The 55,006-nt window shown below is 63.5% G+C and carries 62 protein-coding genes (2 of these 62 only partly in view); 24 read left to right on the top strand and 38 right to left on the bottom strand.

Translation table 11 applies throughout. The features are described 5' to 3' along the window. Positions 1-217, bottom strand: the 5' portion of a protein-coding gene (gene hmpA, locus BLQ74_RS04075; RefSeq protein WP_090261102.1) for an NO-inducible flavohemoprotein. 965 nt of this gene lie to the left of the window's left edge; only the first 217 of its 1,182 coding nucleotides appear in the window; the start codon lies at positions 215-217; its stop codon lies beyond the left edge, outside the window. A gap of 156 nt (positions 218-373) precedes the next feature. Here hmpA and norR point away from each other — a divergent pair, with 156 nt between their 5' ends. From norR to queD, 3 genes are all read left to right on the top strand, one after another. Further along, positions 374-1,927: a nitric oxide reductase transcriptional regulator NorR gene (gene norR, locus BLQ74_RS04070; RefSeq protein ID WP_090261100.1), complete on the top strand. Its 1,554-nt coding sequence runs from the start codon at positions 374-376 to the stop codon at positions 1,925-1,927. Between the two features lie 137 nt (positions 1,928-2,064). After that, positions 2,065-2,553 (top strand): carboxypeptidase-like regulatory domain-containing protein, encoded by a 489-nt coding sequence (locus tag BLQ74_RS04065; protein WP_090261098.1) that lies wholly within the window; start codon positions 2,065-2,067, stop codon positions 2,551-2,553. A gap of 216 nt (positions 2,554-2,769) precedes the next feature. After that, a complete protein-coding gene (gene queD / locus BLQ74_RS04060) occupies positions 2,770-3,126 on the top strand; it encodes a 6-carboxytetrahydropterin synthase QueD (RefSeq protein WP_089391973.1) in 357 nt (118 codons plus the stop codon). Between the two features lie 57 nt (positions 3,127-3,183). Here queD and BLQ74_RS04055 read toward each other — a convergent pair whose 3' ends face one another. Further along, on the bottom strand, positions 3,184-3,948 hold the full coding sequence (locus tag BLQ74_RS04055; RefSeq protein WP_090261096.1) for a GntR family transcriptional regulator: 765 nt from the start codon (positions 3,946-3,948) through the stop codon (positions 3,184-3,186). 387 nt (positions 3,949-4,335) lie between these two features. Between BLQ74_RS04055 and BLQ74_RS04050 the strand changes: the two genes are divergently transcribed. Beyond that, positions 4,336-5,685, top strand: coding sequence for an NCS2 family permease (locus tag BLQ74_RS04050; RefSeq protein WP_090261094.1), 1,350 nt, complete (start codon positions 4,336-4,338; stop codon positions 5,683-5,685). Positions 5,686-5,754: 69 nt separating this feature from the next. Next, positions 5,755-6,381, top strand: a complete 627-nt coding sequence (locus tag BLQ74_RS04045; RefSeq protein WP_090261092.1) for a LysE family translocator — start codon at positions 5,755-5,757, stop codon at positions 6,379-6,381. Positions 6,382-6,502: 121 nt separating this feature from the next. On the opposite strand, the gene uraH is transcribed toward BLQ74_RS04045, so the two are convergent. Next, positions 6,503-6,856 (bottom strand): hydroxyisourate hydrolase, encoded by a 354-nt coding sequence (gene uraH / locus BLQ74_RS04040; protein WP_090261090.1) that lies wholly within the window; start codon positions 6,854-6,856, stop codon positions 6,503-6,505. A 407-nt stretch (positions 6,857-7,263) separates the two neighbouring features. Here uraH and puuE point away from each other — a divergent pair, with 407 nt between their 5' ends. The 5 genes from puuE to BLQ74_RS04015 are packed head-to-tail and all read left to right on the top strand — an operon-like array spanning position 7,264 to position 11,681. Then, the gene (gene puuE / locus BLQ74_RS04035) at positions 7,264-8,196 is read left to right on the top strand and encodes an allantoinase PuuE (RefSeq protein ID WP_090261088.1); all 933 of its coding nucleotides are present in this window, start codon (positions 7,264-7,266) and stop codon (positions 8,194-8,196) included. Continuing rightward, positions 8,193-8,708 carry a 2-oxo-4-hydroxy-4-carboxy-5-ureidoimidazoline decarboxylase gene (gene uraD, locus BLQ74_RS04030; protein WP_090261086.1) on the top strand — a complete coding sequence of 172 codons (516 nt, stop codon included), beginning with the start codon at positions 8,193-8,195 and terminating at the stop codon, positions 8,706-8,708. The genes puuE and uraD overlap by 4 nt, the downstream gene beginning before the upstream one ends. Positions 8,709-8,749: 41 nt before the next feature. Next, on the top strand, positions 8,750-9,745 hold the full coding sequence (gene alc, locus BLQ74_RS04025; RefSeq protein ID WP_090261084.1) for an allantoicase: 996 nt from the start codon (positions 8,750-8,752) through the stop codon (positions 9,743-9,745). 59 nt (positions 9,746-9,804) lie between these two features. Then, a complete protein-coding gene (locus BLQ74_RS04020; protein WP_090261082.1) occupies positions 9,805-10,314 on the top strand; it encodes an ureidoglycolate lyase in 510 nt (169 codons plus the stop codon). 50 nt (positions 10,315-10,364) lie between these two features. Next, a complete protein-coding gene (locus BLQ74_RS04015; RefSeq protein ID WP_090261080.1) occupies positions 10,365-11,681 on the top strand; it encodes a urate hydroxylase PuuD in 1,317 nt (438 codons plus the stop codon). A 91-nt stretch (positions 11,682-11,772) separates the two neighbouring features. On the opposite strand, the gene BLQ74_RS04010 is transcribed toward BLQ74_RS04015, so the two are convergent. From BLQ74_RS04010 to BLQ74_RS04000, 3 genes are all read right to left on the bottom strand, one after another. Beyond that, positions 11,773-13,011, bottom strand: coding sequence for a methyl-accepting chemotaxis protein (locus BLQ74_RS04010; RefSeq protein ID WP_425287478.1), 1,239 nt, complete (start codon positions 13,009-13,011; stop codon positions 11,773-11,775). A 660-nt stretch (positions 13,012-13,671) separates the two neighbouring features. Then, complete coding sequence (locus BLQ74_RS04005; RefSeq protein ID WP_090261075.1) at positions 13,672-14,100, bottom strand: thiol-disulfide oxidoreductase DCC family protein; 429 nt, start codon at positions 14,098-14,100, stop codon at positions 13,672-13,674. Between the two features lie 95 nt (positions 14,101-14,195). Continuing rightward, positions 14,196-14,747 (bottom strand): DUF4124 domain-containing protein, encoded by a 552-nt coding sequence (locus BLQ74_RS04000; protein WP_170842757.1) that lies wholly within the window; start codon positions 14,745-14,747, stop codon positions 14,196-14,198. Between the two features lie 610 nt (positions 14,748-15,357). On the opposite strand from BLQ74_RS04000, the gene BLQ74_RS03995 reads away from it, so the two are divergent. Together BLQ74_RS03995 and BLQ74_RS03990 are read left to right on the top strand one after the other, a co-directional pair. Beyond that, the gene (locus tag BLQ74_RS03995; RefSeq protein WP_090261070.1) at positions 15,358-16,311 is read left to right on the top strand and encodes a DUF2971 domain-containing protein; all 954 of its coding nucleotides are present in this window, start codon (positions 15,358-15,360) and stop codon (positions 16,309-16,311) included. A 182-nt stretch (positions 16,312-16,493) separates the two neighbouring features. Further along, a complete protein-coding gene (locus BLQ74_RS03990) occupies positions 16,494-16,724 on the top strand; it encodes a hypothetical protein (protein ID WP_090261069.1) in 231 nt (76 codons plus the stop codon). 172 nt (positions 16,725-16,896) lie between these two features. Here BLQ74_RS03990 and BLQ74_RS03985 read toward each other — a convergent pair whose 3' ends face one another. Continuing rightward, on the bottom strand, positions 16,897-18,165 hold the full coding sequence (locus tag BLQ74_RS03985; protein WP_090261067.1) for a Y-family DNA polymerase: 1,269 nt from the start codon (positions 18,163-18,165) through the stop codon (positions 16,897-16,899). Beyond that, on the bottom strand, positions 18,158-18,589 hold the full coding sequence (locus tag BLQ74_RS03980) for a LexA family protein (RefSeq protein WP_090261191.1): 432 nt from the start codon (positions 18,587-18,589) through the stop codon (positions 18,158-18,160). Before BLQ74_RS03980 ends, BLQ74_RS03985 begins: the two co-directional genes overlap by 8 nt. An 89-nt stretch (positions 18,590-18,678) precedes the next feature. Here BLQ74_RS03980 and BLQ74_RS03975 point away from each other — a divergent pair, with 89 nt between their 5' ends. Next, positions 18,679-19,359: an SOS response-associated peptidase gene (locus BLQ74_RS03975; RefSeq protein ID WP_090261065.1), complete on the top strand. Its 681-nt coding sequence runs from the start codon at positions 18,679-18,681 to the stop codon at positions 19,357-19,359. Further along, positions 19,356-19,649, top strand: a complete 294-nt coding sequence (locus BLQ74_RS26930; protein WP_139199029.1) for a hypothetical protein — start codon at positions 19,356-19,358, stop codon at positions 19,647-19,649. Before BLQ74_RS03975 ends, BLQ74_RS26930 begins: the two co-directional genes overlap by 4 nt. 1 nt (position 19,650) lies before the next feature. Here BLQ74_RS26930 and BLQ74_RS03970 read toward each other — a convergent pair whose 3' ends face one another. From BLQ74_RS03970 to BLQ74_RS03850, 24 genes are all read right to left on the bottom strand, one after another. Further along, positions 19,651-20,445, bottom strand: coding sequence for a DNA adenine methylase (locus tag BLQ74_RS03970; RefSeq protein ID WP_090261063.1), 795 nt, complete (start codon positions 20,443-20,445; stop codon positions 19,651-19,653). 146 nt (positions 20,446-20,591) lie between these two features. Continuing rightward, entirely contained in the window at positions 20,592-21,119 is a 528-nt protein-coding gene (locus BLQ74_RS03965; RefSeq protein ID WP_090261062.1) for a hypothetical protein, read from the bottom strand. Beyond that, the gene (locus BLQ74_RS03960) at positions 21,116-21,592 is read right to left on the bottom strand and encodes a hypothetical protein (protein WP_090261060.1); all 477 of its coding nucleotides are present in this window, start codon (positions 21,590-21,592) and stop codon (positions 21,116-21,118) included. Before BLQ74_RS03960 ends, BLQ74_RS03965 begins: the two co-directional genes overlap by 4 nt. A gap of 244 nt (positions 21,593-21,836) precedes the next feature. Continuing rightward, positions 21,837-22,073, bottom strand: a complete 237-nt coding sequence (locus BLQ74_RS03950; RefSeq protein WP_090261056.1) for a hypothetical protein — start codon at positions 22,071-22,073, stop codon at positions 21,837-21,839. Further along, the gene (locus BLQ74_RS03945; RefSeq protein WP_170842756.1) at positions 22,073-23,836 is read right to left on the bottom strand and encodes a hypothetical protein; all 1,764 of its coding nucleotides are present in this window, start codon (positions 23,834-23,836) and stop codon (positions 22,073-22,075) included. Before BLQ74_RS03945 ends, BLQ74_RS03950 begins: the two co-directional genes overlap by 1 nt. Beyond that, entirely contained in the window at positions 23,836-24,591 is a 756-nt protein-coding gene (locus BLQ74_RS03940; protein ID WP_090261054.1) for a hypothetical protein, read from the bottom strand. Before BLQ74_RS03940 ends, BLQ74_RS03945 begins: the two co-directional genes overlap by 1 nt. 2 nt (positions 24,592-24,593) lie before the next feature. Continuing rightward, the gene (locus BLQ74_RS03935; protein ID WP_090261052.1) at positions 24,594-25,577 is read right to left on the bottom strand and encodes a hypothetical protein; all 984 of its coding nucleotides are present in this window, start codon (positions 25,575-25,577) and stop codon (positions 24,594-24,596) included. Continuing rightward, a complete protein-coding gene (locus tag BLQ74_RS03930) occupies positions 25,577-29,149 on the bottom strand; it encodes a hypothetical protein (protein WP_090261050.1) in 3,573 nt (1,190 codons plus the stop codon). Before BLQ74_RS03930 ends, BLQ74_RS03935 begins: the two co-directional genes overlap by 1 nt. A 49-nt stretch (positions 29,150-29,198) precedes the next feature. Next, the gene (locus BLQ74_RS03925; protein ID WP_090261048.1) at positions 29,199-29,597 is read right to left on the bottom strand and encodes a hypothetical protein; all 399 of its coding nucleotides are present in this window, start codon (positions 29,595-29,597) and stop codon (positions 29,199-29,201) included. Continuing rightward, the gene (locus BLQ74_RS03920; RefSeq protein WP_170842755.1) at positions 29,594-33,316 is read right to left on the bottom strand and encodes a tape measure protein; all 3,723 of its coding nucleotides are present in this window, start codon (positions 33,314-33,316) and stop codon (positions 29,594-29,596) included. Before BLQ74_RS03920 ends, BLQ74_RS03925 begins: the two co-directional genes overlap by 4 nt. A gap of 58 nt (positions 33,317-33,374) precedes the next feature. Beyond that, complete coding sequence (locus BLQ74_RS03915; protein WP_090261044.1) at positions 33,375-33,641, bottom strand: hypothetical protein; 267 nt, start codon at positions 33,639-33,641, stop codon at positions 33,375-33,377. A gap of 530 nt (positions 33,642-34,171) precedes the next feature. Continuing rightward, on the bottom strand, positions 34,172-34,918 hold the full coding sequence (locus BLQ74_RS03910) for a phage tail tube protein (protein WP_090261042.1): 747 nt from the start codon (positions 34,916-34,918) through the stop codon (positions 34,172-34,174). Positions 34,919-34,957: 39 nt separating this feature from the next. Then, positions 34,958-35,167, bottom strand: coding sequence for a hypothetical protein (locus BLQ74_RS03905; protein ID WP_090261039.1), 210 nt, complete (start codon positions 35,165-35,167; stop codon positions 34,958-34,960). Between the two features lie 47 nt (positions 35,168-35,214). Beyond that, positions 35,215-35,652, bottom strand: coding sequence for a hypothetical protein (locus tag BLQ74_RS03900; RefSeq protein ID WP_090261037.1), 438 nt, complete (start codon positions 35,650-35,652; stop codon positions 35,215-35,217). Further along, entirely contained in the window at positions 35,649-35,963 is a 315-nt protein-coding gene (locus BLQ74_RS03895) for a hypothetical protein (RefSeq protein WP_090261035.1), read from the bottom strand. The genes BLQ74_RS03900 and BLQ74_RS03895 overlap by 4 nt, the downstream gene beginning before the upstream one ends. 2 nt (positions 35,964-35,965) lie before the next feature. After that, positions 35,966-36,964: a major capsid protein gene (locus tag BLQ74_RS03890; protein ID WP_090261033.1), complete on the bottom strand. Its 999-nt coding sequence runs from the start codon at positions 36,962-36,964 to the stop codon at positions 35,966-35,968. Between the two features lie 70 nt (positions 36,965-37,034). After that, positions 37,035-37,670, bottom strand: coding sequence for a head decoration protein (locus tag BLQ74_RS03885; RefSeq protein WP_090261031.1), 636 nt, complete (start codon positions 37,668-37,670; stop codon positions 37,035-37,037). Then, positions 37,667-38,863, bottom strand: a complete 1,197-nt coding sequence (locus BLQ74_RS03880) for a head maturation protease, ClpP-related (RefSeq protein ID WP_090261029.1) — start codon at positions 38,861-38,863, stop codon at positions 37,667-37,669. The genes BLQ74_RS03885 and BLQ74_RS03880 overlap by 4 nt, the downstream gene beginning before the upstream one ends. After that, positions 38,860-40,320, bottom strand: a complete 1,461-nt coding sequence (locus tag BLQ74_RS03875; protein WP_090261027.1) for a phage portal protein — start codon at positions 40,318-40,320, stop codon at positions 38,860-38,862. The genes BLQ74_RS03880 and BLQ74_RS03875 overlap by 4 nt, the downstream gene beginning before the upstream one ends. Continuing rightward, on the bottom strand, positions 40,320-40,544 hold the full coding sequence (locus BLQ74_RS03870) for a hypothetical protein (RefSeq protein WP_090261026.1): 225 nt from the start codon (positions 40,542-40,544) through the stop codon (positions 40,320-40,322). The genes BLQ74_RS03875 and BLQ74_RS03870 overlap by 1 nt, the downstream gene beginning before the upstream one ends. A 12-nt stretch (positions 40,545-40,556) precedes the next feature. Then, entirely contained in the window at positions 40,557-42,557 is a 2,001-nt protein-coding gene (locus BLQ74_RS03865) for a phage terminase large subunit family protein (protein ID WP_090261023.1), read from the bottom strand. Between the two features lie 3 nt (positions 42,558-42,560). Next, a complete protein-coding gene (locus tag BLQ74_RS03860) occupies positions 42,561-43,154 on the bottom strand; it encodes a terminase small subunit (RefSeq protein WP_090261021.1) in 594 nt (197 codons plus the stop codon). 230 nt (positions 43,155-43,384) lie between these two features. Further along, positions 43,385-44,158 carry a hypothetical protein gene (locus tag BLQ74_RS03855; protein ID WP_090261019.1) on the bottom strand — a complete coding sequence of 258 codons (774 nt, stop codon included), beginning with the start codon at positions 44,156-44,158 and terminating at the stop codon, positions 43,385-43,387. Continuing rightward, positions 44,155-44,499: a phage holin family protein gene (locus BLQ74_RS03850; protein WP_090261186.1), complete on the bottom strand. Its 345-nt coding sequence runs from the start codon at positions 44,497-44,499 to the stop codon at positions 44,155-44,157. Before BLQ74_RS03850 ends, BLQ74_RS03855 begins: the two co-directional genes overlap by 4 nt. A gap of 78 nt (positions 44,500-44,577) precedes the next feature. Here BLQ74_RS03850 and BLQ74_RS03845 point away from each other — a divergent pair, with 78 nt between their 5' ends. Continuing rightward, the gene (locus tag BLQ74_RS03845; RefSeq protein WP_090261017.1) at positions 44,578-44,967 is read left to right on the top strand and encodes a hypothetical protein; all 390 of its coding nucleotides are present in this window, start codon (positions 44,578-44,580) and stop codon (positions 44,965-44,967) included. Between the two features lie 199 nt (positions 44,968-45,166). Here BLQ74_RS03845 and BLQ74_RS03840 read toward each other — a convergent pair whose 3' ends face one another. The 3 genes from BLQ74_RS03840 to BLQ74_RS03830 all read right to left on the bottom strand — a co-directional run bounded on the left by BLQ74_RS03840 (position 45,167) and on the right by BLQ74_RS03830 (position 48,840). Beyond that, positions 45,167-45,694 (bottom strand): hypothetical protein, encoded by a 528-nt coding sequence (locus BLQ74_RS03840; RefSeq protein ID WP_090261015.1) that lies wholly within the window; start codon positions 45,692-45,694, stop codon positions 45,167-45,169. Continuing rightward, complete coding sequence (locus BLQ74_RS03835) at positions 45,691-46,047, bottom strand: hypothetical protein (RefSeq protein WP_139199028.1); 357 nt, start codon at positions 46,045-46,047, stop codon at positions 45,691-45,693. The genes BLQ74_RS03840 and BLQ74_RS03835 overlap by 4 nt, the downstream gene beginning before the upstream one ends. A 267-nt stretch (positions 46,048-46,314) precedes the next feature. Further along, positions 46,315-48,840, bottom strand: coding sequence for a bifunctional DNA primase/polymerase (locus BLQ74_RS03830; protein WP_090261011.1), 2,526 nt, complete (start codon positions 48,838-48,840; stop codon positions 46,315-46,317). A gap of 71 nt (positions 48,841-48,911) precedes the next feature. On the opposite strand from BLQ74_RS03830, the gene BLQ74_RS03825 reads away from it, so the two are divergent. Next, a complete protein-coding gene (locus BLQ74_RS03825; protein ID WP_090261009.1) occupies positions 48,912-49,472 on the top strand; it encodes a hypothetical protein in 561 nt (186 codons plus the stop codon). Here the strand turns inward: BLQ74_RS03825 and BLQ74_RS03820 are convergent. From BLQ74_RS03820 to BLQ74_RS26925, 3 genes are all read right to left on the bottom strand, one after another. After that, positions 49,462-49,674: a TraR/DksA C4-type zinc finger protein gene (locus tag BLQ74_RS03820; protein ID WP_090261007.1), complete on the bottom strand. Its 213-nt coding sequence runs from the start codon at positions 49,672-49,674 to the stop codon at positions 49,462-49,464. The genes BLQ74_RS03825 and BLQ74_RS03820 overlap by 11 nt on opposite strands. Continuing rightward, a complete protein-coding gene (locus tag BLQ74_RS03815; RefSeq protein ID WP_090261005.1) occupies positions 49,667-50,167 on the bottom strand; it encodes a phage regulatory CII family protein in 501 nt (166 codons plus the stop codon). Before BLQ74_RS03815 ends, BLQ74_RS03820 begins: the two co-directional genes overlap by 8 nt. A gap of 159 nt (positions 50,168-50,326) precedes the next feature. Next, on the bottom strand, positions 50,327-50,539 hold the full coding sequence (locus BLQ74_RS26925; RefSeq protein ID WP_139199027.1) for a hypothetical protein: 213 nt from the start codon (positions 50,537-50,539) through the stop codon (positions 50,327-50,329). Between BLQ74_RS26925 and BLQ74_RS27630 the strand changes: the two genes are divergently transcribed. The 8 genes from BLQ74_RS27630 to BLQ74_RS03770 all read left to right on the top strand — a co-directional run. Further along, positions 50,526-51,359, top strand: a complete 834-nt coding sequence (locus BLQ74_RS27630) for a LexA family protein (RefSeq protein WP_244507135.1) — start codon at positions 50,526-50,528, stop codon at positions 51,357-51,359. The genes BLQ74_RS26925 and BLQ74_RS27630 overlap by 14 nt on opposite strands. Before the next feature lie 345 nt (positions 51,360-51,704). Further along, positions 51,705-52,559, top strand: coding sequence for a DUF3310 domain-containing protein (locus tag BLQ74_RS27625; protein WP_244507134.1), 855 nt, complete (start codon positions 51,705-51,707; stop codon positions 52,557-52,559). Between the two features lie 10 nt (positions 52,560-52,569). Beyond that, complete coding sequence (locus tag BLQ74_RS03795) at positions 52,570-52,854, top strand: hypothetical protein (protein WP_090261001.1); 285 nt, start codon at positions 52,570-52,572, stop codon at positions 52,852-52,854. Further along, on the top strand, positions 52,851-53,222 hold the full coding sequence (locus tag BLQ74_RS03790) for a hypothetical protein (RefSeq protein ID WP_090260999.1): 372 nt from the start codon (positions 52,851-52,853) through the stop codon (positions 53,220-53,222). Before BLQ74_RS03795 ends, BLQ74_RS03790 begins: the two co-directional genes overlap by 4 nt. Further along, complete coding sequence (locus tag BLQ74_RS03785) at positions 53,219-53,470, top strand: hypothetical protein (protein WP_090260997.1); 252 nt, start codon at positions 53,219-53,221, stop codon at positions 53,468-53,470. The genes BLQ74_RS03790 and BLQ74_RS03785 overlap by 4 nt, the downstream gene beginning before the upstream one ends. Continuing rightward, a complete protein-coding gene (locus BLQ74_RS03780) occupies positions 53,467-53,703 on the top strand; it encodes a pyocin activator PrtN family protein (RefSeq protein ID WP_090260995.1) in 237 nt (78 codons plus the stop codon). The genes BLQ74_RS03785 and BLQ74_RS03780 overlap by 4 nt, the downstream gene beginning before the upstream one ends. Before the next feature lie 219 nt (positions 53,704-53,922). Continuing rightward, positions 53,923-54,270 carry a hypothetical protein gene (locus tag BLQ74_RS03775; protein ID WP_090260992.1) on the top strand — a complete coding sequence of 116 codons (348 nt, stop codon included), beginning with the start codon at positions 53,923-53,925 and terminating at the stop codon, positions 54,268-54,270. A gap of 42 nt (positions 54,271-54,312) precedes the next feature. Further along, on the top strand, positions 54,313-55,006 hold the 5' portion of the coding sequence (locus BLQ74_RS03770) for a DUF2303 family protein (RefSeq protein WP_090260990.1). Its footprint extends 116 nt past the window's final position; 694 of the gene's 810 nt are visible here — the first part of the coding sequence; its start codon is at positions 54,313-54,315; its stop codon lies off the right edge, out of view.

The raw sequence follows: 55,006 nt of genomic DNA, 5'->3' as shown, positions 1-55,006 counted from the left end.
GCTCCAGCTCATCGATATGCCGAGCATACATCAGCACGCCATTGGCCAGGGCGCGGGGCTGGTCGCCGGAGGCCTGGTGGGCCTGGTTGAACAGCGGGCGCACCTCCGGGTACTCGCTGAGCATCATCTGATAGAAGTGCCGGGTCAGCGCTTCGCCGCCGGTCTCCAGCAGGGGAACGGTGGCCTTGACCAGGGTACGGTGTTCGTTGGACAGCATGTGGATCTCCTCGAGAACGCAACACAGGTGGGAACTGCCTGGACCGTTTCAGGAAGCGTGCCAGCCCCACGGCCCGGCATTTTCGGGACTTCCAGGCCAGCAGAAGTCATAATGACCCTCACGCAATCGAGTCTTATCGACTACACAGAGGTCAAAATGACCAGCAACCCCCTGCTCGCCACCCTGCTGCCGCTGGTCGCCGACCTGTCCCGCGAGCTGCCTGACGAAGAGCGCTACCGCCGCCTGCTCGAAGCCCTGCGCCAGTTGCTGCCCTGCGACGCCAGCGCGCTGCTGCGTCTGGAAGGCGATCAACTGGTGCCGCTGGCCGTCGATGGGCTCAGCCCCGACACCCTCGGCCGGCGCTTCAAGATCGCCGAGCATCCGCGCCTGCAAGCCCTGCTGGAGAATCACGGACCGACCCGCTTCGCCGCCGACTGCGGCCTGCCCGATCCCTACGACGGCCTGGTGGACGGCCTGCACGGGCACCTGGAAGTCCACGACTGCCTGGGCTGCCCGCTGTACCTCGACGAGCAGCCCTGGGGCCTGCTGACCCTCGACGCCCTCGACCCGGAGCGCTTTTCCAGCGGCGACCTGGATAACCTGCAAGCCTTCGCCAGCCTGGCCGCGGCCACGGTCAAGGCCAGCCAGCGCATGCTCGACCTGACCCTGCGCGCCGAGCAGGAGCAACAGCGCGCCGACGCCTACCAGCGCGCCGCCGGCGAGGCGCCGCGCGAATTGATCGGGCAAAGCCCGGCGCATCGGCGCTTGCTGGAAGAGATACGCCTGGTGGCGGGCAGCGATCTGAGCGTGCTGGTCACCGGCGAAACCGGCGTCGGCAAGGAGCTGGTGGCTCAGGCCATTCACCACCACTCGCTGCGCCATGCCCAGCCGCTGGTCAGCCTGAACTGCGCGGCGCTGCCGGAAACCCTGGTGGAAAGCGAACTCTTCGGCCACGTGCGCGGCGCCTTCTCCGGCGCGGTCGGCGAGCGGCGCGGCAAGTTCGAGCTGGCCGACGGCGGCACCCTGTTCCTCGACGAGGTCGGCGAACTGCCCCTGGCGATCCAGGCCAAGTTGCTGCGCGTGCTGCAGAGCGGCCAGCTCCAGCGCCTGGGCTCGGACCGCGAGCACCATGTCGACGTGCGCCTGGTCGCCGCGACCAACCGCGACCTGGCCGAGGAGGTCCGCGCCGGGCGCTTCCGCGCCGACCTCTACCACCGCCTGAGCGTCTATCCGCTGCGGGTCCCGCCGCTGCGCGAGCGCGGCAACGACATCCTCCTGCTGGCCGGCTACTTCCTCGAACAGAACCGCCCACGCCTGGGCCTGCGCAGCCTGCGCCTGAGCCGCGAGGCACAGGCCGCGCTGCTCGGCTACCCCTGGCCGGGCAACGTGCGTGAGCTGGAACACCTGATCGGCCGCGCCTCGCTCAAGGCCCTGGCCGCCAGTCCGCAGCGTCCGCGCATCCTCAGCCTGGGCGTCGCCGACCTCGGCCTGGAGCAAGGCCTGGCGTTGGCGCCGGCCAGCCAGGCGACGCCGCCGACCGCTGCCAGCGGCGCCATCGCTGAACTGCGCCCGGCGCTGGACAGCTTCCAGCGGCAACTGATCGCCGCCAGCCTGGAGCGCCATGCGGGCAACTGGGCGGCGGTGGCCCGCGAACTTGGCGTGGACCGTGCCAACCTCAATCGCCTGGCGCGGCGCCTCGACCTCAAGTGACCAGCGCGACGCGGCGCGTCAGCTATCTTGTTAAGCGGACGCGACACTCGCCGGGGCGCCGCTCGCGCGGTCCACGAGGACGCTCCGAGGCAAACGGCTCGGCGCTCTGACCGGGCCTTCGACGACAGGAAGCTCCTATGCGCAGCGTTGCCATCGCCATCGCCCTGCTCGCTCTGTCGGGCTGCATCTCGCCCAACCAGGGCAGGCCGGTCGTCTATGACGACTTCCCCGTGGCCGAATACCAGGCGCTGCCAACCAGCGGCAGCGGCAGGATCAGCGGCCAGGTGTTCATGAAGACCCGTGGCGGCCAACTGAAGCTGGGCGCGGGAAAGGACGTCGCGCTGATTCCCGCGACCAGTTATACGGCGGCGCTGCGCAGGGCCTACGAGGAGAGTCGGCCCATCGTCGCCCCCGACCCGCGGCTGCTCGCCTATACGCGCCATGCCCAGGCGGACAGCGACGGAAACTTCGTCTTCACCCAGGTTCCCGCCGGCCGCTACTACCTCACCAGCGAAGTGACCTGGGAGGCCCAGACGAAATTCGGCCCGGCCACCCAAGGCGGATTCATCCTCACGCCGGTCACCGTGAGCGAAGGCCAGGAGGCGCGGGTGAAGGTGACCCGCTAGGTCCTGCGCGACAATCACCCGCGCGCGGAGACCTTTCGCCGAGAGGCGGCACCCGGCCGACCGGTGCCGGTCGGATCGGCGACGGGCAAGGAATCGGATTGGCCGCCAATGAGGGTACAATCCGCGCTCAGCAACGACTAATCAGTACATCAATCAGTACATCAGAAGCACGGGCCTTAACGAGAGGCCCGCTCCGCCTGAGCTACAGGACATCACGTGGAACTGTTCAAAGAATTCACCTTCGAATCCGCCCATCGCCTGCCCCACGTGCCGGAGGGCCACAAGTGCGGTCGCCTGCACGGCCACTCGTTCCGCGTGGCGCTGTATATCGAGGGCGAGGTCGATCCCTACACCGGCTGGATTCGCGACTTCTCCGAGATCAAGCAGATCTTCAAGCCGATCTACGAGCAGCTCGATCACAACTACCTGAACGACATCCCCGGCCTGGAAAACCCCACCAGCGAAAACCTCTCGCGCTGGATCTGGCAACAGGTCAAGCCGCTGCTGCCGGAACTGTCCCGCGTGCGCGTGCATGAAACCTGCACCAGCGGCTGCGAATACCGCGGCGACTGAGCGCCGCCCGGAAATGCAAAAGCCCCGCCGATGCGGGGCTTTTGCATGGGCCTGGACTCAGCGCGTGCCGGTCGCGCGGCCGCTCTTCTTCTTGCCGCCGAGCAGGTGCGAGAAGACCGCGTGCAGGTCGCCGGAAGCGCTGTCGCTCTCCAGGTTCAGCTTGTCGTCGATGTGCTCCATGTGGTGCATCATCAGGGTCACGGCCTTTTCCTTGTCGCCCTTCTCGATGGCATCGAGGATTTCGTTGTGCTCATCGAACGAGCAGTGCGAGCGACCGCTGCTTTCGTACTGGGCGATGATCAGCGAGGTCTGCGACACCAGGCTGCGCTGGAAGCTCACCAGCGGAGCATTCTTCGCCATCTCGGCCAGCTTCAGGTGGAACTCGCCGGACAGGCGGATGCCGGCGCCACGATCGCCGCGGGCGAAACTCGCCTGCTCCTGGACGACCATCTCGCGCAGCTCGGCCAACGCCTCGGCGCTGGCGTTGTCCACCGCCAGTTCGGTGATGGCGCGCTCCACCGTGCGCCGGGCGAAGAGAATCTGCCGGGCTTCGTCGATGCTCGGGCTGGCCACCACCGCGCCACGATTCGGCCGCAGCAGCACCACCTGCTCATGGGCCAGGCGTGACAGGGCGCGACGGATGATGGTGCGGCTGACGCCGAAGATTTCCCCCAGGGCCTCCTCGCTCAGCTTGGTGCCGGGGGCCAGGCGCTGTTCGAGGATGGCATCGAAGATGTGCGCATAGACGATCTCGTCCTGCGTGCCGGTGCGGCTCTTGCCGGCGCGCGGCTGCTTCTTGATCTGTTGCAACTGGTCGGTCATCGGTCCTGAACCTTGTGAGCGAGCCGTGGGCCTGGGCGTGGTCCGTGCGCCAGGCAGCCGGCACGACAAAATGATGGCGATCAGTGTACACAAAACACCCAACCCCGCGCACTCGCCACGGCGCCCCTGGGCACGCCGCGCCGGCTCACTTCGGCTGAGCGTTTTTCAACCAGCCGGAGACGATTCGACTGACAGATTGTTTGGAAATCGCCGGCGGAAACGTACGAAACATTATTTGAATTTTTTGTATACAACCTCATAATCGCTCGCGTGACATCCTGACCATTAAGTCAGAAAAACACCCTCACAACCTTCTGCCGCGCAAGGGACCAAGGTGAACCAGCCGACAGCAAGGACCAACAACAAGAGCGCTGAGGAGTACCCGCTGTGGAAAGCACCAAACAAGAACAACAAGTCGCCTATGCCGCCAGCCCGCCCACCACAGGCCTGCTCGAACGCCTGTTCAAGCTCAGCCTGCACCAGACCACGGTGAAGACCGAACTGGCTGCCGGCCTGACCACCTTCATCACCATGGCCTACATCATCTTCGTCAACCCCAACATCATGGCCGACGCCGGCGTCGACCACGGCGCCGCCTTCGTCGCCACCTGCCTGGCCGCAGCGCTGGGTTGCTTCCTCATGGGACTGTATGCCAACTGGCCGGTGGGCCTGGCGCCGGGCATGGGCCTCAACGCCTTCTTCACCTACACCGTCGTCCACACCATGGGCTACAGCTGGCAGATCGCCCTGGGCTCGGTCTTCATTTCCGGCGTGCTGTTCATGCTGCTGACCTTCACGCGTATCCGCGAATGGCTGCTCAACAGCATTCCACTCAGCCTGCGCTTCGCCATGGGCGCGGGTGTCGGGCTGTTCCTCGGCCTGATCGGCCTGAAGACCGCCGGCATCGTGGTCGCCAGTCCGGCGACCCTGGTCCATCTCGGCGACCTGACCAAGCCCGCCCCGCTGCTGGCCGCCGTCTGCTTCCTGATGATCGCGGTGCTCGAATACCGCCGCGTGTTCGGCGGCATTCTCATCAGCATCCTCACCGTCACCCTGGCCGGTGTCGGCCTCGGCCTGGTGAAGTTCGGCGGAGTCTTCTCGCTGCCGCCGAGCCTGGCGCCGACCTTCCTCGCCATGGACATCGCCGGCGCCTTCAACGTGACCATGATCAGCGTGATCCTGGCCTTCCTCTTCGTGCACATGTTCGACACCGCCGGCACTCTGATGGGCGTGGCTCAGCGCGCCCACCTGGTCCGCGACGACGGGCGCATCGAGAACCTGTCCAAGGCCATGAAGGCCGATAGCGCCTCCAGCGTGGTCGGCGCCCTGCTCGGCGTGCCGCCGGTCACCAGCTACGTCGAGAGCGCCGCCGGGGTCGCCGCCGGCGGCCGCACCGGACTTACCGCGGTGACGGTCGGCGTGCTCTTCGTCGCCGCCATGTTCTTCGCCCCGCTGGCCGGGATGATCCCCGCCTACGCCACCGCCGGCGCGCTGATCTATGTGGCCATGCTGATGATGGGCGGCCTGGCGCACATCGACTGGAAGGAACACACCGAGACCATCCCGGCGATCGTCACCGTGATCATGATGCCGCTGACCTTCTCGGTCGCCGACGGCATCGCCCTGGGCTTCGTGACCTATGTGGTGATGAAGGTCTGCACCGGCCGCCGGAAGGACGTGACCGCAAGCCTGTATGCACTCTGCCTGATATTTGTAGCCAAATTCATCTTCCTGTAACCTGAGCCAGCCCCTCCCCAGCCCTGGCGCCTGTGTGCCGGGGCTCTTTCTTTGCGCGAGATGCCAGCGATGAACGTGGACACCTGGCTGCTCTACAGCAGCGCCGCCCTGGTCGTGATTCTGATTCCCGGTCCGTTGTCGCTGCTGATGGTCAGCAACAGCCTGAACTACGGCCTGCGCCGCTCGCTGCCAGCCTTCCTCGGCGGGGTCTGCGCCTCCATCTGCCTGCTCAGCGCCTCGGCCCTCGGCCTGGGCGCCCTGCTGCTGGCCTCGGAAAAACTCTTCAGCGCGCTCAAACTGATCGGCGCTCTCTACCTCTTCTATCTCGCCTGGCAGAGCTGGCAAGCCTCGCGCGTGGCCGGCAAGCCCGCCAGGGTGGAGGAGCAGCCGGTCAATCCCGGCTTCCGCAGCCTGTTCTGGAAGGCCTTCGGCCTGGGCGCGAGCAACCCCAAGGACATCCTCTTCTTCGCCGCCTTCCTGCCGCAATTCCTCAAGGCCGACCATCCGCTCTGGCAGCAATTGCTGGTGCTGATCCTCACCTGGGCCGTGCTCGACTTCGCCTGCAAGCTGTTCTACGGCCTCAGCGCCCACGGCGCCGCGCGCTTCCTGCGCTCGGGCAGGGGCCAGGCCTGGTTCAACCGTGGCAGCGCGGCGCTCTTCGCCAGCGCTGGCGGGGCGTCCCTGTTGAGCCGCTGAGCCCCCGGCAGAGCGCAGCCGAGCGCCGCCCCTTTTCCACCACGCAAAAAGAAGCCCGCCATGCCGGCGGGCCAACAGAGACGCCACGAAGAGTCCGAGGGAAGTCGTGGATGGCGGCGAACTAGCTGCCGCGATAGGTCGAGTAGCTGTAGGGGGAAATCAGCAGCGGCACGTGATAGTGGTCGCTCTCGCAAGCAACGCCAAAGCGCAGCACCACCTGGTCAAGGAAGGCCGGCTGCGGCAATTGCACGCCACGACCGCGGTAGTAGTCGCCGGCATGGAACAGCAATTGATAGACACCGGCACGAAAATCAGCGCCCTGCAGCAGCGGCTCGTCACAACGGCCGTCGTCATTGGTCACGCGGCTGGCGATCAGCTCCAGTTGCTGGCCCTCCACGCGGTACAGCTCGATCCTGATGCCATGGCCGGGACAGCCGTGGGCGGAATCCAGTACATGCGTCGTCAAACGTCCCATGGGTCTTCGGCGGCGCCGGCATAGCGGCGCACACCCTCCTCCTTACAGTTGTGCAGTTTAGGTTGCACCGCGCGGCCCATGGCCGCCTCGGCGAGTGAAGAAAACATACGTTATCACCAACGAATTGTATACAAAAATCCAGCACCGCCCCGAAACGGACCATTCATCAGGCGCCGCACCATTTCGTCGCACACCAGCCACTATAGGACTTGCGCGGCAGCCACCTGACCGTTCAGGCAAGTTATTTGCTTGAAAGAAGCCTATCCAGAGCGTTGCCGATCGGTGCCACTCGGCGAAGCGGTGTATTTACATTCAGACACTCAACTTGTATACAATGTTGCCATTCCGGCTGCACGAAAGCGCCCACGGGCACGCACGCCGAGCCATCCACAAGAAGGAATACTGCAGTGAGCGCTGACTATCCACGCGACCTGATCGGTTACGGCAACAATCCTCCCCATCCGCGCTGGCCGGGCGATGCCCGCATCGCCCTGTCCTTCGTGCTCAACTACGAGGAAGGCGGCGAGCGCTGCATCCTCCACGGCGACAAGGAATCCGAGGCCTTCCTCTCCGAGATGGTCGCTGCCCAGCCACTGCAGGGCGTGCGCCACATGAGCATGGAATCCCTCTATGAATATGGCAGCCGCGCCGGCGTCTGGCGCCTGCTCAAGCTGTTCAGGAAATACGACCTGCCGCTGACCGTGTTCGCCGTGGCCATGGCCGCTCAGCGCCATCCCGAGGCGATCCGCCAGATGGTCAAGGACGGCCACGAGATTTGTAGCCACGGCTACCGCTGGATCGACTACCAGTACATGGACGAAGCCCAGGAGCGCGAGCACCTGCTGGAAGCCATCCGCATCCTCACCGAACTGACCGGCGAGCGCCCGCTGGGCTGGTACACCGGCCGCACCGGCCCGAATACCCGGCGCCTGGTAATGGAGGAAGGCGGCTTCCTCTACGACTCCGACACCTACGACGACGACCTGCCCTACTGGGACCCGGCGAGCAGCGCCGAAAAGCCGCACCTGGTGATCCCCTACACGCTGGACACCAACGACATGCGCTTCACCCAGGTGCAGGGATTCAACAAGGGCGACGATTTCTTCGAGTACCTCAAGGACGCCTTCGACGTGCTCTATGCCGAAGGCAGCGAAGGCGCGCCAAAGATGCTCTCCATCGGCATGCACTGCCGCCTGCTTGGCCGCCCGGCACGCCTGGCGGCGCTGGAGCGCTTCATCCAGTACGTCAAAGGCCACGAAAAAGTCTGGGTGGCGCGCCGCGTCGACATTGCCCGCCACTGGCACGACAACCATCCGTTCAAGGCCGAGGAGCGCCCATGAGCCGTTTTCAGACCCTGACCCCGGCGCGCCTCGACCGTGCCGCCTTCGTCGCCGCCTTCGCCGATATCTACGAGCACTCGCCCTGGGTCGCCGAAAAGGCCTACGACCTCGGCGTGGACGACAGCCTCAATGAGATCGAAGCACTGCAACAGCGCATGGCCGACATCCTCCTGTCGGCCAGCCGCGACGCCCAACTGGCGCTGATCAACGCGCACCCGGACCTGGCCGGCAAAGCCGCCGTGCGCGGCGAGCTGACCGCCTCCAGCACCTCCGAACAGGCCGGCGCCGGCATCCACCAATGCACCGCCGAGGAGTTCGCCCGCTTCAACGCACTCAACGACGCCTACAAGGCCAGGTTCGGCTTCCCCTTCATCAAGGCGGTGAAGGGCAGCAACCGGCACCAGATCCTCGCCGCCTTCGAAGAACGCATCCACAACACGCCGGAGCAGGAATTCCAGACCGCCCTGGCGGAAATCAACAAGATCGCGATGTTCCGCCTGCAACAGCTCTGAGCGAGCCACGGGCGGAAATTCAGGTAACCAAGGAGAACAAGATGAGAACCTACAACGCTCCCTTCGAGAAGTTCGTCAACCTCGCGGATGACCGCCTCGGGAGCAAGGTGATCAGTGTCACCGACGAATGGTTCGCCGCTGCCAGCCGCATGCTGCAGCCCACCGCCGCGGTGTGGAAGGAAGGCGTGTTCGATGACAACGGCAAGTGGATGGACGGCTGGGAGTCCCGCCGCAAGCGCTTCGAGGGCTACGACCATGCGGTGATCCGCCTGGGCGTGCCGGGCTCGATCAAGGGCGTGGATATCGATACCAGCTTCTTCACCGGTAACTTCCCGCCGTCGGCGTCGCTGGACGGCTGCTTCGTCGCCGAAGGCGACCCGAGCGACGACACCCAGTGGAGCGAAGTGCTGTCCTCGGTCGAACTGCAGGGCAACAGCCACCACTACCATGCCATCGACGACGACCGCCCCTACACCCACCTGCGCCTGAATATCTACCCGGACGGCGGTGTGGCGCGCCTGCGCGTATACGGCATCCCCTTCCGCGACTGGGCCAAGCAGAACCCCGACGAGCAGGTCGACCTGGCCGCCGCGCTCAACGGCGGCCGCGCCCTGGCCTGCTCCGACGAGCACTTCGGGCGCATGAGCAACATCCTCAACCCGGGCCGCGGCGTGAACATGGGCGACGGCTGGGAAACCGGGCGCCGCCGCACCCCGGGCAACGATTGGGTGATAGTCGCGCTGGGCCATGCCGGCATCGTCGAGAAAATCATCGTCGACACCCTGCACTTCAAGGGCAACTACCCGGAAAGCTGCAGCATCCAGGGCGCCTTCGTGAAGGGCGGCACCGACAGTCAGATCGCCACCCAGAGCCTGTACTGGCGCGAACTGCTGCCGAGCCAGAAGCTGCAGATGCACCAGGAACACAGCTTCATCGAGCAGATCAAGGAACTCGGACCGATCACCCACGTGCGCCTGAACATCTTCCCGGACGGCGGCGTCAGCCGACTGCGCCTGTTCGGCAAGGTCGCCGGGTAAGGCATCGACGCAGCCCGCCCGGCGGGGCGGAACGATCAACGAATACAAGCAGACCCACCATGCGCACCCTGAAAATCGAGCCACTGACCAAGCAAGCCTTCGCCCCGTTCGGTGATGTCATCGAAACCGACGGCAGCGACTACTTCATGATCAACAACGGCTCCACCCGTCGCTACCACAAGCTCGCCACGGTCGAGACCGCGCAGCCCGAGGATCAGGCGATCATCAGCATCTTCAGCGCCGAGGCGCTGCAGGTGCCCTTGCGTATCCGCATGCTGGAGCGTCACCCGCTGGGCAGCCAGGCCTTCGTGCCGCTGCTCGGCAACCCTTTTCTGGTCGTGGTCGCGCCCTATGGCGATGTACCTGTACCGGGTCTGGTCCGTGCCTTCCTGAGCAACGGAAGGCAGGGCATCAATTACCACCGCGGCGTCTGGCACCACCCGGTGCTGACGATCGAAAAGCGGGATGACTTCCTGGTGGTCGATCGCAGTGGTTCCGGGAACAACTGCGACGAGCATTTCTTCACCGAGGACGAACAGCTCCTCCTCGACCCCCACTCAAACCAATAAGAGAGGTCCGGAAGCTGGCGTGCCGGCGGACGGGCAAGAGGTAAAAGACTGTGGAAGCACATCTCATCGAATGGCTGAACCTGCTGGTTCGCTGGATTCACATGACGGTCGGCATCGCCTGGATCGGTGCCTCGTTCTATTTCGTCTGGCTGGAAAACAACCTCAACCGGGTCAACCCGCGCGACGGACTCTCGGGCGACCTCTGGGCGATCCACGGTGGCGGCATCTACCACCTGGAGAAGTACAAGCTGGCCCCGCCGAAGATGCCGGAGAACCTGCACTGGTTCAAATGGGAGGCCTACTCCACCTGGCTGTCGGGCGTCTGCCTGCTGACCATCGTCTTCTACCTGAACCCGAGCCTCTACCTGATCGCTCCCGGCAGCAGCCTGGCGCCGGCCGCGGCCATCGCCATCGGCATCGGCTCGCTGATCGCCGGCTGGTTCATCTACAGCGCCCTGTGCGACTCGGCCCTGGGCAAGACTCCGGCGCTGCTCGGCGTCATCCTCTTCGCCCTGTTGGTGCTGGCGGCCTTCCTGCTCAGCCAGGTGTTCAGCGGCCGTGGCGCCTACCTGCACGTCGGCGCCATCATCGGCACCATCATGGTCGGCAACGTATTCCGCGTGATCATGCCGGCCCAGCGCGCACTGGTTAAGGCCATCGAGGAAGGCCGCACGCCCGATCCGGTACTGCCGGCCAAGGGTCTGCTGCGCTCGCGGCACAACAACTACTTCACCCTGCCGGTGCTGTTCATCATGATCAGCAACCACTTCCCGAGCACTTATGGCAGCCACTACAACTGGCTGATCCTGGCCGGCATCGCCGCCATCGCCGTACTGGTCCGTCATTACTTCAACACCCGCCACAACGGCAACGGCTTCGCCTGGGCACTGCCGGCCGGCGCGGTGGGCATGATCGCCCTGGCCTTCGTCACCGGCCCGAACCTGCAGACCGCCAGCAGCGGCAGCGCCCAGGTGCAGAAGATCGAGTACCAGCCGTTGCCGGGCACCGCCATCGGTGGCAAGACCGCTGCCGAACTGGCCAAGGAGGAAGCCGCCAAACCGGCCCAGGCGCCGACCGCCCCGGTCCAGGCATCGACGGCCAGCGATGCGGACTTCGACAAGGTCCATCAGGTCATCGAGCAACGCTGCGCCGTCTGCCACTCGGCCAAACCGAGCAACCCGATGTTCAGCGCCGCGCCGGCCGGGGTGATGTTCGATACGCCGCAGCAGATCCAGGCCCAGGCCACGCGCATTCAGGCACTGGCGGTGGCGTCCCAGGTGATGCCGCTGGGCAACATCACCCAGATGACCCAGGACGAGCGCAACCTGCTCGGTTCCTGGATCGCCAAGGGTGCCCAGACCAATTGAGGGCGAAACCCGAGTGAACGAAAAACCGCACCCATGGGTGCGGTTTTTTTGCTTCTCCCCGCCACGAACGGCGTGGCCGGGGACGCCGGGATCAGCCGTTGAGACTGGCCGACTCCGATTTCTGCGGCGCGCGCAGGACGCGGTTATCGCTGAGGGGCAGGCCCTCCGGTCGATACCCCAGGCGCAAGCCGCCCCAATGCCGGCCATCGACCATGATCGGCACCGAAAGGTCGTGCATCAGCTCGCCGGTATCGCGGCAGTAGGTCTGCAGCAACAGCGCCTGCTGATGGCTGCCGCAACGGATGCCGGTGCGGTCGTCGAACATGCGTTTGCTGCGACTCTTGAGCATGTCCACCTGCAGATCGCCGCTGGGCGGCTGGGCGAAGGCGCGGTTATGCGTCGGCACATAGCCCTCGGGCGTGCAGGCGATGGCGAAGACCAAGCCCTCATGGCGCTGCAGCAAGTCTTCCTGGATGCGCGGCAGGACCTCGTCGGTGTAGCGGTCGAAGCGCGTCCGGTACTTCTGCGGCTGAGTTCCGGGCAGCGGCTGGTATTGACGATCGAACAGGTCCTCGGCGCTGATCCGCCCGTCTTCGATATCCGCGCTGAAGCGGGCAGCGATGGCGCGCGCGCCTTCGCGGGCGAGGTCATAGACACGCTGGTGGTAATCGTCCAGGCCAACCTCGGCCAGGCGCTCGCTGATCGCTTCGGCCTGCGCCTCCAGATGCACCGCGGCGTCCGCCAGGCGATGGGTCTGCTCGTCGCTGACGCGCAGGTCGCCACGCATGCGCTCGACCGCGGCGAACAGGCTGTCCAACTGGTGGCGATTGATTTCCGCGCCTTCGGCGATCTCGGTGATCTGCCGTTCCACGCTGGCGGCGTACCCGGCGATCCCTTCCAATTGCCGGCCGGTGTGTTCGACCTGCCCCACGCCCTCATCGAGATCGGCGGCCAATTGGCGAATCTGCTCGGCCACCTCCCCGGTACGCCGCTGGATGTCCTCGACCATCTGCCCGACTTCCTCGGTGGCCTCCGCAGTGCGTCCGGCCAGGCCACGCACCTCCTCGGCGACCACTGCGAAACCACGGCCGTGCTCGCCGGCGCGGGCCGCTTCGATGGCGGCGTTGAGCGCCAGCAGATTGGTCTGGCTGGCGATCGACTGAATCACCTGGGCCACGCGCTGGATGTCCTCGCTGCGCTGGCTGAGCGCTTCGATCAGCTCACGGCTGGCGCCGGCGCGGGCACTGAGTTGATGCATGCGCGCGATGGCACTGCGCAGTTCGCCGCGCCCGTCGTCGCTGGCGGCTCGCGCCTGGATGGCCGCGTCCATGGCCTGGCGGGCCAGGCTGGAGGTGGCGCGCTCGGTATGAATCATCACCTCGGCGCTACCGACGATCTGCTCGGCCGCGCTCAACTGCGACGCCTGGCGCTCCACCAGGCGCTGCACGGAATAAGACACGCCGGCGGCGGACAGTGCGTTGTGACTGGTGCTATGGGACAGATCGCGGGTCAGCGCCGCCATTTCCGGAGCGGCCGCCACGCTACCCGGCGCCGGCCGACGTTCACCGATGAACCAGGGCAGCCAGAGCAGCACGGCCCCCAGCAGCAGGCACAGCGAAAGCGGCCAGCCGCCCAGTGCCTGAGCGACGAACAGTAACAAAAGGCCGGCAGTCTGCAGGGAAAGAACGAGGAAGATACGCGAACGCGCGGGGTCCATTAGGGCACCTCTCCAGCCGCCAACCCTTCCGCCACACGGTGCGGAACGAGTTGCTCAGGCCCTGATTATTGTTGTCAGGGCCATTAGGCGACCAATCGCCACTGGCGGCTATCGTTCCTTAGTCGGTAGCAGGAGATTTCTGTAAGGCGATGTCGCATCACTACCAAGGTACAAGCCTTCCCCCCTGAACAGACAAAGGCGCGAAGCCGCCGAGCCCCACAAACGCGCAAGGAAACAGCCTTCGGCTGACGATGCCGAATCCGGGCAGCGCCCTCAGCCATTGCCGAGGAAGCGCCGCCGGTGCTCAGGCAAGGGCAACAGGCAATGCTCGTAACGGCCGAACAGCGCATAGCGGTTGCGCGCGATGCGGTCGTAGCACCAGTCGCGCAAAGCACGCGGCAACAGGCGCAAGCTGCGCAGATGACGCCAAGGCGCGGGCAATTGGCCGATCACGGCGAGGAACGCATCGCTCTTCTCCCAGGCCCTGGCGCCCTCGACATAGAGCATGGTGTCGAAACGCTCGGTCGGCAGGCCGAACCAGGCGAGGATCGCCTGCCCTTCCGGTGACTGCACACTGCACAACTTGATGGACTCGCCACGATCATGGCGGATGAGGAAGCGGCTCCAGCCATTGCACAGCCGGCAGACTCCATCGAACAGAACGACCTTGTCGCCTTCGTTCAGATGTGGGGGAAGTTGCATATTCCGGACTCCCGAGCACGCGTGAAAGCCGCGCCTGCCGAGTGTAAGCCAACGGAGCCCGGACTGATCCTGCGCCGCGACGGCGGGGCGCAGGATCAATCGCTGGCGCCGGACTGATAGCTGCTCTCGACGCAGCCATTACGGTCGAAATCGACACTGAAGACGTTCAGGTACCTGTCGTTCCAATAGGTACTGGTGCCGCCACCACGGGCGCTGCTCTGCTTGCTCGGGGTGCCGAACATGCTTTCGATCTCCTTGCGGCTCATCCCCGGAACGATCTCCTTGCGCACCATGGCGGTACGCAAGTCGCGCTCGGAAAGACCGGTGGAACACGCCGGCGCCTCCAGCGAACCACCCACCACCGTGACCCGCGTGCCGCCGCTCGCCGGAGCAGGCGGCGGCACCGGCTGCGCAGCGCTCGACGGGGGCGCCTGCATCGGCGCGGCGGGCGCCATCAACGCAGACTCGCCCACCCCGCTGGGACGAGGGTTCTGCACCTCCACCTGAAGCCCCGGCGCCTTGCCGTTCGGGCAACTCTGCTGGGTAAAGGTCACCCTGCCCTGCGCATCGATACACTTGTAGACCGTTTCCGCCTGGACCCCGGTGGCGCAGAGCAACAACGAAACCGCGACAGTCAATCCCTTCATACAGCCTCCCTGGCTGAGCGATTGCAGATTGACAGCTCTGACCCTCGGCGAGCGGAAAGTTCCGGAACGCGCGTACGGACTGCGGCGCAACCACCAGCGCCGCCGCCATCCGGTCGGCCTCGGCGACTGGCTTTCTGGTAAGATCGCCGCCTTCCCCATTGCCATGTTTTCGCCGGGCTCGAACCCAGCGGCGAACGCCTATACAGATCAGCATGCCCGAAGAATCCCCCGCACTCCCCCAAGCCACGCACCCTGAGCCCTCCCGCCGCTTCTCCGTGGCGCCGATGATGGACTGGACCAACACTCCTTAGAGCTACAGCAAATACCAGCCTCTCAGACCACCTCCGCTATTCATGTACCATTTCTGTACCGTTGGATTCCCTGAGCTTTTTCAGCGAGGCCTTGCTGCGCTACCTACCTTCGCACCTTCATAAAAGTCATCCATAATCATTGTTGACTATTTCGTGCCACCTATACGATGACATAGCTTAGTCTCGATAGAGCGGTGGGCCCCTTGATAAATGCAGCCTATATTCCATATGGACACGCTGGACGTCTGAGAGGAATTATGCGAGAAATTTTTAATTTAGCTGGAGAATAGGGAGACAAAATGCCGAAGGACTGGGTCGAAGAGCTTATGCAGTTGATGTGCGCGAGCAATCTTCCACAGGAAAACATCAGGACCGCTCAGCAGTTGAAACGCCGAAATTTTCCAGAATCACTGTATAAGTTTCGCGAGGTCAACGACTATTCCTTGAGCAATCTAAGAGACTCCACACTCCACCTAACTTTCGCGAGCAATTTTAACGACCCATACGACTCCGCAGTGAATTTTGATCCTCACTTCGGAAAATCTCATATCGAATTGTTACTAGAGCACACTGAAGGAATATACGAGGAAGATCGCCAATCGATACTGTGCGCAAGTGATCCGATTTTAGAGCTGGTTAAGCATGACTACTCTCAAATAGACGCAGCCACCCAGATTGGCGATGAGGAACTAGCGAAAGTAGCTACGGTGATAAAAGATAGTCACGCAAACTTTATTGCCAAGACCATCACTGAGATGAACAGGCAAATTCAGAACTCTTACAAAATCTGCTCACTCACCGAGCGACTGGACTCTTTGCCACTTTGGGCCCATTACGCCAAGGATCACACCGGTTTCGCGATGAGGTACGACTTTCGAGGTTTGCCGCCCGAAAACATGGTTGGCCTATTACTGTGGCCTGTCATATATAGTGGCGTTTTCAATGCTTCTAATTTACTTCGCGGGGCTAACTCAGGGAAGGCATTCAACAATTTGTTCGGCGTGATCGCTGCACTTCACAAATCACCCGACTGGGACTACGAGGAAGAGTGGAGACTGGTTTTACCAGACAGTAAGGACGAACCACCTAGAAATTTATTTGCTCCACTCAAAGCTGTTTATTTAGGTTCAAAAATTAGCGAGAGCAATGAGACATTAGTAATTAGGGAAGCGCACGCAGCAGGCATTCCTGTATTCAAAATGCGCTTAATTCCGCATGAATTTCGTATGGAAGCAGTACCTCACCCCCTATAATTATCAAAAGACCAATCGAAAAGTTAGTTCTAAATAGCACCTATCCTGTTGAAACAATAAAGCTTCAACTGCCTCGATGAATCTTTATCACAAAAGCGGGATCAGCCATGGTTATAGGATGGTTAAACTAGGTAAGTTCCCAAATCAGGCATACTGCCCGAACCAACTATAGGAGCATTGGAATGACAAAGCAATTTGACCCTCAGGCTAGCTATGATGTCGAGTTTCAGCAGATGAAGGTTGCTGAACTGGTGAAGGGGGTGTTCTATGAGATCCCCCCTAAATTCGAGGAAAAGAATGGGCGAGTTATCGACGGCCTCTATATGATCGGTGATCAGGTCATAGGGCGGATCGATGGACTGGCCATCATTAGAGCGGACGGTAGCCGGTTTGACTTGGTGCCTAAAGCCTAAGTTCTTCGTATAACAGCCACATTGAAAAATAGCTTACACATACGAGCCCGCCTTGGCGGGCTTTTTACAGGAAAATCTGCCAGATTCCAGCTCACCGAATCCCCTTCTGCACTTCAAAGGTGGGTACTGAAATCAACTAAAATGTTCTGCCTGCCCCCCAGCTCGATAGCGCCTATCGCACCACCCATAGCTGATTGAGCTTGGTGGTGTAACTCTGGCTCATCAGCTCCCGCCTCATGCCCCAATCAGGCTCGGCAGGAACCCCACAAGGCCGAACTGTCCCCCTTCCCCACTTCGCATTGATCGCGTCCATCACCGCCATGGCCTTGCCTGCACGCTCCGGCTGTACTTCGGCGAACAGGTCGCCCGTGAACTCACCAGGCTGCCTCAAATCCATCAGCAGCACCTCAGCCTTGCTGAAGGCGAACCCGGGCCGGTAGATCAGATCCAGCCCCTCGCCGGCAGCCTTCGTGATCACTCGGGTGTCATCGGTGGGGTACGGCAATTCCACGCTCACACCCTTCGCGAACTTCGGCTCGTCCGGGTTGAACATCCCGGTGCGAATGCTGACCTGCACCCTCTTGCAGACCGAGCCCTGGGCGCGCAGCTTCTCGCAGGCGCGCGCCGCGTAGGTGGCCACCGCCTCGCGGATCGATGCCAGGTCGTGCAGACGCTTACCGAACATCCGGCTGCAGCAGATCTCCTGCTTGGGCGGCGCTGCCTCTTCCAACTCCAGGCAGGCCACGCCGCGTAGTTCGCGTGCCGTCTTCTCGACAACCACGCTGAACTGTTTCCGCAATGTCCAGGAGTCGGCCTGGGCCAGATCCCAGGCAGTCTTGACGCCCTGGACGTTGAGGTGCTCCTGCATCCGACGACCAATACCCCACACGTCGCCGACGTCGCACGCCTTCAGTAACCGATCGCGGCGGGCCGGATCGCGGACATCGAGCACGCCCCCGGTCTGCGCCTGCCACTTCTTCGCGCCATGGTTCGCCAGCTTCGCCAGGGTCTTCGAGGTGCCGATGCCGACCCCGACAGGAATGCCGGTGCAGCGCAGCACGCGGGCGCGCATCTCTCGACCGACCCGCACCAGGTCGCCGGGTATACCAGTGAGGTCTGCAAAGCACTCGTCGATGCTGTAGACCTCCACGGCCGGCGCCATTTCCTCGAGGATTGTCATCACCCGCTGGCTTATATCGCCGTAGAGGGCATAGTTGCTGGAGAACGCCAGGATGCCCAGGCGCTGCAGCTTATGGCGAATCTTGAAGTACGGCTCCCCCATGGCCACGTGAGGCTTCGCGTCAGCGCTCCGCGCGATCACGCAGCCGTCGTTGTTCGAGAGCACGACGATGGGTGTCCTGGCCAGATCCGGGCGGAAGACGCGCTCACAGCTGGCATAAAACGAGTTGCAATCGATCAGCGCAATCGCGCGCTCAGTCATGGTCGTGGCACCGCACGCTGTATCGAACCACGCCCCATACCAGCAGCTCGTCGCCCTCCAAGATGTAGCGCGGCGGATACTTCGGGTTCTCGGCCCGCAGGATGACCTGGCCGCCCTCCTTTGCCAGGCGCTTCACCGTCGGCTCGCCGTTCACCGCTGCGATCACGATGTCACCCGGCTCAGCCTCGCGAGAGCGATCGACCACCATCAGGTCCCCGTCATGGATGCCCGCACGGATCATGCTGTCGCCGCCCGCTCGCACCAGGTAGGTGTGTGGAGCCCGCACCTGCAGGACCTCATCAAGGGAAATTTCGCGCTCAAGGTGATCCTGAGCAGGCGATGGGAAGCCAGCGGGGACACGGAAGGCGAACAGAGGAAGGCGGCGGCTACGAGCCACCAGGCGCGCGACTATGTCTGGAAGCATGAGAAACATCCGAATTACTGTATATAAATACAGTAATAGACTACGAGCATTTCCTACAATAGGTCGGGAGATAAGCGGAGGGCGTAGCGATGTGCGGACGAGTGGCGCAGTTTGATTCTTGGGAGGAGCTGGTGCGAATCATGCGCTGGCCAGGACCGGCCGAAGAGAAACAACAGGCAGAGCCGCGGTACAACGTGGCACCGACCACGCCTACTCTGCTGATGGTGAACGACGAAGGCGCGCTGATCGGTGAGCGTGTGAGATGGGGATGGCGACCGCACTGGGTGAAGGACAAGCCGGCCCCGATCAACGCCAGAGTGGAGAAAGTGGCGCACGGGCCGTTCTTCCGGGCGATCTGGCCGCACCGCGCCATCTGCCCCATCTCCGGCTGGTATGAATGGGTCGACGAGGGCGGACCGAAGAAGCAGCCCTATTTCATCCGACGTCGTGATGGTCAGGCCTGCCTGACTGCAGCTATCGGTCAGTTCCCCGCTGGCGACCGAGAGGCTAGCGAGCACGACGGCTTCGTGATCATCACCGCAGGCGCCCAGGGCGGAATGGTCGATGTCCACGACCGCCGTCCAGTAGTGCTGTCGCCAGAATTTGCCACCGAGTGGATGGACACGGCGACGCCCAAGGAGCGCGCCGAGCAGATCGCGCTGATTGAAGGAGAACCGGCAGACGCTTTTGAGTGGTACCCCGTAGACAAAGCAGTGGGCAACGTGCGAAATCAGGGTCCGCACCTGATAGAGGCAATCGGCCACCCATGAAAATCACCAAGCGTGGAAGATATCGCAACGACGGAACAACCGAGCTGGCTGACGATGAAATGAAAATTCGAATCGTCCATGCCGAGAAGCAAAATGACGATCTTGCTCTGCAAGTCAAAGGCAAAGACCAAGGCAACAACTATGTGTATTCCGTCATCCTAGATGACGATGAATTGCTGAAATTTGTTCGCCATCGACTCTCTCGTGCAGGCGGCGGCCGGGCAGAGAAAGCCGTTGGCGAGGGTGCTCTAGCAACCCTCGCTCAGCTTCTTTCAGCCTCCTCGAACTGAACTAGAAGAGCCCACCGAGCGCCGCAGGCTCCCAGTTCATGATCACCAACTCCCCTGTCAGCTCAGCCTGGCCTTGCCGGTGGTTGGTATTGCTGTAGCGGATGTCCAGGCGCTCGGTATGGAAGCCCTCAAACACACGGCGGATGTCGGGATGGTCATTGATGCTGACCATCACCTTGCCCTTGCAGCGCCGCATGAAGTCGGCCATCCGCTCGTACTCATCGAACGGGAATTCCACGCCATAGCCCTCAGTTTTCCAGTACGGCGGGTCCATGTAGTGGAAGGTGTGCGCGCGGTCGTATCGCTCAGCACACTCCAGCCAGGGCAGATTCTCGACGTAGGTGCCGGCCAGGCGCTGCCAGGCCGCCGACAGGCTTTCCTCGATGCGCAGCAGGTTGATCGCTGGCCCAGTAGTGGCCGTGCCGAACGTCTGCCCGCTGACCTTTCCACCGAAGGCATGGTGCTGTAGGTAGTAAAAGCGCGCGGCGCGCTGGATGTCGGTGAGGGTTTCGGGGCGAGTGATCTTCTGCCACTCAAAAACCTGCCGGCTGGAGATCGCCCACTTAAACTGCCTGACGAACTCCTCCAGGTGGTTCTTCACCACCCGGTAAAGGCAGACGATGTCGCCGTTGAGATCGTTGAGCACCTCCGTCGGTGCCGGCATCGGCCGGAGAAAGAAGAGCGCGGCGCCGCCGGCGAACACCTCGACGTAGCACTCGTGCGGCGGGAATAGCGGGATCAGACGGTCAGCCAGGCGGCGTTTGCCACCCATCCAGGGGAAGATCGGATTGGTCATTTGAGCAAGCCTTTACTGTATGGATAAACAGGTGTTAGGCTCCGCGCGCTTCGTGCACGAGGCGGGAGCCATGGCTGGGCTTGCAGGGATGTTCTGCAGGTTCGGCGGCTGGCGAGGTGTTCCAGCACCCCGCCGGTCGCTCCTTTTCACTTTGCCGGCGACGAGTTCGCCAGCAGTTCGGTCTTCCTGGCGCTGTCCGATGTCGTGCCGAACCAGAAGGCCATGACCACGCCCCAAGCGGTGGACAGGCTGCCAAGCATCAGCAGCAGCGCCTGCGAGTCAGCGACATGTAAGACGCCAAGCATCATGCCGGACAGGATGGCGAAATAGCCGAAGGTCACGATTATCGACAGCGCCGACGGCACCCAAGAGCGCTGGGCGACCTGCATCGCCCGGGCGTCCTTCCGATCACCGCTGGCCAACGCCTCCAGGTCGGCCGCCTGCTTGAAGCCGAGGGCCTGCATCTGCATAGCAAAGGCATGGTCGGCTTGCTTCACCGCCAGCAGTTGCTCGGGTGTGGCGCCGGAGATCGCTTGTTTCACCGCATCCGCGGTCTTATCTGACAGCCCCATGGCGCCCGCCGCGGCGTCAACCGCCAGACCTCCGAGCGGACCGCCGAGAGCTGTGCCGATCCAAGGGGCCAGCGACTTCAGTACCGATTGCCAGTCCATCATGCAGCCGCCCCCATCGCTTTCAGGTAGTTGGCCGGCCACTCCGTTGGCCGGGGCTTGCCGGGACGCCAGACGCGCGAGTAGAGCGACCAGCCGCCAGCGGTATCGCCCAGCACAGGAAGCGCCTGGACGTCGGTCCAGAGCAGCAGGCGCGCAAACGCCGCAGCCAGGATATCGTCTTGCTCGATCGCTCCCCACACAGCCTGCTCGGTCGGCTCAACACCGCGCTGCGCGCAGATACTGCAGGCAAGCTTGGTTGAGGCCGAGTGGGTCAGCACGCCATGCACGCCGCCGCCCCGCTCCATCTGCCAGAAGCCACGCGCTGGGCCGTTCCCCATCTGTCTTCGGTAGGTGAAGCCGGACTCCTGCAGGCCGATTCCGAGGATCATCGCGATGGCCGCAGGGCTGCTCATTTTCGCAGGCAGCAGGGACAGCGCCGGCTCGAGGACCGAGCGGCGCACCTGGATCAATTCCATAGGCATCTCCAGAAACGAAAATGCCCGCCTATCGGCGGGCATGGTGGGTGAAGGTATTGCTATCCTTCGGCCGCCAACTGGAGGTCGACCGATGAAGGAACAACGGACGTTGAATGGGCTCCGCGCCCACGTTGACCAGCTCCTGCAACAGGGCTGGAAGATCACCGCACGAGAGCCGCTGCTGCTGAAGTACGGCCGCAACCGACTCCGCTATGACTGCGGCATGCTGATCAGCGAGATCGACTCAGACCTCGATGTCGAACTGCGGCAAGCTCGGCGCCGAGCCTGACACCTCCCCATCCGTGATGAATGCGTTCTGTCCCTCCGGCACCGACGTGCCGCGGGCAACCACCTCGATGCCGTTGCGCATCTGGATGCGGCTGATGCCGGCCGCCGTGTCGACGCTGAGCACCAGCCCGACCGTCCGCGACCCGCCAGGCAGCAGGCCGATAAAGCGCTTCCAGGGGTTTACCGTGGCCATCAGTTGCCGCTCCCGTAGTGACGTTCGATCTTCAGGGTCTGCCAAACGCGGCTGGCCCCTACCCCGTCGGCGCTGATCTCGGTCCCCAGGCACAGGCCGCGCCAGGTCGTATCATCGTCACGGCATTCCGTCAGCATCGCCGGCAGCACCAGCCCCGGCGCGCTTCCGCCCTTCTCGAACAGCGGGATGCGCCGCGTCTCGATGGCCTGATTACCGCCCTTGGACAGTTCGCAGATCCCGCGCGAGCGCGCCACGTCGACGGTGGTGATCCAATCGTCAATGACATCCGCCGCTGGCTCATCACCCGCCGTGCCAGCTCGCCGCACCTGGACGCCCACGCCATAGTTGGCGCCGCTGACGTAGACGAAATTCCACTGGGGCTGCGGACTCCATTCACTGCCCCACTCCGCGACGATCTCCGTCGGGATGATGCAGTCCGGCACCGCGCCACCCCAGTACCAGGTGGCCTCGCGGTAGCGCGGCAGCACTGTGAAACCATCGGCGGCCATTTCAGGCCGCACAACGGCGCCGGCCACCTCGGCAAGCCGGTGGATGATCTGCATCGGGGTCTGGCTCTGGTAGCTGAAAGCGCCGGCCGGCAGGGTCCAATCGGGCGGCCCCATACCGACCGTGTCCCAGCTCGCAGAGAACCCAGTGTTCTGCAGCTGGTCGTCGATGATGTTGCGGGCGCTGACCATCGCCGCATTGAGGCCACTGCGTTGCGGCGCGTAGGGCGCGTCGAGCAATTGCGTGCGACTTGACCCACTGATGCTGTAGCGCTCGCTCGGGTGCTTACCGCTGCCGCTGTAACGCTCAACTAGGAAGCGCCACACCCAGCCGTTGATGGTCAGCTCGACCGTCTTCGGGCCATTGGCGTCCGGCACCACCAGGTTCAGCGAGGTGCGCCCGAACAGCTCGGCGCTGAACGACCAGGCGAAACTGTCGATATCCAGGTTGGCGCGGATGTTGGTGGCGTCCAGCGGCGTGCCGCTGGGCAGCACGACCAGGGTCACCGTGTTGGCGATCATGTAGGTCTCCAGAATGTCGGGTTCCTGCGGCGGATCGATTACCACAACAGGCCCGGGGTAGTCCGGGTAAACGATCCCGGTCGGCTTCGGATCGGTCGGCGTACCCCACCCCCACGGCATGGTGCGCATCTGTTCGAGGATGCGCGCTGGGGTAAAGCGCACCGACAGACCACTGTCCACGGGCTGAATGGCATGCTGCTGCGCCGTATAGTGGAAGTCGAAGAACACCGACGCCGTGGTGCTGGGAACGTAGCGCTGCCCTGAGAATGAAAACTCCACCAGCCCAGCCACCGGGATGTACAGGCTTGCAGCGCGCTCTGCCGCGGCATCGAAGCGCTCGCCGAACTCGTCGCAGCGATACCAGGCTTGACCGCTCAACGTGTCCTTCAGCGCAGGCCTCGGGCTATAGAGCAGCCGCAGGCGCACATCCTGCGGCGTGATCGAGCGGTCCCAGCCCAGGCGCCGCGCCAGATCCTTCTGGGCGACTGTGTCCCAGCGTCCGCCGGTACCGATGTCACGTCCCGCCACACGACTCCAAGCCGAGGCCTGCTGCTGGTCGATCTGCGGGGCAGCGTCCCAGCTTCCCACCTGGCTTGCGTCCAGGATCTCAGCGCGCCCCCACGGCCCAGCAGCGGACGCTTCCTTGGCAGCCACCGCGCCCCACTCCGAACGGCGCGCAGGGTCGAGCGGGCGGCGGGCCTTGCTCCAGCCCGCCGCCGTGTCATGGGTCAGCATCAGGTCACCTCAACAGGAATGGGGCCGCGCCCCTGCGGTGCGTAGTACCGGACCACCTCGGCCCGTGCGGTTCCCAGCGGCTGCGGCCCCTGCATGCTGTCGTCCCACCAGGCTGGCTCTGTCGTCGGAAGCTGGCCAGCCTGGGTGACTCGGTAGAGCCAACCCAGGAACACCGTCGGCCGGATCAGCGTGCCGACCGCAACACCGAGATTCGGCTGGAATACCGTGCCCCAGGTGTCTAGGGCCATGACATACACCTGACCGCTACCGGCCACGCGGAGATCCAGTGCGACCGATCCGCCTGCTGTAACCCCGTAGCCAGCAACACGCCACTCACCACTCGCCACCTGCTCGACAGCAACGACCTGTCGAGCAGCTGGCAAACCGTCGACCTTGACCACAGCAGCCAGTGTTGCCGGAACCCCACCACCACTGCCTGATCCATCATTGAGATCAAGGGCGAATGTCACGTCCTCGCTGATGGCTGGATAGCGCGAAGCGGCACGTTTAGGGACAGCAGTATCCAAGGCAGTTAGCAGCCATTGACCATCAACAGCCGATGCCACGAAGCGCTGCACAGCGTTGACGCCATCAGCAGCCACGAACACAGCCGACAATGTCAGCGCGCCTGGGTTCAGCATAAGCACAGACTTGCTGTTGGCTGTTTGCTTCCCATCACGAGTCAAACTGATCGTAATCTTCCGCAGCGCCACCCCGAGGCTCAAAGAGATAACCGGGACAGGGACCACCACCATGATCAACTCCAATCGCCAGGGTCAGCGCTCAGGAAGAATCCCTGATCTTGACTGTTCGCAAACATGGGATAGATCTGCTTTCCGCCTGGCAGAGCGAGGGGCTTCACTCGTGACTGCCAGGTGTCGCTCGCGCCGAACAATGGAAGCACGCTAGATAGCAACGAGCCGCACAAGGCGGGCTCAGACAGCAAGCCACGAAGCTGGCCAGCGTAGGCGCGTGCCCCCGTCGTGCCGTTCAATCCAGTCCCGTAGCAGGTCAAGGCACCGCGGAAAAGGAGCAGTCTATCTGGCACTAGCTTGCCTACAGCGCCAACTAGTCCCCCGGCAAAAGTGGCATTGGATGCTCCATACCGGGGGCTGGCACCTTGATCAATCAGGCCGGTGAACGGATTGCGCAATGCCATCCCATATAGACCACCACCAAAAGGCGCAATACCGGTGGCGTAGTTGCCACCCAAGGAAACGAACTCGGCGGGACCGGTCAGGCCAAGGGCGTTGATGTAGCGCCCGAAGTAGTGAGCCGTACCGTAGTACGCATTTGATGCATCCGATGTCGTGATCCCTCCTCCATAGCAGATAGATACCGTTTTCTCGTCAGCCGCGACCACCCAATGCGGGTTCGTGGATAAAACCCCATACGGATGGTAAAAGACCTGCCGCTCGGTACTGGAGGTGCCGTCGGACCAGCCAGCAGATCGGCGATTGGCCCCTGCGGCCAGAGCCGTTGTCCCATCGGTGATGGTCTCCATGATGTATACCTGAACGATGTTCGAGCCACTGGCAACGAAATTGATGTAGCCGTCCCCATTCCCCAAACTGAACCCCTGACCATCAGCGGACTGGTGGCCAACCGACCAACCTGCAGCAGGCTTCGATCCATAGCCGTTAACCAGGCAAGCCATCAGGATCTGCCTCAGCCGGGTGAGGAGGTCACCGGACAACACCGGCGCCCCCGTATCCAGGCTCGTATACACCCGAATCGTCATCAGTCAGCATCCCCTCGAATCTGCAGCTTGAACTGGTCGTCATCGACCGTGCCCTGGCCACTCAGTACCGTGCGCGCGATCCACAGCGGGCCCAAGGCCGAGTCGGTGTTGAAACGCACTGCGTTGGCCGCCGCCCAGCCACCGCCCCAACCGGCGGCGCGGATGGTGAAGTACGGCGTGTTGGTTTCCGGGTTGATCGGCGCGCAGTCGCTTGACGTAGTGCCAGTCGAGATCACCCCCAGCTTCTCCTCGACCACTTGGAACTGCGTCGCCGAGGTGAACACCAACGCCCACTTCCCATCGATCGTTCCCTGGTTTGTCACGATGGGCGGATAACTCAGCGTGTTGTAGTTCGCCGTGGTGGTGTCCCCGACGGGGACATCCGTCCAGTTCGGCGACCCGGTGCTCCAGGTCTTCTGTGTGAACCAGTGGTGATAGCGCGACTGCAGGTCGCCCCAGCTCACCGCGCTGGACACCATTGTGTCGTTGGCCGGCAGATCCCACGGCAGCGGCGAAGCCAGGCCGAGCTGCCCGCTGATCTGCACCTCGGTGCACAGCGTCATGTGCTCTACCCGATCACGCACCACCAGCGGCAGGGTCAGCGGATTGCCACTGGCATCCTGCAGCACCATCGGGTTGGCCCAGGTCACACGACCCAGTTCGCGGTTCACCGAGTAGCTCGCCGCGCGCAGGGCAACCCCGTTGGCGTCGACCACCTCGATTGCGGCCTGCTGCTGGCGAGCCAGTTGCAGGGTGCCGCCAGCCGCCGGGCTAGCCACCGTCGTCTGGGCGGTGTGCGCGATCACCAGCACATCGCCCTGCCGGTAGATCGGCACTCGGCCATCAGACGGCAGGCGCACCGGGTCCAGGCCGATCAGGCTGGCATCCAGCGGCAAGGTCGAGTAGACCACGCCGTTGTAGCGCAGCAGGATCGGAATCACCCGGATGTCGCTGGCTCCGGTCTGGTCGTTCAGGTTGCTGGTGAAACGCAGCCGCACGATGCCCGTAGCGATGTCCACCGTGCCCTTGATCACTGCCCCATTGAACACGCCGTTGGCGTCCGCCGTAGCCGTGACCACCTGCGCCGTGTCGACGCGCACTGCGGTGACCTGCAGGCTCCCAGCACGCAGCGGAGCCCCCGGAGTGCGGAAGGTCATCGCATTGACCGCGAAGCCCGCGTTGGTGGTCAAACAGGCCAGCAGCGTGACCGCCGAGCCGGCGCCCGCACTGTAGGTGCTCAGCGTGGCCGTGCGCGCGGCGTAGTCAACCGAGCCCACGGCCGTTCCGGCGTTGGTGCTGCTGCTGATGTTCTTGTACAGCACGCCCGAGCGGTCGACGTAGGTCTCGCCACCCCAGGTGAACACCAGCGAGCCAGGCAGGATGCTCTCGGCGATTCCCGGCAGCAGATCCAGCGTCACGGGCGCCACGGTCTGCACATCCGTCTGCGCACCGTAGCTCTGACCGTTGGCCTGGGCACGGATGCTCAGGGTGCCGCCGAACGACTCCATCAAGCTGGTGTTGGTGGTCACCAGTTGCAGGGTGTCCGGCTTGAACCCGTTCTTCTTGGTCGCATAGGTGTACTCCTTGAGGGTGTACAACTGCGCCGCCTGCAGGCTGAAGGCACCGGTCTGGTAGTTGATGCTCCCGGTGCGCCCAATCCAGCCGCCCGAACCGTTGTCGGTGATGGTGTTGTTCACCAGCACCTCGGACTCATAGACCGGCAGGGTGTTGCCGCTGCTGGTCACCCCCTTGTCGATGGCCGGCACCGCCTGCCGCTGCTTGGTCACCCAGCCGATTTGCACGCTGCCCGGCTTCAGCGGCGCGCCGGGAATGGTCCCGCTGCAGACGCCGCTGCTATCCGAGGTCACGGCCAGCGGGGTATCGGTAAAACTGCCCTGCTGATAGGCATGGGTGATGCCCGTCCCGGCATCCGGGGTGGCCACCAGCTCCATGCTCACCGTGCCGGCGGCGTAGTTGATCACCCCACTGCCACCGCTGCCGCTCAGCGTTCCATTGCCGGCGTCGGTGATGGTTTTGGTCACCCCGCCGACCTTGAAGGTCGCCGAGTAGGAGCCCGGCAGCAGGCCCTGATGCGGCAGGGTGCGGGAGACCTTGGCCTTGGCCTGTACGCTCACGCCCGTGCGCTGGGTGAAGGCCGCGCTGTTCTGGCCGACGTAGGCCCAGATCACCGAGCTGCCAACGTCCGGCAGTGCGTTCAGGGTCAGCGATACCGAGCCAGTAGCGAAGGCGATGCTGCCGGTGCCCTCGCCCGTCAGTTCGCCGTTGCCCGGGTCGCGAATTGTCTGCCACTTGCCCAGGGCCATGTAGCTGACTTCCAGCGTACCCGGCATGGGTGGCGCATCAGACAAGCTCAGGGTGTACACATAGCCACGATTTGACAGGTCGATAGGGATCTCACCCGTCACTGCTTCGCCCGTGGCCGCGGCGCCCGGCTGATAGCTGGCGGTCGCGCTGCCGGTAAAACCTGCGCCGGTGCGCGTCAGGTTGATCTCGCCGGTCTCGTAGTCGATGGTCCCCGCGGTGATCCAGTTGCTGCCGCTGATGAAGCGCAGCTTGCCGGCACTGTCGTCGGCGAACACGCCGCTGTTCACCGTGAGCGACAGCGTACCCGGCGCGCATGCAGTACCGAGGAAGGTGCGCGACTGGCCGCCGCTGACCATCGCCACGGTGAGGTTCACGCTGCGTGCCGGGCCGGTGGCCAGCACCAGGCGGCGCTGGTAGCCGGCCAGCTGGTCGATCAGTGCGTTTTCCCGGGTGGTGCTCGGCACCAACTGGGAATACACCGACTTGACCTTGAGGCTCAGCACGCCCTGGGTGACAGCCTCAGCCAGCGGGCTGATGCCGTAGTAGTGTGCAGCGTCGGCCACCTGGGTGGTCAGCACCTGGCTCTTGGTCGCCGCGGAGGTGCCCGTCATGACGGTGCCCGCCGGGGTCGGCGTGCCGCCCGCGAAGGCGTTCAGCAACGGCGAGCTGATCGACAGGTCCAGCCGGCGGCGGGTGAAGTTCACGAAGTTGCCGTTGCCATAGTCGTAGGTGAACGACTCCAGGCGGGCCTCCACCCCGGTGATACGCACGTACTGCGAGAGCGAACCGTTGACCAGTTGGTACACCTCACCGATCTCCGGCAGGCGCTGTTCCTCACGCTGGATGCCGGCGATGGCGCGCTGCCCCTGCAGCTGGTTGCCCAGCAGCTCGAAGGGCGCGGCGACCGCAGGCACCACGAAGGACTCGATGGCGTTGCGCGCGTCCTTGCGCTCATCGGTCTGGCTGCCGGTGTTGAACAGCAGCACCGAGACGCGCGGATCGGCCGGCGCCTTGGTCAGGATGGCGTGGCCACCGAGATAGGCGTCGGAGTTGGTCGAAACGACCCCGGCGAACACTTTCCGCAGGTTGATCCGGCCGGTGGTGCGGTCCAGGCGCGAGATGTCGGGGAAAAGGTTGTTCACCTCGCTGTCGACCACGGCCTGGCCTGTCGCGCGGCCGCCGCCGTCGTCCTCGTCGGTCAGACGCTGAGACTTGAGCAACTTGATGTCGTTGACGCTGATGGTCATGGATCACTCCAGCCAGAAAAGAAAAACCCCGCCGGAGCGGGGTGTTGGGTTATGGGTTGGCCGGTGGCGGCGCTACCGTGATCAATCGGAGGGTCACCTCATAGGGCTCATCCGGCCCCGGATTGACCGTGCGGAAGAGCTGGGTCGCCTCCAGCGGCGCCCCATCCGCTCGATTGAAAATCACCGAGAAGGAACGACCATCCGGCAGCGTGAGCGGCATCACGCGCAGGCGCTGGTCACGCAGCACCTCAAGCTGGCGAACGACCGACAACGGCGTCCACACGCCGCCGTTCGACTGCAGGGTGATCGGGCGACCGTGCAGCTTGATCCCCTCCTGCACCAGCAGAACGCCGGCCACCGAACGCTCCTGCTCCTGCGCCACAGCATCCCAAGTGAACTCGTCCACCCACTCGAACTGGTCATCCAGTTCTACCGAATCGAGCATCATCGGCTAGTCCTCAGTCCTGCCAGTTGAAGGGTATCCAGCAACGCAGTGCCGTCCTCTGGACTCTGTACCGCCACATCCACCGCGCCCTTCGGCGTCTCCAGGCGGATCACCTGCGTCGCTGCCGGCCAGGCGGTCGATGGTTGACTGGCTGCTGCCGCAGGCGCGGGGGCCTGGGCCGCGGCCTGCGCCTCGACGCGTTTCTGCTGCTCAGCCAGTTGCCGACGGTTGTTGGTCTCTTCCTCGATCTGCCGCAGCGTGCCCATGGCCGCCATGAGGTTCTGCACGGCATTCAGGTCACCGCCCGCCTGGGCGTCGGCCAGTTGCTTCTGCAGGTCAGCCTTGCGGCTGGCGAACTTGCTGCGGTCGACCGCTTCCTGCTCGCCACGCAGCCCGGCCAGCTCCTCCTGCAGGCTGGCCAGCGTCTGCTTTGAGCCCTCGCCAAGTTGCTGCATGCGCTGCTTGGCCGACTCGATGGTGCTCTCCAGTTGCCGCAGGTCGGAGTCGTTCAGCAGGTTCATGCCGTTGCGTGCCGCCTTGGCCTGCTCCACGAACGCGTTGGCGCTGATCGCCCCCTTGTCATAGCCATCGAGCAGGCCAAGTAGCTGCTGTTTCTGCTCGAGGAAGGACACCGCCACCCGGTCGCTGTCCGCCTTCATCGACAGCGCCCACTTGCCCAGCCCAGAGATCCCTGGCAGCGAGGCAGCACCCTCAAGCTTTCCCAGCTCCTCGCGCATCTGTTCCAGCGACTTGGTGGTGCTCTCCAGCGAGGTCGTGTCGATCTTGATGTCGGCGCTGGAGATATTCCTCAACTGGTCGAAAGCAGCCAGAGCCTCTTTGCTAAGTTCCGCCAAGGGCGACCGCGCGCCACTGATCACGCCTGCATAGAAGCTAGCGAAGCTCGACATGTCGGCCTTGGCTTCGGCAACGTTGTCCTTGGTTGCCTGGGCGCCCTTTCGGTCGTCCTCCATCTTCTGGCCGGAGATCCGCCGCAGCTCCTCAGTGGTGACGATGCCATCCTCCATGGCCTCGTTCATCATCTGCTGCGACTTGGTCAGCCCCTTGGTGCTCTCGGCGTTTCTGTCCGTTGAGGACGACAGTTGATCGGTACCAGCCTTCAGCTCCTGCTGCCGCTGGTTGGTCTTCTCGATCTCCCGGTTGTAATCAGTGGCACCGATAGCCCCGGTCTGGTAGAGCTTCTGCAACGCAGCGCGAATGTTGGAGATGTCCACATCCGTCTTGGCGTTGGCAATGGCATCCTGGACGTCCGCCAGGGTCGCCAGCGATGCCCCTAGGCCGGCGACCTTGGGCGCGGCTTGACCAGCGGCCTGCTCCAGCTTGCGGATCTTCAACGCGGCATCGTTGTGCGCCTTCTCATACTCCTCCAGGCTGATGCGTCCGTCGTGATAGGCGCTGTACAGGGCCTTCTGCAGTTTCTTCAGGGAGTCGACGCTATCGATCACATTGATCGCGGCCTCGGCCTCCTGGAAGCTGGCGACAGAAACCTTCGCTTCCTCAGCCGCCTTGCCAGTGTTGCGCAACTGCTCGGCGACGGCGTTATGCTGCTTCTCGTACTCCTGCAGGGTGATCTTGTGCTGGAGGTACTGTTCGAACAGATCTGCCTGTTTCTGCTTGAGCTGCCCGACTGCACGGGCCTGTTCATCTGTCGCCGATGCGGCTTTCTTGCTCGACCCCTGAAGGAAACCCTGACGGGTGATTACCGCATTTAGCGCTTCGGTGTACTCCCCCAGGGTCAGCCGACCAGCTGTGAAAGCCTCGTCGACAGCCTTCTTGACCGTGTCCAACTGCTTGGCGGTGTCGGAGAAGTTCACCGCCGCCATGGCGTTTTCGAAGCCGGTGATCGTGCTCTGGAAGTGCTTGAGCACATCATCCGATGTGCTCTGGATGGCGCGCTTCGCCTTAGAGACGCTCTGCTGGACGGACTGCGCTTGGGCATCGACGTTCCGCTGCACCTGACCGGTGACCGAGTTCCAGGTATCGCCAATATCCCTGGCATCCTGGGCAATGCCCCTGGCCATGTCGCCAGCTATTGAGAAAGCGGCGTCCCGGGCGGATTCCAGCCCTGCGACAAGCTTGTCGCCGCCGAACATCTCTGGCACCGCCCTGGCCACAATGGCCATCAGAGCCAAGGACCCGGACACTAAGCCGCTGAACATCATCAGCGCGGCCTTCATCGTGCCGGAGACCACGTTTTCCGCTACCCGGAAAGGGGCGATAATTCGGGTGGTCCAGGTAGCGACGGTATCGATCTTCTCGCCGAAGTCCTTGAGCCAGGCACTGCTCTCGTCGACGAGCTTGTTGAAATCGACCGTCAGCAACCGGCGCCCGAACTCCTCAATCTTCTCTGCACCCTGCACAAAGGCACTGGACAGGCTTTCCGCCAGAGCGTCGAGTCGGCCGTCCTCGTCCATCTTCTCGATGGTGTCAGCCAGCGCCTCCAGGCGGCCCTTCACGTAGTCGAGCGCGCCGGCCTTGGCGATGCGGTTGAGGAAGTTGGTCGCCGTGTCCTGCAGGTTACTGACCAACCCAGTGAGGCGGCTCATGTTCGCCGCGGCGGCGCCCGCCGAGCTGCGCCCCATTTCCGCGATCAGCGCCTTGATGGCATCACGTCCCAGCCGACCATTGCTGGCGAGCGTCATCAGCTCACCGGCGTTTCGCCCGGTGACCTTGGCCAGCATGTCCCAGGCGGGCACGCCACGCTCAACCAGCTGCAGAATCTCTTCGGTCTCCAGCTTCTGTTTGGCCCAGGCCTGGCCGACTGCGGAGGCGATCCCCTCCAAGCGCTCCATGCCGCCGCCGAGCTTCTCTGACTGGTCCTCAACCGACTGCAAGGTCCCGTTCATGGGATCGAGGCCGTAAGCCTTGAGCAGCGCGAAAGCGTCAGTCACCTCGCTCAGCTGCAGCGGCGTGTCCTTGGCAAACTTGGTGATCCACTCGGTAGCCTGTTCACCTGCCTGCACCGAGCCCATCAAGGAGGTCAGCCGTGTCTGCAGGCCTTCGAACTCGTCACCGGTCTTGAGCATCGAGCCGATGGCGTCGGCAACTGTGCGCAGCCCCTTGCCGACCAGGCCCAACACCGCCTCAACACCCATGAACGCCGCGGCATAGCCAACAACACGACTTACGCCGCGCGACATTGCCTCGCCTACGGCACCGACCCGCGAGGTGTGCTCGGCAGCCTGACGCGCGGCCCGTGCCTGATCGCGCTCGAGATCACGCAGAGCCTTGGCGTTGTCGCCGATCTGGCCCTTGGTCCGGGTGATCTCCGCAGCCAGCCGTTTCTCTTCGTCGGCCAGCTTGTTGGTGTCAACGCCAGCAGCCTTGGCGGCCTGCTCCTGCTCTGACAGCTTGGCGTTGAGAGTATCGAGGGTGCGCCGGAGGGTAGCTGCATCCTTCTCTGCGGCCTTCAGCGAGGTCTCTAGACCCTTACTGGCTGGGCTCTTATCGAGCGCGTCCCGCAAGTCCTTGATGGTCGCCTCGGCGCGCCCAAGCGAAGTCTCGGTGAGCCCGACCGCGCGCTGGGTATTGGTCAGACTGGTGACCAGGCCGCGGGCGCCCTTGGCATCGTCCATGGCGTGGTTGAGCTGGTTGGTCTTAGCGCGTAGCGCTTCCAGGGCCTCGGTGGACTGCTGAGCCGCGGGCGACATCTCGTCCTTACCGCGCAGAACGAACTGGATCAGGCGCTGGATAGGGTTGGCCATAGAAATCCTCGGGCATAAAAAAACCCGCCGAAGGGCGGGTTTCATGGATTGCGGCGACTCAGATTTTCAGATCAGTGATTTCACAACTGCTGCTGACCGCCTGGGAATGGATGAACCCCATATCGAAGTTCCTGAATGTGCGGGTCTGGCTCGGATTGATAATCTCGTAGATCGTTCGGGTGTTGCTGTCGATCTCCGTCTTGCTGGGCCCGAAATGGGTGCACTTGATCTCGATGTCCTTCACCGCCACCGGCCCATCATTGCGGATGGTGAAATCGGCCTCCAGCAGGCTGCCGCCCGCTTTCTTGCGACCGGTGAACTTCACTAAGACGGTGCTGGACTTGGCCTGGGCAAGCTGTTGTCGAGGACTTGACTCAGGCAACACTGGAGCGGGTGCCGTCGGAACATCAGCCGATGCAACTCTCGTGGGCGCAGATCGTGGCAACTTGGGCTGACTGGCAATAGCCCAGACCACTACCACCACCCCAACGAGAATGAACGGCCATACCGGAGTTTTCTTCTTGGTTGGCGTGCCACAGTTGGGGCACCCTCGGAGCATTCGCTTGTTCACTGGCTTACCGCAGCCGACGCATGCCCAAGATCCACTCGGTATAGGTTCTGGCTGAGGTGCCGGAGCTGGCCGCGGTGCCGCTTTGGCCTCGACTTCGCGACGAAGCTTGAGCTCCAGCGCTTTCTCGTAAAACGCACCGCAGTCAGGGCAACGCAAAGGGCTGCCGAAATCTGCCTGTGGAGCCTCATGATCACAACTTGGGCATTTCATAGGTTCCCTCCCCTGGAAATGACAGGAAATCTACCCCAGCACCACGGCAAAAGGCCATCCATGGCCATCCCGGCTTAAGCCGCGAGGTCCATCTGGCAGAACTTGGAAATGTCGTCGGCGACGACGGTCGAGTCGGCGAGCAGCTCGATGGGGCCAGTCAGCTTCAGGTAGTCCTGGCCAAGGATCGGCAGTTCCTGCAGCAGGCCGAACTTGGCGCGACGGATGCGCAGCGCGTAGGGCTCGCCCGACTGCGCATCGTTCAGGCCAGCGATGAACAGCTCGAACTCTTTCTCCGAGCTGTTGAGCATCTGCACCGCCGAACTCTTGCGCGGGGTGTAGCTGATCTTCACGCCGGTCGCGTCGATGTTGCTGTTGGCCAGCACCTGGATGCCATGGGGCGTCAGCAGGTAATCCTCGCCAGCGACGAGAGCCGTAGCGGCGGCCGTTTTGACGGTGACCGTCTTCGACAAGTCCGGCAGGTACTTGAACGGGATCAGCTCGAAAGCCACACCGGCGGAAGTATGCAGTTCGTCGGTGATCGCGGTGGTCGGCGCCACGATGATGCCGCCGCGGGTGATGGTCGCCACGTTTTCCGGTGTGATGTCGTAGAGGCCGATGGAACCGGTGACATCGGTAGCGCGGGTCCGCACGTTGCGGTTACCGCCGCCGCCCATGAAGTTGGCCAGCGCCTTGCGGTCGGAGGCATAGCTGAGCGAGAAGGCATCGCTGTTACCGAATGGCAGCAGCGGGTCCTGGGAGCCATAGAGCCGGCCGAACGCCTGGCCCTCGCCGATGAAGGAACGATCTACGGGTTGGAGCATGGTGATCTCCTGAAATGGGAGTGATTGGCTGCACGCGGCTTACTTGCCGGCAAGCTCGTCAGCAGGGTTATCCGCAGCAGGCTTGGCGGCCTTTGCCGGCTCGTCTTTCGGCGGCTCGGCGAAGCCTTTTTCCACGGCGTGCTGCGCCACGTCGGCGGGTGCCGGCACGGGCTTATCGGACTTAGCGAAGTGCAACACCTCGCTGCCGACGCGGAAATTGAAGGCCTTGGTGACCTTGATCTCGGGCATGGCGCCCTCCTGAAATGAGAAGGCCGCCCGGAGGCGGTCTGGTGGACTCAGAGTTTCTGGCTGTAGGTGAAGGTGATGGGGATGACGCGGTAACCCCAACGCCGGCCAGGTTCCGGCAGGCGCACAGTGGATGCCGGGAAACTGACCGCCACCAGGCCGTCCACCTGGATGCCCGCCTTCAGCCCCTTCAGCGCCTGTTTGATCGCCAAGCGCCCAGCGCGCAGAGCAGCGGCAGAGTCTGTGCCGCGCCCCAAGGCCACGACGTTGACCGTCCACTCCTCTTTCACACCAGCCGGAACCCGCTCTCGCTCGACGGTGTCGCCCTCCTGCAGGACGATCAGCTGGTTGGGAAGGTCGTCATCCTCTGCATCGAGGATCCCGGCCACCGAGTCTTCCATGACCTGGCCACCGAACAACGGAACCCCAGCGAGCAGGCCCAACAGCTGGACCATGATCGCGGCCTGAACATCGATCACGCTGCTCATGCGGGCACCACGTAGAAGGTGATCCAGTCCCCATCGTCGGCGTGGATGCCGTCGATGGCCCAGGTGTTGCCGTCCACATCGAGGAACGAGCCCTTGCGATCGAGCCGCGGCAGGAGTCGCCGACGTACCTCCATGGTCTGCACCCGATCCAGCGCGGGAGCGTCGATTCGCTCGACGCCCTTCTCAACGATGACGGCGAGCGCGCCCACCAGCTCAACACCATTGCGATCGCGATAAGACACCTGACCATCGCCGAGCGTATCGGCGATGGTTTCGTCCATGTCGTCGACCAGGTCGGTGAAGCCGGCCATGGTCAAATGGTGAGCTCGCGGGTGGCCAGCGGCCGGGTGCACAGGTGCAGGGGGTTGGACTGAGCCTCCCCCTCGACACCACGGCCCATGCGCATGACCTCCAGCTTGCCGTAGTACGGCAGGCCCAGAGTGTTCACGGTCTCCATCCAGTCGGCCGGCGCGAACACCGAGATGTACAACCCTTCGACACCCTCGGCGACGACGTAGGCGGTGTCGTCGCCCACGAACGGCACGCCACCCACCTTGCCGCGGTAGCGCTCCCAGGTAATGCCGCCGAACTCGAAGGGCTTACGGCGATCGCCGCGCAGGGTGGCAGCGGCTTCGCTGGCCAGGTAGGACTCACGCACCTTGTCGTGGCTGATGAACTTCTTCCAGAAGTTCCGGCCGCAGTAAGCGCGGGCACCGGTGCTGGACAGGCCGTAGAGCTCGTCTTCCTGAGCGTCCAGAACCTCGACGCACATCGCGCTGACATCGGTAGCCGCATTATCCAGCCCCATCGAGAAGGCCTTGGGACGTTTGATGCCGAACGACTGGTAGATGTCCACCAGCACGGTTTCACCGTCGGCGTCGATGACCTGCCCCTTGATTGCACCGATACGCTGGTACTCGTGGGTGGTGTCGAGCTGTCGACGCGCCTTGTCCAAGCGCGCGTTGACCACGTCCTGCACGCCCATCAGCTCGGTACGCGAGCCGAAAGCACGGATGCCCTGGATCTCGTCGGCGAGGATGGTGAACGGCTGCGGCAGGTGCACAGTGTTGAACGGGATCAGCTTGCGCTTATCCGCGATAACCGCCTGACCACCCGACCCGCGCGGCGCGGACGGTACCAGCTGCAGAGTGGTGCCGGACTTCTCGATCTGCTGGACGATGGTGGTACTGCCCTGCTCGGTGAACAGACCAGACGCGGCGATCTGGCCAGGGACAACGTGGTCATCGTTCAGGGTGAGGATCAGGTTGGCGACGTTGAACGCCTCGTCCTCGAAGATAGTGATTTCAGCCATGTAGGGCTCCTAGAAATGGCGAACCCCGCCGGAGCGGGGTTCATGGTGAAGGTGCAGTACGGGTTGAGGATCAGGGGCGGATAACGATGCCCAGGCCGGCCAGGTCGGCCGCGCCGTTGACATCCAGGCCAGTCAGCAGGCGCTCGATCACTTCGGCATCGCGCAGCACAGCGGTAGCCTCCACGTCGACCACCGACGCATCCACGGATGCATACAGGATGCCGTCGGCAGTGCGACGGCCGTCGTCGGTGCCGTCATCGTCATAGGCGGTCCACTCGCCCAGGCTGGCCTTCACCGCGAGCGTGAAACCGTCACCCACCACGAAGTCGGTGGAGCCATCGCCGAGGGTGAAGGTGAGGCCGCCACCGATGAAGGCTTGGCCGACATGGCCCTCGCCAACGAACTGGCCGGACGGGTCGTAGACCTCGAACACGCCGCCGTTTGCCGCGGCCTCGACGATGGTCAGCACGTGTGGGCCACTGGCGGCCGCGCTGGTCACTACGACCGAGCCGATGGTGCCGTTGCCGGTGTTGCCCGCCTTGGCGGTCGGGGTAAGTGCGTTGGCAGCGGTCAGCTGCGAGATCAGCGTACCGGCCCGCAGCAGGCCGGAGCCGGCAGTGATCACCACCACCTCACGACTGCGAGTGCCGTTGGCCTCCGAAAGGAGGAACTCGCCGGGGTGGATACCTTCGGTCTTGATGGTCATTGATGCGCTCCTTTCGAGGCGTTGGTACGACGCCTGGCGTAGATGTCACCAGGGTTCAGGGAATCGCCGGTCGACGACATCGGGTCGTCGTCCAGCGGGGTCTTGTTGTGGATTTCCACCTGGCTGCTGCGGGCGACGATCTTGTCGTACAGCTTCAGGCGGGCGCCGTCGGCATCCACACCGGACTCGATCAGCGCCTGGGCCTCTTCCGGCAGATTGGCCACCAGGCACACGGCCTTTACCGCTTTCGCGCGGTCCAGTTGGGCATGTACCGCCTCGCGACTCTTCAGGCCGGAGGCTTTGATCAGGTGCGACGCACAGTCCGCCAGGCCGGCCTTGGCGCACTCGGCGGTCAGCTCGGCGGCGAGTTCGGCCGCTTCTGCGCTCAGCGGCGGGTCCGCCGGCGGATCGTTGGCCGGAGGATCCGCCGGCGCAGGCCCCTGGTTTTCCAGCAAGGCACGAGCCGCTGCGGGAGTGTTGCGGTAGCGGTTCAGCACCTTGCCCAGACTGGCGTTCATCGCCACGGGCTCCCCAGCCCCGAGGATCTCGTCGACGAAGCCATAGGTCTTGGCCTCGGCTGCCGTCATCCAGGTCTCGTCGCTGATCAACTGGCGCAGCGTGGCGTCGTCAATGGTGAGCGGCCGATGCTGGTAGCTGGCCACGATGCCCTCGGCCGCCTTGTCCATCATGTCGGCCAGCTTGCGTAGGTCCTCGGCGTCACCGGCCGCGAGGGTCCAGGGGTTGTGAATCATGAACAGCGCGTTGTTCGCCATCTCGACGCGGTGCGCGCCGCAGGCCGCTACGCTTCCCGCGCTAAAGCAGGCACCATCGATACGTGCCGTGCAGCGCTCGCCCAATGCGCGCAGGGTGTTGTGAATGGCGATGCCGTCGAAGAGGTCGCCGCCAATGGTGTCGAAATGGACCAGCACCGGCGACACGCCATCGTCGACGGCCTTCAGGTCCTCGATGAAGTTGGCCGAGGTGATGCCCCAAAATCCGATCTCGCCGTAGATGTAGACCTCGATCGTCTTCGGCGCGCCGCTTTCCTCGCCCAGCGCCTTGACGCTGTACCAGTGTTCAGCCTGCAGCTCCGGGCTGGCCGATGCCTTGTTGAGGATGATCGGCTGAGCCGACGTGCAAACGCCGAGCATGCCCAGCGAGACCGCAAGGGCCAGGTGGTGAAACTTCATCATGGTTGAGTGTCCCCTTTGTCTTCCGCCGGGTTCCCGGTGTCGGTGGTGTAGTGAAGGCCCAGGCGCTCGGCGCGGGCGTTGTCGTCGGCGTTTTCCTGATCGATCTGCTCGGCGTCGTATCCCGTGCGCAGAACATGCTCGCTCCGACTGGCCAGGCCGCCGGCGATCTCCAGCAGCTTGCCTTGGACGTCCTGGACCGGGTGGATGTAGGCCCACCCTTGCGGGATCCACCGTGTCCGCAGGTACTCGCGGCGCCGAGTCGAGTAGTCCGGCAGCGTCAGCACACCGCTGAGCACGGCCGTGTCGAACCAGGCATTGCGAACTGGCCGACATAGTTGGAACACGTACACGCCAAACTGCGCCTGCTCGATGCGGCGCCGGAACTCGTTGAGCAGCACCCGGAGCGTTCGGTCACTGATGTCGCCCATGTCGCCGGTGAGCAGTTCGTAGGGCAGGTCGACACCGACCGCTGCTGCCATCAGCTGCTGTCGCATGAAGTCGACGTAGGTGTTGCCGGCATCCGGCGGGTCGGAAAACACGACCTCCTCCCCATCGAGCAGCTCCTGCATGGTGCCGGGCTCCAGCCCCACCATCGGCGCGCCATCCCGATCTTGCGTCGGCAGCAGGCCGGTCACCGGGTCGAACACCGGCGGCCCGTCCGCGCGAGCCGGCCGGGTGATGAAACCGGCGAACAGGTTGGACACCTCCTGCCGGAACAGCACCGCATCGTCGTAGTTGTCCAACGACTTGAGTCGCAGCAGGACCGGCGCCAGGCGTGGCACGCCACGCAGCTGGCCGCCCTCCAGCGGCTCGAAAATATGCAGCACCTGCTCCGCGGGGATGCGGTTCAACTGGTTGTAGCCGCGCCGCGGGGCGATGGGATCGCCCGGATGGTTCTGCCACATCCAGTACGCCACTCGCTTGCCGATGCCGTTGAACTCGATCCCGGCGCGTACCACGTTGCCACTGCGGGTCGTGAAGTTGCGATCGACGGGCACGAAGTCAGGCGGCAGCACCTGCAACTGGAGCGGCACTGCCAGCCCATCATCCAGGCGCCGGTTGCGCAGCCGGACAAAGCATTCGCCCGACTCTTCGACCATGCGCGCGATCATGGCCTGCAGGCCATAGAAGTCGGTGAGCCCATCGGCGTCGGCTTCGTCCACCCAGTCCTCCCACAGCAGGTTGACGGTTGCACGCAGATCAGCGTCCTCCAGCCTGGACCGCGGGGTGATACCGGTGCCGATCAGGTTGCTCACCCGCTTGCTGATCGCGCTGAAGGCATAAGGGTCATTCCTGACCGCTGCCCGCGAGCGCTTGCGCAGGGTGGGAAGCGCCGGGATGGCAACCGCATTAAGCGCCGCTTCCGGGGCATCCCAACCAGCGGCACGACGGCCCGTGCCGGCGCCTTCGTAGCTGTTGCGGATCCGCTTCGAGGTAATTCGGTATCGGGTGGCCATCAGATGCCCTTACCTCTGCTGTAGAGCCGCACCTGCCGCGGCCGTTTACTGGTTGCCGCGGCCTCGTAGGCGGCCTGCTCGGCGTATTGCTCTTCCAACACGCGGAGGCTGGCCAACTGCGCCCGGTCGACCTGGCGGTCTCCTTTGCGCACCGACTGCCCCTTATTGAGGATGTCGCGAATCGCCGCCCGGACCTCGTCCAGGCGCTGCTGTGCAGTGCTCATGGTGACCTCGCTCTATCGGCGGCTCAGATACCCGCTGCGCGAGGTCCGGCGGCCAGTTGACTGGGGTTGCGGTGAAGCGGGCCTTGCCGCCGAGGGCTGTGGCCGAGCAGGCTCCTCTGGCGCGTCGGGGGCCGCCTCATCAACAGCACTCGGCGCTGTCGGCACCTTTTCGGCGAACAGGCTGCCTTGTCCGACTGCGGCGCGCAGGCTGCTCCACTGCGGTTCGTGGTAGCGATGCAAGCCAAGGAACTGGGCGGCAGCCAGGTTGTACACCAGGAGGTCGAGAGCTTCGTTTCGCTCCGACTTGGCCTTGACCCAGTCGATGCGCTTGAAGCCCTTCACGTACCGGACCACCTTGCGCTCGGCCACGCACTGGTCAAAGAACTCCTCCGGCAGATCCGCCGAGAAGTGCAACGCGCCTGGGCCTGCCTCGAACTGGTAGCGGTTGTAGATCCAGTCCTTGGCCGTGTCGGTACCGACCATCCACAGCTCGGCGCCCTGCTTCTCGGTATTCCCCTTCCAAGTGACATCAACCTTCGACGGACGCTGTGCCAGGACGGGACGCCCACGCTTGCTCGCCCCCTTCACCGCCAGCACGTTCCGCCAGCGGCGCACGCGGGTGAACTGGTAGACCTCGTCGGTGTGGTGACCGCCGGAGTCGATGCACACGGCGCAAATCGACAGATCAACGCCACTGACGTGGCGATAGCGCGCCTTCAACTTCTCGTCGAGCAGCGCCCAGGTGCGCTCATCTGCCGGGTCGCCAGGGATCACCTGGAAGTCGACCGTCCAGCGCTCCATGCCCTCGCCCCAGCCCAGCACCAGCAGTTCCAGCCGGTTGTGCTGGGTGTCCACCGCAGCAGTGAGGATCAGTGCGCCGGCCGGCACCAGGCCCAGGCGGTGCCCCTCGGCCTCGGCGCGTTTGCGCAGTTCGGCCGCCTTGGTCATCTCCTCGGCGCTGTCCCACACCTTGGCCAGGCGGGTGTTGTAGAACACCTGCATGGAGCCGGGATCGCCCTTCTCCTGCAGCTTCTTGGCCTCGTCGTACTCCTTGGCCATGTCCGTCCAGCTCAACCAGCCCGGCGGAGCGTAGAGCGCGTTAAGCGTGAAGCTGACGGTTTCGCCGTCGCCCTTCGCATGCGCTCGCCACTCCCCCGCCGCCAGCATGTCGCCCTTGTGGTGCTCCTCGATCAGCGCGCACCCCGGGGTGCAGCACTGGTACTGGACCAACCTGTAGTCCTCGGTGTACTTGAGCCCTTCCCATTCCAGGACCTGCATCGTGCCGCAGTGTGGGCAGGGTACGTAGTAATGACGCTGGTCGCCCTGCTCGAACAAGTCGGCAATCCGCGACACCCCTTTCACCGTCGGCGAGCTGGAGTAGTAGAACTTCGCCCGGCGGCCAAAGGTCGAGCCGCGGGCCTCTGCCAGCTTCACCGGGTCGCCCTCGCTGTCGACGTCCTGCTCCCAGCGATCGATTTCGTCGCCGTACACATAGCGGGCCGACAGCTCCGCGAGGTTTGAGGCCGAGCCGGCCGTGGCGCAGTACAAGGCGCCGCCCTCGAACTCCTTGGTGTCGATGGTGTTCCGAGCATCGCGCGAGCGGGACTTCGCTACCCGCTCGGTCAGTACCGGCACGGCCTTGATCGTCTTGTCGATCCGGCCGGAGACACGCTTGCTCAACTTCTCGCTAGGCAGCAGAGCCAGGATGTTGGCCGGTGCCATGTGGATGCAGCCGCCGATCCAGTTGAGCGCCACCTGGGTCTTCATCAGCTGCGAGGCGATCATGGTGACCACCCGGCGAGCAGGGTGAACCGGAGATAGGCAGCGCTGCGGCTCGCGGGCGTAGGGGGTGCGATCAGTGTGGTATTTGCCAGGCTCAGCGGCGCCGGTATCAGCCGGAATCATCTGGTAGGCGTCGGCCCACTCATCGATCCACAGCTCGGGATCAGGCTTCAGGCCTCGGCGATATGCCGCCAGGTACACGGCGGCCCCGTCGACATAGGGTTGTTCCATGGCTCAATACGGCTCCTTGCCGGCCTGCTCCACCTCGGCATTGAGCTGCAGCAGCCGGTCGGCATCTTCCAGGGCCCGACGCAGCGCCTCGGTCAGGCGCCGCTCGATCTCCCACACGTCGGTCAAGGTCACCAGTTCGCCCGCCAACTTGGGCGGCACACCCATCAGCAGATCGCGCAGGGCGCGCGCAGCAGTGAAGGCTGCGGAATCCACTCGATCCCGTTCTACCAGCTCACCACGACTCTTCCGGTGCTCGTCCTCGGCCAGCAGGGCCAGAGCGTATTCACGGCGGGCACGGGCCTTCTGGTAGTCCGGGCCGGCACCTGGTGCAGCGGCAGCAGAAGCAAGAGGCGGACTTGGCGCTGCAGTCGGTACGAGGTGCGCATACACCCCCTTCTCAACCCGATCCTTATGGTGCCGCTCGGTGACACCGGCCTTGCTGGGGTCGGCGCTGACGGCTAGCAGCTGGTCGCTCGCCTCGACGTCGACCTTGCCGTCTACAGTGACCACCAGCTTGCCTTGCTTCACCAGCTTGGAAACGTAGGGGCGCGACCAGCCACGGCTGTCTGCGTATTCAGCCTTGGTCATGATCGTCATGAAGGACACCTGTTAACCGCAATGAACCCCGAGGGTTAACCCGATTAACCCCTGTTAACTAACTTCCAGGCCCAGCCACTAACGCGAAAACGAGGTTCGAATTACCCTTGCTGGGTCGGGCTCACCAGGGGCCCCCGGATAGGTTTCTGTAGCACGCCACATCCCACGCGACAGCCTTCCAGCTGTTTCTGTGGCACGTCACACACCCCCGAATAAGATTTTCGGCCAGGTCAGCGACCGCCCCGCCTGAAGCTGCTGGGCGTATCGCCAAGCCTGGCTTTGGCAAGGGCTTGCTCGATGTTGGCTTCGAGCCGGGCATCATCCTCGGCAATGCGGCGCACCACGTCGAAGAACTTGAAGCGCTCGCGGTACTGCGGCTGGCGGACGAAGGCGAGGACCATGACCAAGGTCTTGTCACGCCGCTCGCCGATGCCGATGGGCACCTTGCCGCGTCGCATCACGAAGTACGCCTGCTGATGCCCCTTGGCCAGCGACCTGGCGCTCTGCGTGGCGTTGCCCTTGAAACCTGCCCGGGACTCAAGCGCCCCGAGCCCGGACAGAATCTGGATCATCTGGCCCCGGCTCATGTTGCCGTACTGGTCCAGCCTGGCGCCTTCAGCCGGCACGATGAACAGACCTGCAGGCAGGATACCCTTGGCGCGCAGGTTGCGCTCCGACGCCTTGTCGACGCGGGGGCCGCCAAACACCTGGGGGGCGACCCAATCTTCCGGTGCCTGTCCCTTCGAGTTGTTGCTCTTCTCGTCCTTGACCCACAGCGATGCCTCAAGGCGGCTCGGCGTGGCGTTCAGAATGCGAATCGCGTTCTGCGTGAACGGCGTGGGTTGGTCGAAGACCGCATCGATTTCCGAGAGCAGCGCCTGGTTGGCCTGATTCGCCGTGTGGTTCATCGCGTCGGCGAGCACCCGGTTGGGCAGATCACCGCCAAGGCCGGCCAGCGTGGCAACAGCATCGTCCAGGTCCGCAGCCGAGATGCTGCCCTTCATTCCGAGCCGGGCTGCTGGCCAGGCACCTCGCACACGCCGAGCTTCTTCGCCGCCCAACGCTCATACAGCCCGACCGCCACCTCCGCACCGGCGGCCGCTGTCAGGCTGCCGATGGCGGCGGCGAGCAGCAGCGGCCCGCCGCAAGCGATGATGAGAAACATCACTGCCACACCACAGATGATTGAGGCGCCCGAACGCAGGGCCAGGCGCTTCAGCAGCACCCAACCACCGAGCCCCGCCTTGTCCGCTCGCCACATTTCACCACTGATTCCGCCCGCAGCTGCGCCCAGGATCAAGACCCACAAAGGCATATCTGCCATCGCCTGCTGTTCGCTCGTCATCATTCACCTCTAGTGGGCGAGTTATTTCTCCATAGAACCATCAGGTACCATGACCGGAAATACATGGAGGAAAACCGCATGGAGTACTTAACCCTTGCCTGCTCAATCGGAGCCCTTTTGATATCGGTCTTCCAAATGAGCAGAGAAGGCCGAAGCGACATGAAGGCGTTCCTTTGGAAGGTCTTTAACTGGACCAAAAGAGCATTTGGGTGGTTATCTCTCGTCCTTGTCTTTTGCATTCCAATCTCTGTCATGACCAGTTCGGTCTATGCATTCGTCCGCTTTGATGGCGGCCAAGGACCAGCCACGCGACATGAGGTGGTGATGCTGTTTCTGCACTTCTTCAACCTCGTCATGTACGGCAGCCTTTTGATGGTCCTAGTCGTCATAGGCATCAAGGCATACAAGGATTTGCAAAAGGAGATAGCTGAAAAGGAAAGCCCCTCCGAGGAGGGGCTTTCGGGGTGACCCGGGCCGGGGAGGCGCCGGGGCGAGCTGCACAGCACGTGCATCGGTTGATTCGGGCCGGCTACGCAGACCTCGAACATCGTGGCGACTTTTTACCCTTCGAGTGACAAACCGAAAACCCCCTGTTTTCGGTTCTTCCGCTTCGGAGCTGATCGGAACTCCTACGGAGCTGATCGGCGCCTTATGGCCCGACGAACGGTCATGAGCCGTCGCCGCGAAATAGCTCGTTGCCACGAGCCGCGTGCGCCCGTTTGGCCTGCTCATGGGCGGCCCGACGCATCTTGTCGCCCTCGCGTCCGGCCTCCTTTCGCTGTGTCCGCAGCCGCGCCTGGCGCACCTTCAGCTCGACCTCCACCAGCTCATGTAGGCGCTGCACGAGGCGGAAGTAACACCGCCGGCCTGCGGCACCGACACCCAGTTCCAGTACACGCACCTGCTCGTCCAGGGTGAGGCCGTGGGGGTTCACGTAGCGCACCAACGCCAGCCGGCACAACTGGACGCCGCCCTGCCCGCGCTCCACCGCCCCCAGTGCAGCCACCACCTCTGCTGCCACGTAGTCGGGCCCCGCGCCGGCCACCAGCAGCTTGGCGCCGTAGACACCGCCGCGAGGGGCACAGCCGCCGTATTCCATGATGGTCCCCATGGTGCTGGGCAACCCACCGGCCGAACTGGCGGCGCTCATCTGCTCGCCCCAATGGCGCATCAGCACTTCGATTTCCCCGATCATCGGGTGCTCTCCTCTACTTCTCGAGCAAGCTCTGCAGCTCGGGTAACCAGCGGCTGGAGCATCCCCATGAAGGCGAGGTAATCGGGAAGGCTGTCCGGCACCAGAACGTCGTCGACCATAAAGGCACCGTCGGATACACGGAACCACCAGCGGTAGTCACGCAGTCGGCTGAACACTCTCTTCTCAGGGTTGCGCAGATACAGGTCGTACACGCCAGCTACATCGTCGTGGTACTGCATACCCTTCTGCGCGGCGAATTCGCTTACCGCCCCCTCAAAGCCTCTGAAGGTGCCCTCGAAGTCGTCCATCGACGCTGCCAGGTGCTGGAACTGGCCGTTCTTGAACTCATACACCGCCATTTCTCTTTTCTCCCCTTCAACTGTCGGAACGTCGGAACAACTGTCGGAATACTGTCGGAATTATTTTTCAAATAAAAACAGTTACTTAACTCTTATTCCGACAATCCGACGGGTAATTTTAAAAAGCCTCACGGGTGTATGCGCGCGTACACGCGCACGTGAGAAAACCTCAAAAAGTCTGTCGGAATGTCGGAAACCTAGCGACACTAGGCGCAGCGCCCGTCGGGATGCTGTCGGAATACTGTCGGAATGTCGGAATCATCAGTCCAGCTCTCCCGGGGCAGGGATCGATCTTCGATTGAAGTGGGTACCGAACTTCCGGCATTCCTTCCCCGCCTCGGCCGCCCAATTGCGCCCCAGTTCTGCCTTGCGCGCCGCGAACTCCGGTGTCACGAAGATCCGCGCCGTCCTGAAGTCATCTCGGTCAGTCGGGTAACGGATGTCGGGCCGCTCGCGGAGCAGGTCCCGCGCCGCCTCCTGCAGAAAGTCCCGCTCTCGTCGCTTGAACTCGTTGGCCCCATCGCACCATCGGCAGAAGGACTGCCACAGATCTGCCTGTGTCACCGCCCCCGTCACCGGGAACTCGGTCTCACCGGCCATCCAACGCCGCACGAAATACCGCGGGGCCGCCAGGCTACCGTCGATCAACGCCTGCTTCTCGTCGTTTAGCGGGGGCTTGCTGTGCGGGCCGAACCCCGTGAGATCCAGGTTCATGAGGTAGTGGTAGAAGGACTCGATGCCGCCACTCTCGATCTCGCCCACCAGCGCCTGGAAGTAGCCCGCCGCCGGCACTCGGTCGACGTACAACACCAGGTAGCGCCGATCACCATCGTCCAGCGCCATAGGCACCGTCGAGTTGGAGAGGAAGACGAAGTTGAGGTGGTTGGCCTCCTCCCGCACCGGCATGTTCTTCTCGTTGATTTGCAACGTCTCGCCAGTTACCAGGTGCTTCAGCACGCCCTTGTAGTGCCTCATCTCCTCGCGGCTGACAACCTCCTCGGCCAGAGCGAACAGCTTGCGGCTCTGCCAGCCGGTGAACTGGCTTTCCAACTGGGCCTGACCGATGGTCGTGCCGTACTCGCCGTAGATCCGCCGGACGACCTGCTCCCACAGCAAGCTCTTGCCTGGGCCCTCCGCCCCGAACATCACCACAGCCGTGGCCATCTTCGCGCCGGGGTACTGGAGCGGGTAGGCGATCCACTTCAACAGGAACAGGTACTCATCAGCGCGGTTGTTGCACAGCAGGCCCAGGTGCTTGCGGATCAGCACGCAGCCGTCCGCCCCCCGAGGATCGGGTGTAACCTTGAACCCGTCGTACAGGTTGAGCATCACCGGATCGCATCGCTCGGTCGGATCGAACACCACGTCCTGGGCCATCTGCCGGTGCTCGCTTTCCTGCCACCACTTGTAGCGGGTGCGCCCTACAGCCTCCCGGATTGCGGAGAGTTTGATCAGCCGCGCCCGCTTACGGTCCCAGGCGGTGTCCGTCCCGTAGATGACGACGAAGTCCTGCAGCAGCTCCTGCTCGCTGATGCGGAAGCCCCCCGCGCCCCCCGGAGTGGGAGCGCCGGCCAGCTCGGCAGCAGCCGGGCCGCACTCAAGAGAAGGGGCGCAGGGAAGAGAGTCCTCCGGTTCTTCCGTCACCGCCTGGGACTCAGGGGGTTGCTGGACGGCCACGCGAGGGAACCCCTCAGGCGGGGGCTCCTCGCGCTTCGGCTCGCGCTCGATGCCCAGCATGCGCGCCGCCGCCTTCACCGCATCACCCTGGTTGCCGTTGTGCTCGAGCAGGCAGTACACGTCGAAGGCATCGTTCTGGTGCCCGTTGGCCAGCGGATCGGAGCCGTGGTGCGAGTACACGCGACCGTCATCGCTGATCGTCACGCCCGGTAGGCCGGTGCTGCTCTGCGGGCAAAGCCACTTCGCACCGCGCTTGATGTAGCCATGGGCAGCCAGCAGCGACTCGACGTCGTGCGCCTGGTTGAAGGCATCGATCACCGAGCGCGAGCTACCGGCCGGCGCCTTGGGCTTCGGCTTCGCAGCCTTCTTCGGGGCCGCAGCCTTGGGCGCCCACGGGCAGGCCGCCTCGGCGTCCCGCTTGAAGATGTCCCAGTTGTTCCAGATGTTCAGGAGGTCATTCGGTAGCACTGGCAAGCCATCTCCCGACGGAGGCGTCCGCCAGGTATAGGGCTTGCCGGTGCCCGGGTGAATGGATGGCGGCAGAAGGTCCTGCACCAAGCCAGCCCGCAGCTCGAAGACGGTGAAGCGCTTCAGGCTATCTGCCAGCGCCTGCATCTTCGCCTGATGCTCCGTGTCGCCCTTCTCTTTGGCAGCCAGGATCGCAGCCTGGGCCAACTTGAACTTGGAGCCATCCGGGTCGTTCTCGTTGGGCCAGCTCAGCGAATGCCGGCTTAGCTCGACGCCTTCCGGCAGGCGGAACATCACGCGGAAGCGCTCCGGGTTGCCCACCACAGTCGGGTAGGAGACCGGTAGCGCATCGAGGTCGAGTCCGAGCAGATCCCACAACACCTTTCGGGTAGAAGGCACGTCATCGACGTCCAGCGAACAGACGCGGCTTGGCCCGAGCACGACCCCCAGGTTGTGCTTCGGGTTCTTAGTCCAGAAGGCTTCAGCCTTGGCGGGGTCGGTGAGCTGCCCACCCGGGCGCTGCCAGCCCTTCCCCCGCGGGATCTTGTCGCCGGGCTCGATGTCCACCAGGGCCAGGCCGAACACTTCGATGTAGCGCCGCGCCCAGGCGGCAATCGGAGTGGTGTTCCCTGCCTGGGTCATGCGCCGCACTCCCACAACACTCTAGAAGCAGGCAACATAGCGCTCACACTGATCCGCATGGAGGTGATGAAGTGCAGGCTCTTATCTGCTGGTTCGAGCAACATCCAGGAACTGCCGGTTGGTTCCAGGCAATCGGGGTGATCATTTCCCTGATTGGCGCAATCTGCGTCGCTTCTTACCAAAACCGAGCCCAGAGAACTCTGGCCACCACTGAGCACCGAAGAAACGAAACTCAACGCCTCAAAACCTTCATCGCGCTCGGCGAGCACGCTGGTGAACTGGTGCGAACAAGCGACAGTCATCTGGGATCGGAGCAGCCTGAGCTCGTCGCGTTCTACACGGTTTCTGGCTACCAGCGGTCTTCGTTCGATGCTCTTACAAGAACCTTCTCTGCATTTCCCTACCTTGAACTCCCTGGCACCGAGACACTTAGCTTCGCACTCAGCTTGAGTGACTCGTTCACTCTTGCAAGTGAGTGCATTGCGGCTGCGGTCGAATGCTGGCCCCAGCGGCATGAAGCATTTGGTAGGGCATACAGATCCCTTACTGAAGAGCACTTGCCCAACATGGACTACTACCTCCAGGAATTGAGAACGATCTTGGAGAATCAAGCCGGCGATCTTAAGCATTGACCCTCTCCAGTAGGCTTTGACACTCATCGCAGCACTCGCATCCGGGCACCGCCAAGCGCCGCGCCGGTGGAATCGCCTCACCACACTTTTCGCAGTGGGTCGCGCTGATGCTGTATGCCGGCGCTGGGCGTTGCCGGCGGGCCAGCAGGCCCTGGCGGCGGTTCTCTTCCGCTTCCGCGGCTTGCTCGAGGACATCAGCCATTTGCCCGGCCCTCCAACAGTTTCTCCATGGACTGGCGCGCGCCGGCCATGATGCCCAGCACCGCACGGATCACGTTTGCACCGTGGTACTCCAGGTCGCTGACCTCGTGGGGCTCCCACTTGTTGTCGTCGGCACCCTTCTGCAGGCTGGCGACGAACTCGCCCTCTCGCTGCAGCAGCTCGCCCACGGCCTTCAGCGCCGATCCGGTCGCCTCGACTGCCTCCGGCGCGTACCAGACCGCCCCGGCAGGCCGCACAAGGGAGTCCAGCAAGCGCGGGTCCCGTGTCAGGCGAATGATGTCCTCCAGCTCGTCGGGGTTCAGCCACCGGCGTTCCTCGTCGAGCTTGAGTTTCTTCTGGAGATCCTCGTAGGGCAGGACCATGTCGTGGGCCAGGGAGGTCAAGCCTCCCCTGTAGTCGCGCCCGGCGCGGTAAAGCGCCTGGCGGAGATCGAACACCGGACCAGCGTCCGGTAGCAGGTCTTTCCGGCTCATAACCGTAAATGCTCCCTTTACGGTGTAGCCATCGAGCAGGGTTGGACCTACTCTATGGCCACGACCGATGCATGTGCTGTGTCGTCGTAAGCCGGCCAGGGAGTAGAGGCCCTATCCGGCACCCGCCGGCGCGGGGGTTCAGAGCCCCGCGCCGGCACTTCAAGCGGCTCGTGCCGACCGTTGTCGCCGGCCGACTTCGCGCAGCTCGTAAGCTTTGAAACTCCCATCCGGCATCTGGCGAACCCAGATTGAGCGGTCGGAATTGAGCATCTGCGATACCGAGCCCTGCGTGACGCCGATCAGCGCCGCTATCTCGGATTGCCCCTTGCCCTCGGCGAAGGCGCGGAAGGGAACTCCAATGTCCTCAGTCATCGACGTAGTCCTCGGTAAAGCCATGCCTCGAAATATTAGGCAGGGCAATTATTTGAGGCAAGCAAAATATTCGTCCAGCGATTTTGAACATATTGGCGAGCCTAATATGATCAACCGCATGAGCAACGAACTCCCCCCACACGTCAAAGATGAAGCCGCCAGGCTCAAATCCATCTATCAGGCAGCGAAGGCCGGATCGAAGGGAAAGCTGACGCAGGCCACTCTTGCCGAGGAATGCGGCTGGTCCTCACAGGGCACAGTCAGCCAGTACCTGAATGGCTCGATGGAACTCAACCTAGAGGCGCTCCTGAAGTTCGCAGGCGCTCTCCACTTCGAGCCACACAAAGTCAGCCCTCGCCTTGCGCCCATCTATCAGGCTGTGAGCAGAGGTTCGACGCCTGAGTCGGATACAGTAATAGGACCAGCAGGGAGGCTGTTGCCAGTGATTGGCTATGTTCAAGCCGGGGCGTTCTGCGAGGCGGTGGACATATTCCAGCCTGGCGACGCAGAGGAATGGGTAGAAGCAGGGGGTCCAGCTGGACCTCACGCCTTTATCGTGCGGGTTGAAGGCATCAGCATGATCCCTGACTTCTTCCCCGGAGATAAGGTGGTGGTCGATCCCGACCAAGAAACCAAGCACAACGATTTCATCCTGGCTAAACGCACCAGCGATCAGCACGTTACGCTGAAGCGCCTGCAGATTGAGGGCGGCGAGGCATACCTGCTAGCAACAAATCCCTCATGGCCCGACCGGATTATTCGCATGTCCGAGGAATGGATAATCTGCGGGAGAATCCGGCGAAAAATCGTCGACTTCTGACCTAGAGCCCGCCTATCGCGGGCTTTTTATTGGCCAAGAAAAGCGCCCCAACAAATATTTATTAGCCAGACTATTGACCGAAAAAATCTGCCAGGCTAATTTTTATCTCGTACCCACCTCTACCCTTGGAGTACGAGACATGCAATCGACACAGCACATGCCCAAAGCCCGCTGCCCGGTGTATCTGCATCCGGCTGCGGCCACCAGCCGCGAATCCGTCGAGGCCATCCAAGCCCGCACCGGACTGCTGGTGATCGTAGGCACTTCCCAGCGCGCCAGCCTCATTCAGCCGCGCCCTGTTGACCACAGCACGGACGCTGACTCCGGTCCGTGGGGAGGTGCCGCGTGACTGCCTACGCCCTAACCCCCATGGCCGCTGCCGCCCTGCAAGACATCGCAAACAACGGCGGCAGCGCGTCGATTCTGTTGAGCCGCCCAGCCGCCAGCATTCATGCGGCCGTTTGTATCGAGCAGGCCGGCGCGCAGATGGAGGCCGTGGTCATCATCGGCAACACGACCAACAGCCTGACCCTGCAGACGCGCGACAGCGCCAATGCCCGGCATCTTGCAGAGTTCGTCGAGGCCATCGCCAACGGCACCCTGGATACCGCCGCGGCGCCTGCCGAGACGGTCGCCGCTGGACACACCCTGCTCCCCTGCTGGAAGTGCAAGGGCGCGGCGATTGGCTTCGACTACTGCGCCCCCGGGCCTGGCACGCGCTTCCTCCACGGAGCCAAATGCCGGCATAACGACTGCCAGACCATCATGGACTGTGCCAGTGAAGCCGCTGCGGCAGACTGCTGGAACGCCATTCAAGCGGGCTCTGTTGACGACAACCATTCCGGTGAAGACGCCGATATGGTCAACCACCCGCCGCACTACAGCGGCCATCCCTCTGGCGTGGAGTGCATCCAGGTCACCGAGCGCCTGTCTTTTAACCTGGGCAATGCCTTCAAGTATGTGTTCCGGCATCGCGCCAAGAACGGCCACGAGGATCTGCTGAAAGCGCAGTGGTACCTGACCCGCGAACTCGAACGGAGCGACCTCGTCGGCATCAGCATTGGCGATCTGGACGCTAATACGCTGGCCAGCCGAATCGCTGCTCACGAGTGCTACCCAGTAGGCGCCTGCCTTGTCGCAATTGCCAACTACGAGCCCCAAGAGGCTATGCGCTGGCTCTCCAAGCTGATCGACGGCTGAGGCAGTTGTCATGAATCGGGACATCCGCCACGCAGCTGCCGCCCTCGGTGTCACTGAGCGTGCCCTGCGCGGCTTCCTCCGCCAGCACAAGGACCTGAACCACGACGGCACCCTCGCGGCCAAGCACATCGGCGCAGGGAACCTGTTCATGGACCCGCGCTCGCGCTGGAATCCGCGCCTCGGCATGTACACCCACTACAGCGTCGTGATGGTCACCGAGGCCGGCGTCGCCTGGCTGGCCAAGCGCCTCGGTGTGGACATCACCGTCACCCAGCACAAGGACGACGTGGCATGAACCAGACTCCGAACCCTATCGCCGACGCTGTCGGCACCCTCAAGCTGGTCGGTATGCACTTCGCTGCGCCCACTGCCTACCCGGCAGAAGTCCTACAGAGCGCGGCTGTCGAGTGCATCGAACGCCTCGCTGGCCTGCCCAAGGAGGCCGCTCAACTGGGACAGCTCTACACCGCCCTGCTCGCCGCTACCCCGCGCGGCTGGCTGCCGCACGTCACGCTCACTACCGATGCGGAGCGCCCCTTCGGTGCCGTCATCACTGACGAGGCCGGAAACATCGCCGCCCGCGGCATCGGCAAGAGCATCGAGGGCCTCGTCGCCCTGGTGTCGGCCCGCCTGCCCGTGGGGTGCGGGGAGGTATCAGCTTGAATCGGGAGGCCATCCACCAACTGACCCGGCTGGCCATGGCCACCCGGCTGGCGGCGCACCAAGACGCAGTGCCGGTCGCCGCCCGCATGGCGGACACCGCTGCGCAGATGGCACTGGCCCTAGAGGTCATCGACGCCCGGGAGTCCTCGCGCTACTTCGACCTGATCACCAACGCAATGAAGCACCGCCTGGCCGAGCTGCGTGCAGCGAAACTTGCCTCCACCCCCTGGACCAAGGAGGCCCGATGACCACCCTGGAGCAACTGTTCAAGCAGTGGGGCACTGCCACGCTCTCGCTGTCGGAGGTTCGCACGACCTACTTCCAGCACATCAAGACGGATAAGCGCCTGCGCGCACTGATCGAGAGCGGCGAGGTCGCGCTGACCATTCGCAAGCTCACCAAGTCCCGCCGGGAAAAGCCGGTGGTGTACCTGCAGGACCTGGCCGAGTTCCTTGACTCGCAGTCCACGCAAGCAGCTTGAAGAAAAGCGTCCCGGCGCACCCGGGTGGATCAATAGGGAGGAGTGGCAGCCATGTAACCGAGAACCCTGGGCAGGCCAGACCCATTCCGGCCGAGCCGACCAGCTCTCACATAAGGCGGCTTACGTGAGGCACGAAGGCCTGGAGACGGGCCTTCCCCAGGACGCTTTCCACCGAGAGCGCCCTGGGGAACACCAACCACCACCAACGAGGCACAGCACATGAAAAAGACCGACGTGAACGACTTCTTCGGCTCGCTGAATGCGGGCGTCTTCGCCAACCAGATCGGCACCGCGCTCTCTGATGTCGGCGCCGGCGTGGTCGAGTTCAGCAAGAAAGGCAAGGTCGTGATCACCCTGGAGTTCAGCCAGATTGGCGAATCCAATCAGGTGAAGATCAGCCACAAGCTCGACTACAAGGTGCCCACCAAGCGCGGCAGCCGCAGCGAAGACACCGCACTCGACACCCCGATGTACGTCACCCCGAACGGCCTTGAGTTGTTCCAGACGAATCCGACCGCCCAGCTCTTCAACCGCGAGCAGACCCCGGTCATCCCTCAGGACGCCTAACTCGTCCGCCCTCAACCTCTACCACATCAAGGAACACAGCACATGAAAGAAGCACTGCAACTGGTCCTCGCCAACGCCGTCGCTGCCGCCAACGTCCGCGTCACCGGCTCGGCCGGGGCCATGGCGGTCGTCCCGGAAGGCTTCAAGCTCCAGAACCTGGAGAAGCTAGAAGCGCACCGCAACCGCTTCCGCGGCGCCCTGACCACCTCCTCGTTGGCGGACTTCGTCACCTACGTGAATGAGCGCGCTAACGAGGAGACTCGCGGCTTCGTCGACAAGGACAGCATGTCCTGCCGCGTGATCTTCAACCTGGGCGACACCAGCCAGGCCGGCCACGGCGACGACATCGCCACCCTGACTCTGCAGCCGACTGCCGCCTACGCCGCCCTGCAGGCCATCGCCGGTCAGCGCCTGTCGCAGAAGGACCTGGCCGAGTGGATGGAAGATTGGCGTGATTTCCTGAAGGCGGTCACCCCGGACGATCAGGAAATGAACCTGGTCCAGGCCATCGCCGCCGTTCGCAACATCACCATCAAGGCCAGCTCCGAGCGGACCACCGTCGAGGGCAACTTCAACGCCTCGCGCAGCGCCATGGACCAGATCGAGGCCGCCAGCCAGGACACCCTCCCCGGCTCGCTCATCTTCACCTGCCAGCCGTACGACGGCCTGCCGCTGCGCAACTTCGTCCTGCGCCTGTCGGTGCTGACCGGCGAAGCCAAGCCAGTGATCAAGCCGC

Origin of the sequence: Pseudomonas panipatensis, from assembly GCF_900099785.1 — a bacterium.
In the GTDB taxonomy this organism is placed as follows: Bacteria; Pseudomonadota; Gammaproteobacteria; order Pseudomonadales; family Pseudomonadaceae; genus Pseudomonas; species Pseudomonas panipatensis.
The sequence above is the reverse complement of the archived record's forward strand: the minus strand, read 5'-3'. Positions and strand labels throughout refer to the sequence as shown.

Bases quoted from the DNA above. Each gene is read 5' to 3' on its own strand.
- BLQ74_RS04045 (WP_090261092.1), top strand. From the start codon at position 5,755: ATGAACGTGGACACCTGGCTGCTCTACAGCAGCGCCGCCCTGGTCGTG.
- BLQ74_RS03985 (WP_090261067.1), bottom strand. From the start codon at position 18,165: ATGACTGAGCGCGCGATTGCGCTGATCGATTGCAACTCGTTTTATGCC.
- BLQ74_RS04000 (WP_170842757.1), bottom strand. From the start codon at position 14,747: ATGAAGGGATTGACTGTCGCGGTTTCGTTGTTGCTCTGCGCCACCGGG.
- BLQ74_RS03940 (WP_090261054.1), bottom strand. From the start codon at position 24,591: ATGGTGGTGGTCCCTGTCCCGGTTATCTCTTTGAGCCTCGGGGTGGCG.
- BLQ74_RS27630 (WP_244507135.1), top strand. From the start codon at position 50,526: ATGTCCTCAGTCATCGACGTAGTCCTCGGTAAAGCCATGCCTCGAAAT.
- BLQ74_RS04055 (WP_090261096.1), bottom strand. From the start codon at position 3,948: ATGACCGACCAGTTGCAACAGATCAAGAAGCAGCCGCGCGCCGGCAAG.
- BLQ74_RS03890 (WP_090261033.1), bottom strand. From the start codon at position 36,964: ATGGCTGAAATCACTATCTTCGAGGACGAGGCGTTCAACGTCGCCAAC.
- BLQ74_RS03820 (WP_090261007.1), bottom strand. From the start codon at position 49,674: ATGGCTGATGTCCTCGAGCAAGCCGCGGAAGCGGAAGAGAACCGCCGC.
- BLQ74_RS03775 (WP_090260992.1), top strand. From the start codon at position 53,923: ATGAAAAAGACCGACGTGAACGACTTCTTCGGCTCGCTGAATGCGGGC.
- BLQ74_RS03880 (WP_090261029.1), bottom strand. From the start codon at position 38,863: ATGATGAAGTTTCACCACCTGGCCCTTGCGGTCTCGCTGGGCATGCTC.
- BLQ74_RS03815 (WP_090261005.1), bottom strand. From the start codon at position 50,167: ATGAGCCGGAAAGACCTGCTACCGGACGCTGGTCCGGTGTTCGATCTC.
- BLQ74_RS03855 (WP_090261019.1), bottom strand. From the start codon at position 44,158: ATGAAGGGCAGCATCTCGGCTGCGGACCTGGACGATGCTGTTGCCACG.
- BLQ74_RS03950 (WP_090261056.1), bottom strand. From the start codon at position 22,073: ATGGCCACGGTAAACCCCTGGAAGCGCTTTATCGGCCTGCTGCCTGGC.
- BLQ74_RS03945 (WP_170842756.1), bottom strand. From the start codon at position 23,836: ATGCTGACCCATGACACGGCGGCGGGCTGGAGCAAGGCCCGCCGCCCG.
- uraD (WP_090261086.1), top strand. From the start codon at position 8,193: ATGAGCCGTTTTCAGACCCTGACCCCGGCGCGCCTCGACCGTGCCGCC.
- BLQ74_RS03970 (WP_090261063.1), bottom strand. From the start codon at position 20,445: ATGACCAATCCGATCTTCCCCTGGATGGGTGGCAAACGCCGCCTGGCT.
- BLQ74_RS04010 (WP_425287478.1), bottom strand. From the start codon at position 13,011: ATGGACGCGGCCATCCAGGCGCGAGCCGCCAGCGACGACGGGCGCGGC.
- BLQ74_RS03910 (WP_090261042.1), bottom strand. From the start codon at position 34,918: ATGCTCCAACCCGTAGATCGTTCCTTCATCGGCGAGGGCCAGGCGTTC.
- BLQ74_RS03900 (WP_090261037.1), bottom strand. From the start codon at position 35,652: ATGAGCAGCGTGATCGATGTTCAGGCCGCGATCATGGTCCAGCTGTTG.
- BLQ74_RS03850 (WP_090261186.1), bottom strand. From the start codon at position 44,499: ATGACGAGCGAACAGCAGGCGATGGCAGATATGCCTTTGTGGGTCTTG.
- BLQ74_RS03980 (WP_090261191.1), bottom strand. From the start codon at position 18,589: ATGCTTCCAGACATAGTCGCGCGCCTGGTGGCTCGTAGCCGCCGCCTT.
- BLQ74_RS04065 (WP_090261098.1), top strand. From the start codon at position 2,065: ATGCGCAGCGTTGCCATCGCCATCGCCCTGCTCGCTCTGTCGGGCTGC.
- BLQ74_RS03860 (WP_090261021.1), bottom strand. From the start codon at position 43,154: ATGACGATCATGACCAAGGCTGAATACGCAGACAGCCGTGGCTGGTCG.
- BLQ74_RS03930 (WP_090261050.1), bottom strand. From the start codon at position 29,149: ATGACCATCAGCGTCAACGACATCAAGTTGCTCAAGTCTCAGCGTCTG.
- BLQ74_RS03905 (WP_090261039.1), bottom strand. From the start codon at position 35,167: ATGCCCGAGATCAAGGTCACCAAGGCCTTCAATTTCCGCGTCGGCAGC.
- BLQ74_RS03870 (WP_090261026.1), bottom strand. From the start codon at position 40,544: ATGAGCACTGCACAGCAGCGCCTGGACGAGGTCCGGGCGGCGATTCGC.
- BLQ74_RS26930 (WP_139199029.1), top strand. From the start codon at position 19,356: ATGAAAATCACCAAGCGTGGAAGATATCGCAACGACGGAACAACCGAG.
- alc (WP_090261084.1), top strand. From the start codon at position 8,750: ATGAGAACCTACAACGCTCCCTTCGAGAAGTTCGTCAACCTCGCGGAT.
- BLQ74_RS03990 (WP_090261069.1), top strand. From the start codon at position 16,494: ATGACAAAGCAATTTGACCCTCAGGCTAGCTATGATGTCGAGTTTCAG.
- BLQ74_RS03975 (WP_090261065.1), top strand. From the start codon at position 18,679: ATGTGCGGACGAGTGGCGCAGTTTGATTCTTGGGAGGAGCTGGTGCGA.
- BLQ74_RS04020 (WP_090261082.1), top strand. From the start codon at position 9,805: ATGCGCACCCTGAAAATCGAGCCACTGACCAAGCAAGCCTTCGCCCCG.
- BLQ74_RS03895 (WP_090261035.1), bottom strand. From the start codon at position 35,963: ATGGCCGGCTTCACCGACCTGGTCGACGACATGGACGAAACCATCGCC.
- BLQ74_RS03780 (WP_090260995.1), top strand. From the start codon at position 53,467: ATGACCACCCTGGAGCAACTGTTCAAGCAGTGGGGCACTGCCACGCTC.
- BLQ74_RS03840 (WP_090261015.1), bottom strand. From the start codon at position 45,694: ATGATCGGGGAAATCGAAGTGCTGATGCGCCATTGGGGCGAGCAGATG.
- BLQ74_RS03790 (WP_090260999.1), top strand. From the start codon at position 52,851: ATGAACCAGACTCCGAACCCTATCGCCGACGCTGTCGGCACCCTCAAG.
- BLQ74_RS03885 (WP_090261031.1), bottom strand. From the start codon at position 37,670: ATGACCATCAAGACCGAAGGTATCCACCCCGGCGAGTTCCTCCTTTCG.
- BLQ74_RS03830 (WP_090261011.1), bottom strand. From the start codon at position 48,840: ATGACCCAGGCAGGGAACACCACTCCGATTGCCGCCTGGGCGCGGCGC.
- BLQ74_RS03845 (WP_090261017.1), top strand. From the start codon at position 44,578: ATGGAGTACTTAACCCTTGCCTGCTCAATCGGAGCCCTTTTGATATCG.
- BLQ74_RS26925 (WP_139199027.1), bottom strand. From the start codon at position 50,539: ATGACTGAGGACATTGGAGTTCCCTTCCGCGCCTTCGCCGAGGGCAAG.
- norR (WP_090261100.1), top strand. From the start codon at position 374: ATGACCAGCAACCCCCTGCTCGCCACCCTGCTGCCGCTGGTCGCCGAC.
- BLQ74_RS04005 (WP_090261075.1), bottom strand. From the start codon at position 14,100: ATGCAACTTCCCCCACATCTGAACGAAGGCGACAAGGTCGTTCTGTTC.
- BLQ74_RS03935 (WP_090261052.1), bottom strand. From the start codon at position 25,577: ATGACGATTCGGGTGTATACGAGCCTGGATACGGGGGCGCCGGTGTTG.
- BLQ74_RS03925 (WP_090261048.1), bottom strand. From the start codon at position 29,597: ATGATGCTCGATTCGGTAGAACTGGATGACCAGTTCGAGTGGGTGGAC.
- BLQ74_RS03865 (WP_090261023.1), bottom strand. From the start codon at position 42,557: ATGGAACAACCCTATGTCGACGGGGCCGCCGTGTACCTGGCGGCATAT.
- BLQ74_RS03965 (WP_090261062.1), bottom strand. From the start codon at position 21,119: ATGATGGACTGGCAATCGGTACTGAAGTCGCTGGCCCCTTGGATCGGC.
- uraH (WP_090261090.1), bottom strand. From the start codon at position 6,856: ATGGGACGTTTGACGACGCATGTACTGGATTCCGCCCACGGCTGTCCC.
- BLQ74_RS03795 (WP_090261001.1), top strand. From the start codon at position 52,570: ATGAATCGGGACATCCGCCACGCAGCTGCCGCCCTCGGTGTCACTGAG.
- BLQ74_RS03960 (WP_090261060.1), bottom strand. From the start codon at position 21,592: ATGGAATTGATCCAGGTGCGCCGCTCGGTCCTCGAGCCGGCGCTGTCC.
- BLQ74_RS03875 (WP_090261027.1), bottom strand. From the start codon at position 40,320: ATGGCCACCCGATACCGAATTACCTCGAAGCGGATCCGCAACAGCTAC.
- BLQ74_RS03920 (WP_170842755.1), bottom strand. From the start codon at position 33,316: ATGGCCAACCCTATCCAGCGCCTGATCCAGTTCGTTCTGCGCGGTAAG.
- BLQ74_RS03995 (WP_090261070.1), top strand. From the start codon at position 15,358: ATGCCGAAGGACTGGGTCGAAGAGCTTATGCAGTTGATGTGCGCGAGC.